A 56717-nucleotide genomic window follows, 5' to 3' on the forward strand; every position below is an offset into this window, starting at 1 on the left:
CGGGCCTGTCGCGCCGATCTCGACCTTCGCCGACGAGGAGGAGGCCGTCCGGCGCGCCAACGACACCGAGTACGGCCTGGTCGCCTATGTCTTCACCCGCGACCACTCCCGGGTGCTGCGGGTCAGCGAGGCCCTCGAGTTCGGCATGGTCGGGGTCAACACCGGCATCGTGTCCAACCCTGCCGCGCCCTTCGGCGGGGTGAAGCACTCGGGGTTCGGCCGCGAGGGCGGTTTCGAGGGGATCGAGGAGTACCTCGAGACCAAGTACGTCGGCAGCGCGCTGTGAACGCCTCCGCCTCCGCCGACTCCCCCGTCGACCGCGGGCGGCTCGCCGCGCTGCACGCCGAGGAGGAGCAGCGCTTCGTCGACCTCCACCCCACCTCCGCGCGGCTTGCCGCCGAGGCCGGCGAGCACCTGCTCGCCGGGGTGCCGATGCCGTGGATGACCCGTTGGCCGGGGTCGTTCCCGCTGTTCGTCGAGTCCGCCGGCGGCGGCCGGTTCACCGACGTCGACGGCCTCGAGTACGTCGACCTCTGCCTCGGCGACACCGGGTCGATGACCGGCCACTGCCTGCCCGCCGTCGCGGAGGCGGTGCGCGAGCGCACCGAGCGCGGCATCACCACGATGCTGCCCTCGACCGACGCGTCGTGGGTCGCCGGCGAGCTGAGCCGGCGCTTCGGCCTGCCCCGGTGGCAGATGGCGATGACCGCCACCGACGCCAACCGCTTCGTCCTGCGCTTCGCGCGCCACCTCACCGGCCGTCCGCGGATCGCGGTGATGGACTGGTGCTACCACGGCACCGTCGACGAGACGCTCGGCATCCTCGAGCACGGGCGGGCCGGCGACCGGGTCGTGGCCCGCCCCGGAGCCCTCGGCCCCCAGGTCGACGTCGCGACGACCACCGCGGTCGTGCCGTTCAACGACCTCGACGCGCTCGACGCCCGCCTCGCCGAGGGCGACGTGGCCTGCCTGCTCATGGAGCCCGCCCTCACCAACATCGGCATCGTGCTGCCCGACGAGGGCTACCTCGCGGGCGTCCGCGAGGTCACCCGCCGCCACGGCGTGCTGCTGGTCAACGACGAGACGCACACGATCTGCGCCGGGCCGGGCGGGGCGACGGCCGCGTGGGGCCTCGAGCCGGACCTGGTGGTCATCGGCAAGCCCATCGGCGGGGGCATCCCGGTCGCGGCGTACGGCATGACCGAGGAGGTGGCCGCCCGCCTCGAGGGCCCGATGCTGGGCCACGACATCGACGTGGCCGGCGTGGGCGGCACCCTGTCGGGCTCCGCCCTGGCGATGGCCGCCGTACGGGCGACGCTGTCGACGGCGCTGCGGCAGGAGGACTTCGACGTCTCGATCCCGCTCGCGGAGTCGTTCACGACAGGGATCCAGGGCGTCATCGACGAGCACGACCTCCCCTGGCACGTGCAGCGCCTCGGCTGCCGCGCCGAGTACTGGTTCTGCCCTCCCCCGCGCACCGGGGCGGAGGCGGCCGCGGCGGTCGACGAGGAGCTGGACGCGTTCTTCCACCTCTGGACGGTCAACCGCGGGGTGCTGCTGGCGCCCTTCCACAACATGTCGCTGTTCTCCCAGTTCCACGACCGGTCCGACGTCGACGCCCACACCTCGGCGTTCCGCGGCGCGGTGGAGGCGCTGCTCGGATGACCGAGCGACGTCGCGTGCCGGGCGACGTGCTGGTGCACCTGCGCCGCGCCCGCGACCATCTCGACCGCCACTTCGCCGAGCCGTTCGACCTCGACCACCTCGCGTCGCTCGCCGTGATGAGCCGCTACCACTTCCTGCGATCCTTCGCCGCGACCTACCGCACGACGCCGGCCGCCTATCTGGCGGAGCGTCGCGTCGAACGCGCGCAGGACCTGCTGCGGGCGGCCAACCTCACGGTGACCGAGGTGTGCCACGCGGTCGGCTACAGCAGCCTCGGGTCGTTCAGCTCGACGTTCCGCGAGGTCGTCGGCGAGAGCCCCAGCGCCTTCCAGGAGCGGTACGCCGCGGCCGGCAACCCCCGCATCCCCGGCTGCTGGATCTTCATGACCGGCCTCGTCGAGAGGACCGCAACACAGGAGAAGCCGGACGACGACCGACCTTCCTAGGCTGCGTGCATGATCACCAACATCTCCCTCGTGTCCGTGTGGGTGAAGGACATCGACGAGTCCCTCGCCTTCTACACCGACGTCCTCGGCTTCGAGGTCGGCGACGACCTGCAGCTCGGGCCCGACTTCCGGTGGTGCACCGTCGTGCACCCGAAGCAGCCCGAGATCCAGCTGCACCTGACCACCCCGAGCGGACCCCTCCCCGACTACCTCATCGAGGCGATGAGGCGCGCGCAGGACGAGGGCGGGCTGCCGGGCGTCGGGCTGCACGTCGACGACTGCCGCGCGACCTACGAGGACCTCAGGGCCAAGGGCGTCGAGTTCCTCCAGGAGCCCGAGGAGCGGCCGTACGGCGTCGAGGCGCTGATGCGCGACAACTCCGGCAACTGGATGGTGCTGGTGGAGAAGCGCGACTACACCCCCGAGGACTTCGAGGGCGTCGAGATGGGCTGAGACCTCTGGCAGGCGCAGGTGCCGCGGCGTAGCGTGGAGAGATGCGGGACGTGCTCCTGGTCCTCGGCCTGGCGCTGCTCGTCGGTGGGACCACCCGGGTGGCGTGGGCGTGGTGCCTGGACGAGCTCGACGAGAGCCGCGCCTGGCGTCTCGCGAGCGCGGTCGTCGCTCGGCTCCGGCGCCGACGCGGCGCGGAGGTCGTTCCCCTGCACCGACCGATCGAGCAGGTGGGCGCGGACCTCAACCGGCTGCACGGCTCCTTCCACCGTGGCGGGATGCGCTTCGCCAAGTACGAGGGCTGCCGCCAGGCCTACGACCGGGTGCTGGCCGAGGCGGCCGACATGGCCGGGATCACCCACTTGCTGGGCCTGCTCGGACCCGGCGCCGAGCTCGACCACGAGCGCGAACGGGTCGAGGCGCTGCTCCGGCAGCACGGGCTGCTGGCACCGTACGCCGCGTGAGCCCGCGCCGGGCGCGGCTCAGTCCCCCCGCCCCTGCCCGACGACGCCCGCCGCCCGGGCCGCCTCTGCGTAGGCCGTGGCGAGCGTGTCGACCGTCTGGTGCGCATTGAGCCCTGACGGGTTCGGCACGACGAAGACCCGGGAGGTACCCCAGCGCTCCGGCTGCTCGCCGACGCCGGCCCTTCGCTCGCCGAAGGCCGTGCGGTAGGCCGTCACACCGGCGATCGCCACCACGAGCGGCTTCCGCTCCGCGACGAGGCGCCGCAGCCGCGCCCCGCCGGCCCGGAGCTCCTCGGTCGTGAGCTCGTCGGCCCGTGCCGTGGCGCGCCTGACGACGTTGGTGATGCCGATCCCGCGCCGGCGCAGCACCGCGCGGTCTTCGTCGGTCATCCCGGCCGACGGGTCGAGCGGGTGCTCGATGATGCCGGCCGCGAGCAGCGCGGGATAGAAGCGGTTGCCCGGACGCGCGAAGTGGCTCTGCGTGGCCGCGGTCCACAGGCCCGGGTTGATGCCCACGAACAGCAACCGCAGGTCCTGCCCGGGGCCGGGGAGCAGGTCGGGGACCTCGACGTCACGGAACGACTCCAGCTCGGCCCGCGTGAATCCCATGCCGCCCATCATGGCGTGACATCAGGCGGGGTCGGTCCCCGGCCGAGCGTCGAGGTCGTCGAGCAGCCGGGCCTCCGCGCGCTCCTGCCCGACCAGGGTCCAGGCTCCGCTGCACAGCCGGTGGAGCTCGGCAGCGAGCACCGGCTCCTCGACCGTCGACCGGCTCGCGGCGGCCAGCTCGAGGACGAGCGCGCGGACACGCTGCTCGCACCCGCGGACCGCCTCGACCGTGGGGACGCTCGCGATCCCGGAGTCGACGTACGCGACCGCGTCGAGGTAGTCGCGCCACGCCATCGCGGCGCCCGGTGGCAGGGTCGTGGTCAGCAGGGCCGGGTCGCGCGGGCTCACCCGGGCCAGCAGCACGGCCAGCAGCAGGGTCGCCGCCGCAGGCACGGTCGAGGCCCACGGGTGCCCGATCAGTAGCACCGCCGCCGTCACGACGACACCGCACGCCGTCGCGCGCCTGACCGCGCGTGCCCTGCGTCGAGCGTCCTCGAGCCGGAAGGTCGCATCCACGAGCGGGCCACGCGGGTCCTGGCAGGTCACCGGCCCACCCGCCTGACGGGCGTACATCGCGGCCCGCCTGCGCGCCCAGCCGTCGAAGTCGAGGTCGTGGTCCACCGACCCGAGGCGCTGCACCGCGGCGTCGGAGGCAGCGTCGCTGGCGACCGAGGCCTCGCGGAGCGTCGGGCCCACCAGCGGCGGGAGCCGGTCGAGCGGCGAGGTCTCGCCGCCGGTGCCCGCCGCGCGGTGCTCGCGCCACTCCTCACTGGTGGCGTGCACCAGCGCACCCGCCTCGCGGATGCGCCGCACGCGGTCCTCGGTCCGGGCGTCGGAGATGGCCTTCGCCACGTGCGGACGGACGTCCTCGACCAGCCCGGCGGCGGTCGTCCAGGCAGGGTTGGCGGGCTCGACCGAGCCGAGCCGCACCCCTTCCACCACGTCCTGCCAGGGCACGGCGACCTCAGCCGGCGCGACCGCCTTGCCGCGACCCTGCCGCACCATCGCCACGAACGAGGCCAGCACGCCGAGGATCGCCGCGACGAACACGACCCGCAGTGGCACCACGAGGTGGGAGTGGGCCCGGAGCGCCTCGTCGATGAGCTGGCCGACGTAGACGACGACGAGCACCGCGGTCACGCAACCGATGACCGGGCGGGTGTCGTCGTGCACTCCCGGCACCACGGTGCCCGCGTCGAGCGCAACGGGTCGGCGCGGGCTGGTGATGAGGGACGTCCCGGTCCCTTGGCGCGCGTAGTGCCGCATCCGCTCGCGGCGCAGCTCCTCCCGCCGGGCGGCCCGCCGGTCCTGGTGCGTCCCACTCATCCCTGCTCCCACGCGTCGTGCGGCGCGTCGTCGTGCGGCGCGTCGTCGAGCTCGTCGAGCAGGCGGGCCTCTGCGCGCTCCTGCCCCACCAGGGTCCAGGCCTCGCTGCAGAGGCGGTGCAGCTCGGCCACGAGCGCCGGCCGGTCCTGCTCGGTGGCCGACGGCGACGTCAGCTCCATCATGATCGCGCGGACGCGCTCCTCGCTCCCCCGGATCGACTCGACGGTCGTCACCGCGGCGTGACCGGAGTCGGCATGGGCCACCGCGTCGAGGTAGTCGCCCCAGGCCATGGCGGGACCGGGCGCGACCGTCACCCGGCGAGACCACAGGTCGCCCCACGAGAGCCGTCGAGACCGGAGCCACACCACGTACGCCGGCACCGCCGACACTGCGGACCACCCGAGGGCTCCGCTGCTCGCCAGCGCCCACGCGGTCAGGGCGGAGGCGACGAGGACGACGGCTGCCAGCGCGACCCGTCGACGCGTGCGGTGCACCCGAGGGCGCCCCACCTCCAACGGCTCGGCAGGATCCAGGACCCGGACGTCGTCACCGCGGGCCCGGCCGTACATCGCGGCACGCCGTCGCGCGTACGTCGCGAAGTCGAGGTCCCAGGCACCGGCGCCGAGCGCCTCGGTCGCCGCGTCGGCGGCCGCGTCGCTGTGCGCCGAGGCCTCGACGGCGGTGGGACCCAGCCGCGCCGGCAACCGGTCCAGAGGCGAGCGTCCACGACCCTGCGGTAGTCGATTCTGGGCACGACGCCAGGCCTCCGAGGCCGCCCAGGTGCGGGCCCCGGCGTCCTGCACCGCGGCGACGACCTGCGGGGCAGGCGCGATCCGCTGGTCGATGCGGCGCAGGTCCCGCGCGACCAGCCGCCGCACCTCGCCGACGCGGGCCAGCGCCACCCGCGAGGCCGGGTTGGCCGGCTCGACCGCACCGAGCCGCAGTCCGTCGAGAACGTCCAGCCAGGCGCGGGCCAGCTCGGGACGCACGTCGACGACCTGTGCCCGACGACGCACCCGCCACATGACCACCGGCAGACCGACGAGGCCGACCAGGAACAGCGACGTCGCGAGACCGGACACCGGGTGGTCGGTGTCGGAGGCCCACGCGAGATGGCCCATGGCGAGGGCGTAGCCGCACCAGAACGCGAGCGTCCCCAGCCGCGTCGAGCGCCGGCCGTCGTCCTCCAGCGCCAGGTGGGGGCTGGGCACACGGGGCACCGGCGCGGGCTCGGCGTACGCACGGGTCCGCGAGGCGACCAGCGCCTCGGCGTCGTCGTCCTGGCTGACGTCCCCCGTCACCCGCGACACCCTAGCCCCGATGCCGTGGAGGTGGTGCGGGACGCACGAGGCCCCGCCTCCCTTGCGGGAGACGGGGCCTCGGGTGCTTGCTGCGGTGATGGCGCCGGTCAGTGACCGACAGCCATCACCGGGGGATCACTTGGTGATCTTGGTGACGCGGCCGGCGCCGACGGTGCGGCCACCCTCGCGGATGGCGAAGCGCAGGCCCTCGTCCATCGCGATGGGCTGGATGAGCTCGACCGACATCTCGGTGTTGTCACCCGGCATGACCATCTCGGTGCCCTCGGGCAGGGTCACGACACCGGTCACGTCCGTGGTCCGGAAGTAGAACTGCGGACGGTAGTTGTTGAAGAACGGCGTGTGACGGCCACCCTCGTCCTTGGACAGGATGTAGACCGAGGCCTCGAAGTTCGTGTGCGGGGTGGTGGTGCCCGGCTTGATCACGACCATGCCGCGCTCGACGTCCTCGCGCTTGGTGCCACGGAGGAGCAGACCGACGTTCTCGCCCGCCTGGCCCTCGTCGAGGAGCTTGCGGAACATCTCGACACCGGTGACGGTGCTCTTCTGCGAGCCCTCGCGGATGCCGATGATCTCGACCTCCTCGTTGACCTTGACGATACCGCGCTCGATGCGACCGGTGATGACGGTGCCACGACCGGTGATCGTGAAGACGTCCTCGACGGGCATGAGGAAGGGCTTGTCGGTGTCACGCTCGGGGGTCGGGATGTAGTCGTCCACGGCCTGCATGAGCTCGGCCACCGACTCGCCCCACTTGGCGTCGCCCTGCAGCGCCGGGAAGGCGGCAACGCGGACCACGGGGATGTCGTCGCCCGGGAACTCGTACTCGGAGAGGAGCTCGCGCACCTCCATCTCGACGAGCTCGATGAGCTCCTCGTCGTCGACCATGTCGCACTTGTTGAGCGCGACCACCAGGGCGGGGACGCCGACCTGGCGGGCGAGCAGCACGTGCTCACGGGTCTGCGGCATCGGGCCGTCGGTGGCGGCGACCACGAGGATCGCGCCGTCCATCTGCGCCGCGCCGGTGATCATGTTCTTGATGTAGTCGGCGTGACCGGGGCAGTCGACGTGCGCGTAGTGGCGCGACTCGGTCTGGTACTCGACGTGCGCGATCGAGATCGTGATGCCGCGCTGGCGCTCCTCGGGAGCCTTGTCGATCTGGTCGAACGCCGAAGCCTCGTTGAGGTCCGGGTGCTTGTCGTGCAGCACCTTGGTGATCGCCGCGGTCAGCGTCGTCTTGCCGTGGTCGATGTGACCGATGGTGCCGATGTTGACGTGCGGCTTGGTCCGCTCGAACTTCGCCTTAGCCACTGGGGCTCCTCCTGATTGGTTGTTACTTGACTCGTGGGTGTGGGGTGGTGCTGGGTGCCGAGGATCCGGCAGCGATCACTCGCCGCGGACCTTCTTCACGATCTCGTCGGCGATGTTCGTGGGAACCTCGGCGTACGAGTCGAACTCCATCGAGTACGACGCCTGACCAGAGGTCTTGGACCTCAGGTCGCCAACGTACCCGAACATCTCTGACAGCGGCACGAGGGCGCTGACGACCAGGTCGCCGTGACGCTCCTCCTGGGCCTGGATCTGGCCGCGACGCGAGTTGATGTCGCCGATGACGGTGCCGAGGAAGCTCTCCGGCGTGGTCACCTCGACGGCGAACATCGGCTCGAGCAGCACGGCCTGGGCCTTCTGCGCGGCCTCCTTGAACGCCTGGATGCCGGCGATCTTGAACGCGAGCTCGGAGGAGTCGACGTCGTGGTAGGCGCCGTCCTCGAGCGTGACCTTGACGTCGACCATCGGGAAGCCGGCCTTGACGCCGAACTGCAGCGCCTCCTGCGCACCCTGGTCGACCGAGGGGATGTACTCCTTCGGCACGCGACCACCGGTGACGGCGTTGACGAACTCGTAGCCCGCGCCGGTGCCGGTCTCGGGGTCGATGTTCGGCTCGATGGTCATGACCACCTTGGCGAACTGACCCGAACCACCGGTCTGCTTCTTGTGCGTGTAGGAGTGGTTCTCCACCTTGCGGCGGATGGTCTCGCGGTAGGCGACCTGCGGCTTGCCGACGGTGGCCTCGACCTTGAACTCGCGCTTCATGCGGTCGACGAAGACCTCGAGGTGGAGCTCGCCCATGCCGGCGATGATGGTCTGGCCGGTCTCCTCGTCGGTCTTGACGGTGAAGGTCGGGTCCTCCTCGGTGAGCCGCTGGATCGCGGTGCCGAGCTTCTCCTGGTCGCCCTTGGTCTTGGGCTCGATCGCGACCTCGATCACCGGGGCCGGGAAGGTCATCGACTCCAGCACGACCTGGTTCTGCGGGTCGGACAGGGTGTGACCGGTCTTGGTGTCCTTGAGGCCCATGACGGCCACGATCTGGCCGGCGCCGACCGACGCGATCTCCTCACGCTTGTTGGCGTGCATCTGGTAGACCTTGCCGATCCGCTCCTTGCGGCCGTTGACCGAGTTGACCACGGTCGAGCCGGCCTCGAGCTTGCCGGAGTAGACGCGGACGTAGATCAGCTTGCCGAGGTGCGGGTCCGAGGCGATCTTGAACGCGAGGCCGGAGAACGGCTCGTCGTCGCTCGGCTTGCGCAGGATCTCGGTGTCCTCGTCGTTGGGCTTGTGGCCGACGATGGCGTCGACGTCCAGCGGCGAGGGGAGGTAGTCGACGACCGCGTCGAGCAGGGGCTGGACGCCCTTGTTCTTGAACGCGGTGCCGGTGAGGATCGGGTTGAGCTTGTCGGCGAGGGTCGCGCGGCGGATCGCGGCCTTGAGGGTCGGCACGTCGAAGACGTCACCGTCCTCGAGGTAGGTCTCCATGATCTCGTCGTCGGCCTCGGCGAGGGTCTCGACGAGCTTCTCGCGGTACTCGGCGGCCTTGTCGGCGAGGTCGGCCGGGATCTCCTCGACCGCGTAGTCCTCACCCATCTGCGTCTCGCCGCGCCACACCTTGGCGTGCATCTCGACCAGGTCGACGACTCCGATGAAGTCGGACTCCGCGCCGATCGGGAGCTGCAGGACCAGCGGGGTCGCGTGCAGGCGCTCGACGATCGAGTCGACGACCTTGTAGAAGTCGGCGCCGGTGCGGTCGAGCTTGTTGACGAAGCACATGCGCGGCACGGCGTACTTGTTGGCCTGGCGCCACACGGTCTGGGACTGCGGCTCCACACCGGCGACACCGTCGAAGACGGCCACGGCGCCGTCGAGGACGCGCAGCGAGCGCTCGACCTCGACGGTGAAGTCCACGTGGCCGGGCGTGTCGATGATGTTGATCTGGTGCTTCTTCCACCAGCAGGTCGTCGCGGCGGACGTGATGGTGATGCCGCGCTCCTGCTCCTGCTCCATCCAGTCCATCGTGGCCGCGCCCTCGTGGACCTCACCGATCTTGTAGGTGATGCCGGTGTAGAAGAGGATGCGCTCGGTGGTGGTGGTCTTGCCGGCGTCGATGTGCGCCATGATGCCGATGTTGCGGACCTGCTTGAGGTCGGTGGTGATGTCGACAGCCACTGTTGTGTCTCAGTCCCTCGGAAGTCGGTTGGTGTGGGTGCGAGAGGCCGCACGCCGCGGATCGCGGGGCGTACGGCCTCCCGGCGTCACCAGCGGTAGTGGGCGAAGGCCTTGTTGGACTCGGCCATCTTGTGGGTGTCCTCGCGCTTCTTCACAGCGGCACCGAGGCCGTTGCTCGCGTCGAGGATCTCGTTCATCAGGCGCTCGGCCATGGTCTTCTCGCGACGGTCCTGGGCGTAGCCCACGAGCCAGCGCAGGGCCAGCGTGGTGGAGCGGTTGGCCTTGACCTCGACGGGCACCTGGTAGGTCGCGCCGCCGACGCGGCGGGACTTGACCTCGATGGCCGGCTTGACGTTGTCCATCGCGCGCTTGAGCGTGACGACCGGGTCGGTGCCGGTCTTCTCGCGGCAGCCCTCGAGGGCGGTGTAGACGATGCGCTGCGCCACGGCCTTCTTGCCGTCCTGGAGGACCTTGCTGACGAGCTGGGTGACCAGCTGCGAGCCGTAGACGGGGTCGACGACGAGGGGGCGCTTGGGAGCGGGACCCTTGCGAGGCATTACTTCTCCTTCTTCGCGCCGTAGCGGCTGCGGGCCTGCTTGCGGTTCTTGACACCCTGGGTGTCGAGCGAGCCGCGGATGATCTTGTAGCGGACACCGGGAAGGTCCTTCACACGGCCGCCGCGCACGAGCACGATCGAGTGCTCCTGCAGGTTGTGGCCGACACCCGGGATGTAGGCGGTGACCTCGACGCCGCTGCTCAGGCGCACACGGGCGACCTTGCGCAGGGCGGAGTTCGGCTTCTTCGGGGTGGTCGTGTAGACGCGGGTGCAGACGCCTCGGCGCTGCGGGGATCCCTTCAGGGCAGGCGTCTTGTTCTTGGACACCTTGTCCTGGCGGCCCTTGCGGACCAGCTGGTTGATGGTGGGCACCGGGTGGTTCCCTCTCTCTGTCTGCTCATCACGGTCCGACGCGGTGCCGGACTCGGGTGTCGTGCGTTGTTGCGGTGTGCCTGTGCGACTGCGGGTGGGCGGCTCCTCGACGGGCCGCCCCGTCGAACCAGCGAGGTCCGAGCATGCGCATGGGTCTGGACGGACCAGACACAAGGATTGAGGCTACTCGGGGGCTGAGGCAGGGTCAAAATGCCGCCGGAGCCTGCTCCGCGGGCCTCTCGGCCAGCGTAGCCGCACGGGTAGAACGGGCGCGCTGCAGGCGCAGGTGGACCAGCGCGGAGAGGCCGACACCGGCGATGGTGAGCATGCCCCCGCCGAGCAGCGTCCAGCGCGCGCCGTACTCCTCACCGATCCACCCGATGATGGGCGCACCGACGGGAGTGCCACCCATGAAGATCATCAGGTAGAGCGCCATCACCCGCCCGCGCACGCCGGCGTCGGTGTGCAGCTGCATGTAGGTGTTGGCGCTGGTGATGAAGGTCAGTGCGGTGAGCCCGGTCACCGGCGCCAGCAGCGCGAACGTGAGGTAGGACGGCATCAGCCCGGCCAGCACGACGCTGGCGCCGAACGCCAGGGCTGCCCCCACGACGAGCCGCTGGCGCACGAGCGTACGGCGGGCCGCCAGCAGGGCACCCGTGAGCGAGCCGACCGCGAGGAAGGTGCCGAGCAGGCCGAACTCCTGCGGCCCCTTGCCGAAGACCTCGGTGGCCATCAGCGCGGAGGTGATCTGGAAGTTGAGGCCGAAGGTGCCGGCGAAGAAGACCAGGCTCAGCACGAGCAGCAGGTCGGGGCGGGCGCGGACGTAGGCGACACCTTCGCGGATCGCGCCCGGGCCGCGGTCGGCCGGGGTGGCGGCGTCGATCCGGCTCGCGTCGAGGTGGCGCAGGGACCAGATGGGGGCGGCGTACGACAGCGCGTTGAGCAGGATCACCCAGCCGGTGGCGACCGAGCCGCCGCCGAACGCGGCGATCAGCACGCCGGCGAGGCCGGGGCCGACGAGGCGCGCGGCGTTGAAGCTGGCGGAGTTGAGGCCGACCGCGTTGGTGAGGTCGACGGGGTCGACGAGCTCGGAGACGAAGGACTGGCGTGCGGGCGCGTCGAAGGCCGATGCCGAGCCGAGCAGGAAGGCCAGGACGTAGACGTGCCACACCTGCGCCGTGCCGGTGACGGCGAGGATGCCGAGCACGGCGGCCGGCAGCGCCATGCCGAGGTTGGTCAGCTGCAGCAGCCGCTGCTTGGGCATGCGGTCGGCGACCAGCCCCGCGAACGGGGTGAGCAGCAGGAACGGCAGGAACTGCAAGCCGGTCGTGATGCCGAGCGCGGTCGCGCCGGAGCCGATCGCCAGCTCCAGGACCAGCCAGTCCTGGGCGACGCGCTGCATCCAGGTGCCGGTGTTGGACACGACGCCGCCGGCGGCGTACCGGCGGTAGTTGGGGTTCGCGAGGGAGCGGAACGTGGGACTCGTGGTGACTCCTCGGTCGTCAGGTGGTCGGGGACGGTCAGTCGGCCTGCGCGAGGCGGGCCAGGATCGGTGCCGCGTCACGGAGGGCGGCGCGCTCGGCGGGCGTGAGACCGCTGAGCTGCCGGGCGAGCCAGGCGTCGCGTCGCTGGCGGTCGGCCAGGACGGCGGCGCGGCCGGCGTCGGTGAGGGAGACGACGACCTGGCGGCCGTCGGTCTCGTGGGGGCGGCGCGCGACGTAGCCATCGGCCTCGAGGCAGTTGACGGTGCGCGTCATCGACGGCGGCTGCACCCGCTCGGCGCGGGCGAGCTCGCCGACGGTCTGCTCCCCCGTCCGCGAGAGCAGGCCCAGGACGACCATCTGGCTGATGCTGAGGTCGTTGTCGGGGTGGCGCTCGGAGATCAGGCGGCGGCGCAGGCGCATGACACCGGCCCGGAGCTCGGAGGCGAGCCCGGCGTCGGTGCGGAGGTCGGCGGTCGGCATGTCATTAGCATAAGTCATTACCCGTGCTAACTATTCCACTGTGCGTCTGATGTCGGTTTCCCCGCTCGAGCGGGGAATCTGACTCCTGGAGGGCGTTGCAACGCCCTCCAGGAGTCAGACTCCCCCCACAGGTTCGGACGTACGCCGCCCGGCCGGCAGGCGTGCGGCGGTCCTCCCGACGAGGGAGGGTCAGGCGAGCCAGCCGCTGATGGGCGTGTAGGCGAAGTAGACGACGAAGAGCGCGGCCACGATCCACATGAGCGGGTGGACGTCGCGCAGCTTTCCGACGACGACCTTGATGAGCACGTACGCCACGAAGCCGGCGCCGATGCCGACCGAGATGGAGTAGGTGAACGGCATCAGCACGATCGTGAGGAAGGCCGGGATGGCCAGCTCGAGGTCGCGCCAGTCGATGTCGGAGACCTGCTGCATCATCAGGAACCCGACGAGGACGAGGGCCGGGACGGCTGCCTCGGACGGGATAGCCGCCACCAGCGGCGTGAAGAAGGTCGCCAGCAGGAACAGCACCCCGGTCACGACCGACGCGAGTCCCGTACGGGCGCCCTCGCCGACACCGGAGGCGCTCTCGATGTAGGAGGTGTTCGACGAGACGCCGGCCGCGCCGCCGGCGATGGCGGCGACCGAGTCGACGACGAGGATGCGCTGCGCGTGGGGAGGGGTGCCCTCCTCGTCGTTGAGGCCGGCCTCGGCGCCGATGGCCGTCATCGTGCCCATCGTGTCGAAGAAGTCGGCGAGCAGGAGGGAGAAGACGAGCAGGAGCGCGGCCAGCACACCGGTGCCGGCGCTGCCGAACGCACCGAACAGGTCGACGCTGCCGAGGGTGTCGAAGGACGGCAGCCCCACGACGTCGCCGTCCAGCGCCGGCACGGTGAGGGACCAGCCCTTGGGGTTCTCCGCCGAGGACGCGCCGATGTTGCCGACGGCCTCGACGACGACCGCGGCGACCGTCGTGACGACGATCGAGATCAGGATCGCGCCGCGCACCCGGCGTACCCACAGGGCGATCACCAGGAGCAGCCCCAGGCAGAACACCAGCACCGGCCAGCCGCCCAGGTGGCCGTCGATGCCGAGCTGGACCGGGACGGTGGTCTGGAAGGCGTCGGGGATGCGCGTCACCGCGCGGGCGTCGACGAAGCCGATCAGCGCGATGAACAGGCCGATCCCGACCGAGATCGCGACCTTGAGCTGCTGGGGCACCGCGTGGAAGACCGCCTTGCGGAAGCCCGTGAGGACCAGCAGCAGGATGATGATGCCCTCGAGCACAACGAGCCCCATCGCCGCCTCCCAGGTGGACTGGCGCGCGATCGTGTTGGCCACGAACGCGTTGAGCCCGAGCCCGGTGGCCAGCGCGAGGGGGAAGTTCGCGAAGCCGCCCATGGCGATGGTGAGCACGCCGGCGACGAGCGCGGTGCCGGCGGCGATGGCGGGGATGCCGCTGCCGGGCTCGGCGCCGCCGCCGAGGAACGCCCCGGTCGAGTCGGGCACGAACCCGAGGATGAGCGGGTTCAGCACGATGATGTAGGCCATCGTGAGGAAGGTGACGACGCCGCCGCGGACCTCGCGGCCGATGGTCGAACCTCGCTCGCTGATCCCGAAGTACCCGTCGATGCCGGTGGCCCGGGGCCGCTGCGCTGTGGTCTGCGTCTGGTCGCTCACGGGACCGCAGTGTGGCACGTCCGCGCCGCACGCGCTTCCCCTCGGTGGGCGCGTGTAGCGTGACGGCCGTGGACCTGGGCGACGAGCAGCCGACACAGCACGAGATCGGCAGGCGCACCTACGTCGTCGCGCCGGTCGAGCCGCTGGACGTCGACGGCGTACGGACCACCGAGGTCGGCACGGCGCTGTGGCTGCTGGGGTTCCTCGGGCTGCTGCCGTTCTGGGGCACGCTCCAGGAGAGCGGGCGCACGTGGTGGCTGTGGACCTGCCTGGCCGGCTTCGGCCTGGGCCTGTGCGGCCTCGAGTACTGCCGACGCCGGCGCAAGGAGCGAGCGCAGCAGGCCGCCCGATGAGCCTGCCCCCGACCCGCTGGGAGCTGGCGGGCGAGGACAACCGTGGCTACGGCCAGAAGTTCGCCCTGCTGGTGGAGCAGGGCGCGGACGTCGACGGCGAGGCTCGCCTGGCCGACGTCCTCGTGGGGCGCCGCGCGTGCATCCTCGACGTCGGGTCCGGCATGGGCCGCGTCGCGTCAGCTCTCCGCGCGCGCGGGCACCGGGTGACGGCGATCGAGCCGGACGCGGCGCTGGTCGCGCAGAGCCGGCGCACCTACCCCGACCTCGAGGTCGTGCACACCGACGTCCTCGCCGCGGACCTGTCCGCCCTCCAGGGACAGGTGGACCTGGTCGTCCTGGTCGGCAACGTGATGGTCTTCCTCGCCCCGGGGACCGAGCGCGACGTGCTGAGGCGCGTGCGCGACGTCCTCGCCCCGACCGGACGGGTGCTCATCGGCTTCCACCCGGTCGACGGTCCGGCGACGGCGCGCGCCTACAGCCCCGAGGAGTTCCTCGAGGACGTCGCCGCCAGCGGTCTGCGAGCGGACCTGCGCGCCGGCTCGTACGAGCTGCACCCGCCGGCAGACGACTACGCCGTGTGGGTGCTGTCGCGCGACGACGCGCCGCGCGCGGTCACGTCGTCCGGCCATCCCCTGACCGCCGGCTGAACCGTCAGACGGGCTCGTACTCGTCGTCGGTCAGCGTGTCGAAGACGTGGTCGGGCATCGGCAGCGGCTGCTGCTTGCGGGCGAGCTTCACCTCGGAGTGCGCGCCGCAGCCGTGGTCGAACGTCACCACCCGGCCGTCGTCGTTGGCGTTGCCGTTGGCGCAGACGCCGAAGCGCTCGCCGAGTGAGCCGTTGATGCGCACCAGGAAGCCGCACGACCAGCAGCTGTCCGGGGCGCTCTTGGCCAGCGGCGCCTCGGGCCCACCGGGCCCGGCGTACCAGCGCTCGGCCGCCATGTCGATGCCCTCGCGCGACAAGGTGCGGACGCGACCGAGACCGAGGTCCTCGGCGACCCGGCGCACCTGCGCACGGGCGTCGCCGTCCATCGGCGGGTCGAGCGGGTCGTCGCCGACGAGGTAGGTCGGGACGAGCCGTACGTCCTCGTCCTCGACCGGCAGCAGGTCGCCGGGCGACAGGTCGCCGGGCTGCAGCCGCTCCTTGTAGGGCACCCAGGCGGGCGCCACGATCGCCTCGTCGCCGGGCAGCAGGACGACCTCGTTGACCGTCAGGTCCTTGCCGCGCTTGGCGCGGGTCATCGTCACCGACCAGTACCACCCGGGGTAGCCCGCGCGCAGACAGGCGAAGTGGTGGGTGACCACGCGCTCGCCCTCGGCGCGCACGCCGAGGTGGTCGCCCACGTCGCCGGGCTCGGCGACCTCGAGGGCGACGGTGCGAGCGAGGTCCACGGCCTTGGCGAGGGTCGCGTCCGGCTTGCCGGCACGGGTCGGGAGAGCGATCACCTGCGCATCATCGCAAACGGTCGGTGGTCCTGTCCCGTCGGGACGCCGGCCGGGGCGGCGTCGGCCGCTCCGTCGGACCCGTAGGACAAGATGGTGGCCGTGACCTCCGAGCGCCCCGAGACGACCGCGGGACCGGAGTCCGGGGTGCCGCCCAGGGGGGCCGTACGGCGCTCCCTGTCCGGCGCCGCACGCGGAGTCCGCGCCGCGGGCCGCGGGGCGCGGAAGGCGGGTCGCGGGGCCGGGACCGCCGGCCACTACGCGCTCGCGCAGGCCAGGCGGGCTGCGCGCGCCGAGGGCGCCGGGGACTCCGGCCTGTCCCGGCTCATCGAGCTGCACGCCTTCAACGCCGCGGGTGACGCCGCGGTGGCGATCTCGCTCGCCGGGACGCTCTTCTTCCAGGTCCCGACCGGCGAGGCGCGCGGGCAGGTGGCGCTGTTCCTCGGGCTCACGATGCTCCCGTTCGCGATCGTGGCCCCGCTCATCGGGCCGTTCCTCGACCGCTTCAGCCACGGGCGCCGGTGGGCCGTGGGCGCGACGATGGCGATCCGCTGCTTCCTGTGCTGGGTGCTCGCCACCGCGGTGGTGACCGAGTCAGGGTGGCTGTTCCCCGCCGCCCTCGGCTGCCTGGTGGCGTCCAAGGCGTACGGCGTGACGCGCGCCGCGGCCGTGCCGCGGCTGCTGCCGCCCGACCTGACCCTGGTCAAGGCCAACGCGCGGGTGTCGCTGGCCGGCGTCGTGGGCGCCGGCGTCTCGGCCCCCCTGGCGATCCTGGCCTCGACCTTCGGCCCCGAGTGGTCGCTGCGCTACGGCTTCGTCGTGTTCGTCCTCGCCACGATCTGGGCGATCCGCCTGCCGGAGAAGGTCGACGCCAGCCAGGGCGAGGGAGAGCTGGTGCTCACAGGCTCGACGGACGCGGCGAGCACGGGCCGTCGCCCGCGCACGCGGATCCCCGGGCCGGTGGCGTTCGCCCTGCGGGCCAACTGCGGACCCCGGTGGCTGTCGGGGTTCCTGACGATGTTCATGGCGTTCCTGCTGCGCGACAACCCCATCGGGGAGTGGCGTCCCGAGGTGCTGCTCGGCCTCGTGATCGGGGCCGCGGGGCTGGGCAACACCCTCGGCATCGCCATCGGGTCGGTGCTCAAGCGGATCAACCCCGCGGTCACCGTGGTGCTCGCGCTCGTCGCCGACGTCGCGGTCGCGCTGCTGGCCGCGCTGTTCTACGGGCTGGTGACGCTCGTGCTGCTGGGCCTGACCGCGGGCCTGGCGCAGTCGCTGGCCAAGCTGTCGCTCGACTCCACCATCCAGCGCGAGGTGCCGAGCCGGATCCAGGCGAGCGCCTTCGCCCGCTCCGACACCACGCTCCAGCTGGCGTGGGTGATCGGCGGCTTCGTCGGCATCGCGATGCCCCTCATGCCGCAGCTCGGGCTCGGCGTCGCGGCCGCGGTGCTCGGCGCCTGGGCGGCCGTCGTGCTGCTCTCCCGGCGTGGCTCGGCCGCGCCCGTGCGGACCTGACGGCGTACGGGTGGGCGCCGCGGTGGCTCAGACGTCGAGCTCGTCGGCGAGCGCGCGCAGCACCTTGGCCGTGCCGCGCGCCGCGGCCCGCTCGGGGTGCCGCCCGCGGCGGTAGATCTCCTCGACGCCCTCGAGCATCTTGATCAGGTCCTCGACGATGGTGACCATCGCCTCGGGCTGCTTGCGCTGCGCGTTGCGCTGGTTGCGGGTGACCGAGGCGGGCGCGTCGAGGACGCGCACCTGCAGCGCCTGGTCGCCGCGGCGGCCCTGGGCGATGCCGAACTCGACCTTGGTGCCGGCCTTGAGGGTGGTGATGCCCTCCGGGAGCGCGTCGGAGTGGACGTAGACGTCCGGTCCGTCCTCCTGCGACAGGAAGCCGAAGCCCTTCTCCGCGTCGTACCACTTCACCTTGCCACTCGGCACGGTCCACCCCACTCAGCTCTGCGCGCGACTCGTGCGCCCGGCGCCGCGCGGATCGCGGCCCGGCACAGGATAGGCGGCCGCACGGCCGGTCCACCAACGGGTTGCGGGTTCGGCGTGCACACCCGCACGGATCCGGCCACACGTGAGGTGGGACCATGGGACACTCTGAGGTCCGCGCGGGGGTGCGGATCACCAGACGGTTCACTGCGGGAGGACACGTGCGGGCACGACGAGCGGGCACAGGCCTGGGCTGCGGCCTGCTCGCGCTCGCCCTCGCGCTGCCCACCACCGGCGTCGCCACCGCCGACGACTCGGCGACGACGAGCACTCCCCCACCGCTGACGCTGGTCACACTGGCCGGCCCCGGCACCGCCGGCGGACGCGACGCCGCGGAGGTCGTCGCACGCCAGGACGCCGTCCTCGCCGCCATCGGCGTGGACGAGCCGGTCTACCGCTGGACGACCGCCCTCAACGGCTTCGCCGCCCGCCTCACCGACGCCCAGCTGGCCCTCCTCGACGACCAGCCGCGCGTCACCTCGGTCGAGCCCGACGCCGTGCGCCCGCTCGCGGGAAGCACGTCGTTCGCGGCCGTGCGCAGCACCGCGGCGAGCCCGCGGTTGCGCGGCGGCGAGGGCGTGGTCGTCGGAGTCGTCGACTCGGGCATCGCGCCGGAGTCGCCGGCGTTCGCGGACGTGCCCGGCCTCGGCGCCGACCCCGACGGCTTCGCCGGCGCCTGCGTGGAGGGCGACGGGTGGGCCGCTGACGCCTGCACGCGCAAGCTCGTCGGCGCACGGTGGTACGTCGAGGGCTTCGGCGCCGACCGCGTGCGGTCGTCGGAGTCACTGTCCCCGCTCGACGTCCTCGGGCACGGGACCCAGGTCGCCTCCGTCGCCGCCGGCAACGCCGGCGTCAGCGTCCGGGTCGAGCGGCGGGCCGCCGGCAGCTTCGGCGGCGTCGCCCCGCAGGCGCGGATCGCTGCCTACAAGGCGTGCTGGGGAGCGCCCGACCCGGCCGACGACGGCTGCTCGAGCGCCGACGTCGTGTCCGCGGTGGACGCCGCCGTCGCCGACGGGGTCGACGTGCTCACCCTCGCGCTGGCCGGCGGCGAGCGCCTCGACACCCTCCAGCTCGCCCTGCTAGGCGCCGCGGAGGCCGACGTCGTGGTGGTCGGGGCTGCCGGCAACTCCGGCGACGCGGCGTACGCCTCCCACGCCGGCCCGTGGGTCACCACCGTGGGCGCGGCCGTGGGCCGGATGTCGCGCGGGCGCGTGACGGGACCTGGCGGACGGTCGTGGACCGGCGGCGGGCGGCCGTCCGACGTGGGTGGCCGGGCCGTCCTGGCCCAGGACGCGCCGGCTCCCGGGGCCTCGCGCCGCGCCGCCGGCGAGTGCCGACCCGACGCCCTCGACGCGCGCGCGGTCGCCGACCGGATCGTGGTCTGCCGCCGCGGCGGCATCGGACGCATCGACAAGTCCGAGGCCGTGTCGCAGGCGGGTGGACGCGCCATGGTCCTGGTCAACCGCGGCCCCGGCGCCGTCAGCGCGGACTTCCACGCGGTGCCGACGATCCACCTGGCCGCCGCCGACGGACGCGCGTTCAGTCGCTGGGTCGGCCGTCACCCCGAGGCCCGGCTGCGGATGTCACGCGTGGTCGGCGACCCCGGCACCAGGCGTACGGCACCGTGGAGCGCCGCCGGCGACCCGCGCGGCGTCTCGCTCAAGCCCGACGCGGTGGCAGACGGCGACGCCGTGCTCGGTGCGCTCCCCGACGCGACCGGACGGGGCTGGGGCGTGTTCAGCGGCAGCTCGGCCGCCACCGCCCACGCGAGCGGGCTCGCCGCACTGCTGCTGGCCCGCCACGACGACTGGTCGGCTGCCAGGGTGCGTTCGCTGCTGGTGACCTCGGCGCGCCCGGTCCGCGGCTCGTCGGTGCTCGAGCAGGGCTCGGGCGCGCTCCCAGGCCGCGCCCCGACCGCCCACCTGGCCCTCGACGTCGCGCCCGACGCCTGGCGCCGGGCCCTGCGCAACCACTCCCTCACCCGCCTCAACACCAGCTCGGTGCTGCTGTCCGGACGGCGGACGCGGGCCGTGCGCACGGTGACCAACGTGGGCAGCCGTCCCGAGTACTTCTCCGTCACCGCCCGCGGGTTCACCTCGCACCGGGTCCGCGTCCAGCCGCTCGCCGTACGCCTCGCCCCGGGTGAGTCCGCCGACTTCACCATCACCGTGACGGGTCCGTCGTCGCCGGGAGCCCTGGACGACGGGATGCTCGTGTGGCTCGGCGCCCGCGGCGGCGTCACCCGGGTCCCGGTCGCCCTCACGTGCTGAGAGTCCGACCAGCGACGCCGTGCTGTGCGTCCGGGTCAGTGCTCGCGCGAGATCGTCATCTCGCGGTCGCCGTAGACGACCTTGTCCCCGTCGACGAGGGCGGCCGGCTTGCCGGGGGCGAGCTGACGCGAGACCCCCTGGCGGACCAGGACGGTGCCGTTGGTCGACCCGCGGTCCATCACCACGATGGTGCCGTCGGACGCAGGCCCGAACTGGGCGTGGGTCTTGGACACCGACATGTCCGCGGAGGCGAGCGGGACGAGGTGGGCGACGTTCTCCCCGGAGCGGGCCTCGGGTCGGCGACCGACGAGGGCGAGCCCGGCGATGACGAAGCTCTCGCCGTTGTCGAAGTGCACCCGCCAGCGCGGCGGGGCCGCCGCGGGCGCGCGGGTCGCAGCGGGCGGCTGGTGGTGCTGCGGCTGCGGGGGGTGCTGGTGCGGGGGGTGCTGGTGCTGCGGCCACGAGGGCGCGGGCGGCACCTGGGCCGGCGGCTGGATCCACTGCTGGTGCTGCTGCACCGCCGGCTGGGACTGCTGCTGGGGCTGCTGGTGAGTCGGCGCGGAGGGCACGGCGGGCGGCACGGGTGCCGGTGAGGCCGGGGGCCGGTCGAGGTCGGCCGGCAGCGGCTGGCGGCGTACGGACTGGTCGGAGCGCTCCGGTGTCCGGACCACCTCGACGGGCGGGGCCGGGACGAGCCGCATCGCCGTGAGGTTGACGATGTGGCGCGGGCCCTCCTCGGCGGCGTCGGCGACCTCCACTGCAGGGCGCACGTCGACCACGACGCTGTGGGCCAGGTGGTCGTGCCAGCCACGGCGCTGGCGGCCGCGGTCCTCGACGGCCGTCCATGCCAGGGTCGCCACCCCGATGCCGAAGGTGGGCAGGCCCGACGCCCCGAGCACGAAGGAGCGGAGCAGCGCCGGCCCGACGCCGATCGGCGTGCCCGTGCCGTGGTGGACCACGCGGAGCCCGGCCATGGCCTTGCCCGGGGAGGTGCCGCTCACGCCGAGCACGATCACCAGCACGAGCCAGAGCAGGACCATGGCCCCCGCCACGGCGCCGACGACCGTCCACGCGTCGTCGGAGACGAACATCGCCGTCCCGACGCCGACGGCGGCCAGCAGGGTCCAGGCGAGCAGGCGGTCGGCGGCGAAGGCGACGAAGCGCCGCTCGAGCTGGGCGACGGGGTAGGTCGAGGACTGGGGGTGCAGGGTCACGGCGGTGCTGCTCAGGGGTTGGTGACCTGGATGGTGACGCCGTCGCCCAGGTCGAGCACGGCACCGGGGACGAGGCTGACCGCGATGCCGGGCTTGAGCTCCTCGGCGTCGAGGCCGGGCAGGGCCAGCACGGTGCCGTTGGTCGAGCCCAGGTCGGTGGCGATCGCCGAGCCGTGGTCGACCCCGGCGCCCGGGCGGATCTCGAGGTGCGTGGACGAGATCTCCTGCTGCGGGCTCGGCACGGTGACGACGTGGGGCTGGTCGTGCGAGGCGAACCGACGCGCCTCGGGGGCACGGCCGACGAGGACGGTGCGGTCGACGGCCACGACGTCGCCGGTGGAGAAGACGAGCGCCGCGACCGGTCGCGACACGACCTCGGGTGCGATCTCCTGGCCAGGTACCGGCGGACGGTCGAAGTCGGGCACCGGAGCACCGACCCGGGTCTGGCCGTCGCGGTCGGACCAGTCGTCGGGGACCACGGGGGTGTCCCCGGTGGGGGTCGGGTCGTCGGCGGGCTCGCCGAAGCTCAACGGCGCATCGGGAACCGCCACAGGTTCCGGCTGGGGCGAGGGCTCGACCTCGGCGACGGGCTCGGGCTCGTCGACGGCGACCGGCACGGGACCCGGCTCCGGCTCCGCCGAGGCGGCGGGCGTACCGAACTCGACCACCGACACCCGCGCCAGCCCCGGCGCGAGAAGGTGCTCGGCGGAGGCGTCGCCGGTGAGCGTGACACGGATGCCGGCGACCCCCGTCACCACGCGCTCGGCCCACGTGGTGCCGGGCGCGGCGCTGACGATCTCCTCGCCGTCGGCGGAGGAGAGCAGGGCGGTCGGGGCACCGCGCACCAGCAGCCGGGTGCCGTCGTCGCCGTGGGCGACCAGGGCGAAGTGGTCGAGCGAGGACAACCCGTCGGTGAGCACGGCGTCGAGGAGCGCGTCGGCCCCCGCCCCGGCGTCGGCGAGGTCCCACAGGCCCGCCACGCGTCCGCGCTGGCTGCCCGGCAGGAGAACCGTGGCGTGCTCACCGACCACGGCGTACCAGTCCCCCGCAGCGAACCTGGCCTCTGTGCTCACAGTCGTCCCCCCAGCTTGGATTCGAGACTCTGCAGCTGGCGCTGCGAGTCATAGGTCGCGTCCTTGACCAATCCCACCACATCGACGACGACCGCCGTCGCGTTGTCACGACCACCGGCGGCGACCGCTGCGCGGACGAGACGGTCGGCGGCGTCGCGCGGGTCGGCGACCGACTCGAGGATCTCCTCGATCTCTGCGTCGTCGATCATCCCGGTCACGCCGTCGCTGCACAGCAGCAGGCGCTCGACCGAGCCGAGCGGCAGGAGGAAGAAGTCGGGGTGGATCCCTCCGGGGCTGCCGAGCGCGCGCGTGATGACGTGCCGCTCCGGGTGGACCGAGGCCTCCTCGGGCGTGATCTGACCGGCGTCGACGAGCTCCTGGACGACCGAGTGGTCGACGCTGACCTGCTCGAGCCGGCCGTCGACGATGCGGTAGATCCGTGAGTCGCCGAGGTTGACCAGCAGCCACTTGGTCACGCCCTCGTCGTCCACGAGGACGGCGGCCACGGCGGTGGTGCCGGCGTGCCAGCCCGGCTGGAGCGCCCGGTGGGCCTCCCCGTAGTCGAGGATCCGCGCCTGCGCCCGTCCCAGGGCGTCGGCCACCTGCTCGGCCCCACGGCGCGGGTCGTAGTCGTCGGCGAGCCGCTGGAACTCCTCGACGACCATCCGGCTGGCGACGTCACCGCCGGAGTGGCCGCCCATGCCGTCGGCGACCACGAAGACCGGGGGTGCCACGAGGTAGGAGTCCTCGTTGACCTTGCGCACCAGCCCGACGTCGGTCGACGCCCCGTGGTGCAGATCGACGTCCTTCATGCCCAGCCCTCTTCGCCCCGTGTCGAGATGTGGGGCCGCGGTGCCGACCCGGCGAGTAGCGTAAGAGGGATGTCCAGTTCAGGGCGGACGACACCCGCACGCACCCTCGCCGACCAGCTGCGCGGCTGGCCCGACGAGCGGCTCGTGGCGCTGCTCCGGGCCCGTCCAGATCTTGCCACGCCCGCCCCTCAGGATTCGTCGCAGCTGGCCTCGCGGGCCGCCACGCGTTCGTCGATCCACCGCGCCCTGGACGGCCTGGACCATCTGGAGCTCTCGGTGCTTGATGCCCTGCTGGTGGCGGGTCAAACCACCCCTGAGGGGCTGATCTCGATCGTGCGGGCCGACCCCCAGCGCACCGCTGCCGCGCTCCAGCACCTGCTCGACCTCGCCCTGGCCTGGGAGTCGCCGGGCGGCGTACGGGCCTTGGCGGGAGTGGCCGACGCGATGCGCGGGATGCCCGGTCTCGTGAGCGGGCTGCGGCCCTCCAGCCCCGACGCTCCCGGACCCGCGGACGTGGCGGCCCGGATCGCCGAGCTCTCGCCCGCGGCCACGGCGATGCTGCGCCACGTCGACGCGCACGGCGGGGAGGGCACGACGGGGTCGGCGCGTCGCACCGTGTCGCCGGCCGAGGCGCGCACGCCCGCGGAGGAGCTGATCAGCCGGCGCCTGCTCGTGCCGCGCGACGGCGACTCGGTGGTGCTGCCCGGCGAGGTCGGCCTGGCCCTGCGGGGCGGCCGGACGACCGCCGAGCCGGTCGACGACGTGCCCGACCTGGCCACGTCGCCCCGCGAGCCCGCGCTGGTGGCCCGCACCGCCGCAGGCGCGGCGTTCGACGTCGTACGCCGGGTCGAGCTGGTGCTCGACCACTGGGGGGTGCAGCCGCCGAGCGTGCTGCGCAGCGGTGGTCTGGCGGTCCGCGACCTCAGGGCCCTCGCGCGCGAGCTGCACGTCGACGAGCCGGGAGCGGCGCTCGTCGTCGAGGTCGCGCTCGCCGCGGGCCTGGTCGCGGAGGCCGTCGACGCCGACGGCTCCCCCGCGTGGCTGCCGACCGACGAGTTCGACGTGTGGTCGGGCCGCCCGGTCGCCGAGCGCTGGACACGACTCGTGGGCGCCTGGCTCGCCAGCAGCCGCGTGCCGTCGCTGGTGGGCTCGCGCGACCCTGCCGGCAAGGCCTGGAACGCCCTCGCTCCCGAGCTCTCCAGCGGCCTGGCAGAGGAGGCGCGCCGCCTGGCGCTGGAGGTGCTCGCCCAGCTGCCGGACGGCGAGGTGCTCGCCGCCGGCACCGGGATCCCCTCGCTCGTGCAGCGGGCGCGCTGGCTGCGGCCGCGCCGCCCGACGGTCTTCGCCGACCTGGTCACGGCCGCCGTGACCGAGGCCGCCGTGCTCGGGGTCAGCGGCGCCGGCGGGCTCCCCCCGAGCGGCCGGCACGTCGCCGCTGACGACCTCGCGGCCGCCGCCGAGGCGATCGACCAGCACCTGCCCAGCCCGGTCGAGCACGTGCTGCTGCAGGCCGACCTGACGGCCGTGGCCCCCGGGCCGCTCGAGACGGAGGTGGCACGGCGCCTGCACCTGCTGGCCGACGTGGAGTCACGGGGCGGCGCGACGGTCTACCGCTTCACCGCGGGGTCCGTGCGACGCGGTCTCGACGCGGGCTGGTCGGCAGCCGAGGTGCGCGACTTCCTGTCGTCGGTGTCGCAGACGCCGGTGCCGCAGCCGCTGGAGTTCCTGGTCGACGACGTCGCCCGCACGTTCGGCAGCGTGCGCGTGGGGCACGCCGAGGCCTTCCTGCGCTCCGACGACGAGGCCGCGCTCGCGGCCCTGGTGCACGACCCGCGCGGCCGCAGCCTGGGACTGCGCCTGCTCGCACCGACCGTCGCCATCGCCACCTCCCCCCTCGACGTGCTCCTGCCCCGGCTGCGCGAGCTCGGGGCCGCGCCGGTCGTCGAGGCCGCCGACGGCACCGTACGGGTCAGCCGTCCCGACCTGCTGCGTGCGCGCGGCCGTCGCGGACGCCGTCCCGCCGGGGCGGTCGAGGCCCGGCGCGCGGCCGAGGTGCAGGCGGTCGCCACGGCCATCCGCGCCGGCGACCGGGCCGGCTCGTCGCGTCCGGCGACCGCGGAGTCCACCACCCCCTCCGGCGCGCTCGCGGCGCTGCGCGAGGCCATCGAGGCGGGCAGCACCGTCGTGATCGGCTACGTCGACAACCACGGCGCGACCGGCGAGCGGGTCGTCGACCCTCGTCGCCTCGACGGCGGCCGGCTCGCGGCGTACGACCACCGCGCCGATGACGTGCGCGAGTTCGCCGTGCACCGCATCACCGGCGTCCGCCGGGCGTGAAGGACACCCCACGCCCCCTCCGTAGACTGGCGGGATGGACTTCATCCGGTATGCCGAGCGCGCCGCGGCGCTCGTCAACGCCGACCTGCTCGACGAGGAGGCGCTGCGCGAGCACCTGGCGGACCGCTCGTGGCTGCACCGCTCGGTCGTCGAGGGCGACGTGGAGTCCCTGCGGTCCTTCCGCACCGACCTGCGGGCAGTCTTCGAGGCCTCGGACGCCGACGACGTGACGCTGGTCGTGAGCTCGCTCAACGACCTGCTCGCCCGCCACCCGGTCACGCCGATGATCTCCGACCACGACCCCGACAACCTGCAGATGCACGTCGCCAACCGCGCCGCGTCGGTGGCCGAGCTGATGATCGGCGAGGCGCTGATGGGCCTGGCCAACCTCGTGTGCGACCTCGGCGCGACCCGTCTCGGGATCTGCTCGGAGGCCCGCTGCGACCACGTATTCGTCGACACCTCGCCCAACCAGTCGAGGCGCTACTGCTCGGACCGGTGCTCCTCGCGCGCCAACGTCGCGGCGTTCCGCGCCCGTCAGAAGGCGGCAGCCGGATGAACGACGGCCCCCTCATCGTCCAGTCGGACAAGACGCTGCTGCTCGAGGTCGACCACCCCTCGGCCCCCGAGGCACGCAAGGCGATCGCCCCGTTCGCCGAGCTCGAGCGCTCGCCCGAGCACATCCACACGTACCGGCTCACCCCGCTCGGCCTGTGGAACGCCCGGGCCGCGGGGCACGACGCCGAGCAGGTCGTCGACGCGCTGCTGACGTGGAGCCGGTACGCCGTGCCGCACGCGCTGCTCGTCGACGTCGCCGAGACGATGGGCCGCTACGGGCGGCTGCGGCTGGAGAAGCACCCCGTGCACGGCCTGGTGCTCTCCTCGACCGACCGCCCGGTGCTCGAGGAGGTGCTGCGCGCCAAGAAGATCGCCGGGATGGTCGGCACGCGCCTCGACGACGACACGGTCGCGGTGCACCCGAGCGAGCGGGGCAACCTCAAGCAGGCACTGCTCAAGCTCGGCTGGCCGGCCGAGGACTTCGCCGGCTACGTCGACGGCGAGGCGCACGCGATCGACCTCGCCGAGGACGGCTGGACCCTGCGCCCCTACCAGCGCGAGGCGGCCGAGTCGTTCTGGGACGGCGGGTCGGGCGTCGTCGTCCTGCCCTGCGGTGCCGGCAAGACCATCGTCGGCGCCGCCTCGATGGCGCAGGCACAGGCGACCACGCTGATCCTCGTGACCAACACCGTCAGCGCGCGGCAGTGGAAGGACGAGCTGGTCGCCCGCACGTCGCTGACCGCCGACGAGATCGGTGAGTACTCCGGTGCGGTGAAGGAGATCCGCCCCGTCACCATCGCGACCTACCAGGTGCTGACCACCAAGCGGAAGGGTGTCTACCCGCACCTCGAGCTGCTCGACGCGCGCGACTGGGGCCTCATCGTCTACGACGAGGTGCACCTGCTGCCGGCGCCGATCTTCCGGATGACCGCCGACCTCCAGGCCCGCCGCCGGCTCGGCCTCACCGCGACGCTGGTGCGCGAGGACGGTCGCGAGGGCGAGGTCTTCTCCCTGATCGGGCCCAAGCGCTACGACGCGCCGTGGAAGGACATCGAGGCGCAGGGCTACATCGCGCCCGCCGACTGCGTCGAGGTGCGGGTCACGCTGCCCGACGGCGAGCGCCTGGCCTACGCCACGAGCGACCCCGACACCCGCTACCGGCTCGCCTCCTGCACCCACGCCAAGATCGACGTCGTGCGCGGCCTGGTGCGCCAGCACGCGGGCCAGCCGACGCTGGTCATCGGCCAGTACATCGACCAGCTCGACGAGATCGCCGAGATGCTGGACGCCCCGGTCATCAAGGGCGAGACGACGGTCAAGGAGCGGCAGCGGCTCTTCAACGCGTTCCGCGCCGGCGAGATCGGCCTCCTCGTGGTCAGCAAGGTCGCCAACTTCTCCATCGACCTGCCCTCGGCCGAGGTGGCCATCCAGGTCTCCGGCTCGTTCGGCTCGCGACAGGAGGAGGCCCAGCGCCTCGGACGGCTGCTGCGGCCCAAGACCGAGGGACGTACGGCGCACTTCTACACGATCGTCTCGCGCGACACCGTGGACGCCGACTTCGCGCAGAACCGGCAGCGGTTCCTCGCCGAGCAGGGGTATGCCTACCGGATCGTCGACGCCGGCGACCTGGCCGCCGAGGCCTGAGCCTCCGGGCCGCCGTGGGCGTCCGCGCGGCTTTCGGTGCCCGGCTAGCCTCGGCACCGTGACGCTTCGAGACCGCCTCGGCGCCGAGCTCTTCCGCAAGGTCGCCGGCCCCGACGGCCCCCGCAACCGCCAGCGCGTGCACGGCACGCCGGGCCCGCGGTGGTTCGCGCCCGACTCCCCCATCGCCCGGGTCCACGGCGACGCCTCGATGTTCGTCGGCGGCATCCGCGCGATCATGCTGCAGTCGCTGCACCCCGCCGCCATGCAGGGCGTGGCCGACCACTCCGGCTACCGCGGCGACATGTGGGGGCGCCTCGCGCAGGTCTCGACCTACATCGCGATGACCACGTTCGGTGCCGAGCGCGACGCCCTCCAGGTGATCCGCGCGGTGCAGCGCGCCCACGAGTCGGTCACCGGCACCATGCCCGACGGCACCCCGTACGCCGCGTCGGACCCGCACCTGCTCGGCTGGGTGCACGCCGCCGAGGTCGACAGCTTCCTCCTCGCCCACGACAGGTTCGGCCACCGGCCGCTGGTGGGCGCCGAGCGCGACGAGTACGTCGCCCAGACCGCGCACGTCGCGGCACTGCTCGGCGTGACGGACCCGCCCACCACGGAGTCCGGGCTGCGCGCGACCCTCGACGGCTACCGGCCCGAGCTCGCCGGGACCCCCGCCGCCCGCGACGCGATCGCGTTCCTCGTGTGGCACCCGGACCTGCCGATCGTCGCGCGGCCGGCCTACCTCGCGCTGGTGGGCGCAGCAGTCTCCCTGACCCCGGAGTGGCAGCGGCGGGAGCTGGGCCTGCCCCACCCGCCGGTCCTCGACGCGGCGCTCGACCGGACCGTCGGCCACGCGCTCGGCAAGGTGTCGACCGGTGCCATCCGGTGGGCGATGGCGTCCGGGCACGCGGAGGCGCACGAGATCCAACGGGCCCGCGCGTGACGCTCGCCGAGCGGTGGCCGCTGGCCGACCACCACGACCTGCGCGACGAGCTCCTCGCCGCCTGGGACCGTCCGGGTTACCACGACCTGCTCCACCTCACGGAGGTCCTCGACCGGCTCGACCGGCTGGCTCTCGCCGGCGCCGGGTTCGACCCGGTCACGACCGGTCTGGCCGCCTGGTTCCACGACGCGGTCTACGTCGGGGCCGAGGACGACGAGGAGCGGTCGGCCCGCTGGGCCGAGGAGTCGCTTCCGACCGCGTACGGCGACGAGGTCGCGCGGCTGGTGCGGATGACCGTCCACCACCGGCCGGACGACGACGACCCGGCCGGCTGCGCGCTCAGCGACGCCGACCTCGCGATCCTCGCCGCCCCGCGCGAGCGGTACGACGCCTACGTCGCAGGCGTGCGGGCCGACTTCGCGCACGTGGACGACGCCGACTTCCGTGCCGGCCGAGCGGCGGTGCTCGCGGACCTCGCGGCGAAGCCGTACCTGTTCCACACGGCGCAGGCGCGCGCGCTGTGGGAGGCGCAGGCGCGGGCGAACCTCGCGCGCGAGCTCGCAGAGCTCGGAGGGGTCAGCGGTCGTTGAGCTGGAGGTAGACGGTGAAGCGGTCGTGCCGGTAGCAGGTGCGCGAGACCTCCACGATGCGCCCGTCCGACACGGCGCGACGGGCGTGGCGCAGGACCGGGTCGCCCTCGGCGATCTCGAGGATCGCCGCCTCGTCGGCGCTGGCGCGGTCGGCGCTGATGGAGTCCTCGACCTCGGTGGGCCGCAGCCCCCGCGCCGCGAGCGCCTCGTAGAGGCTGGTGGGCGTGCCGTGCTGGAGGAAGCCGGGCAGCAGCACCTCGTTGAGGTAGGCGTCCTCCACGCAGATGATCGCCTGGTCGGCGCGGCGCAGCCGGCGCCAGTGCAGCACGGGGTCGCCGGGTGAGATGTCGAGGGCGCGGGCCACACCGGGGCCGGCCTGCTCGACGCGCGCGAGCAGCGTCTGCGACTCGGGCAGCATCCCGCGCCGGCGCATCTCCTCGGTGAAGGAGGTCAGGCGACCGGCGGTCTTCGGTGGCTGCGCGACGAAGGTGCCGCGACCGGGGATGCGCTCGAGGAGACCCTCGGCGACGAGCGCGTCGAGCGCCTGCCGCACGGTCATCCTCGCCACGCCGAAACGTGCCACGAGCTCGCGCTCGGACGGGGCCGCAGAGCCCGGCGGCTGCGCCTCGATGAGGCTGCGGACGTGCTCGCGGACCTGGACGTGCTTCAGCGCCCGCTGGCGCGGTACCACGAGTTCGACCGGATCCATGCAACGAGGCTAGGACTGGGCTGGACCGGCGTCTGCAAATTGACGAAGACCGTGGTGAAGACTTGACCGAATCTTGATCATCGAACGCCTGTTCGACAGGTGCGCTATGATCGAGTCGTGGACTACCAGACGTCCTTGTTCGCCGACGCCACCACGGACTCCGTGGCCCTGTCCCCCGAGCGCCGGCTCCTCTCCCACGGAGCGTGGGTCGACGTCCAGCGCAGCTGGCTCCGGGACCCCGACGCCGTGTTCTCCGCGCTCGTCACCGACGTGCCCTGGCGCTCCGAGCGCCGCGAGATGTACGACGCGGTGGTCGACGTCCCCCGGCTGGTCCACACCTACCTCGCGGGCGTCCCGCTCCCCCACCCGGCGCTCGAGGAGGCGCGTACGGCCCTGAGCCGGCACTACCTCCCCGAGCTCGGCGAGCCGTTCGTGACGGCGGGGTGCTGCTTCTACCGCGACGGGCGCGACTCCGTCGCGTGGCACGGCGACACGATCGGACGCGGCCGCAGCGCCGACACGATGGTCGCGATCGTCAGCGTCGGTGACCCCCGGCGGCTGGTGCTGCGCCCGCGCGGCGGCGGTGCGTCGATCGCGGTGACGATGGGCCACGGCGACCTGGTGGTGATGGGCGGCTCGTGCCAGCGCACCTGGGAGCACTCCGTCCCCAAGGTGGCCCACGCCGGGCCGCGCATCTCCGTCCAGTTCCGCCCGCTCAACGTCTTCTGAGCAGCCTCCTGGCCACGAGGAGGACGAGGACCGCGACCAGCGCCTGCTTCCAGTAGGACTTCACGAGCACCGGCAGCACGGCGCTGCCGAGGTCGAGCGCCTCGGCCTCCCGCACGGGCCGCGGAGGCGGAGGCGGCGGCGCCGCGGCCGACGGGCCGGGTGGCGTTGTGGCGGCGGCCGGCTCAGGGGCAGGTGCGGCGGTCGGCTGAGGAGCCGGCTCGACGACCGGCTCGGCGACCGGCTCGGGCGCCGCGAGCCGCTGCTCGAGGCAGGCCACGAACTGGCCCAGGAGCTTGTCGGAGACGTCCTGCATCACGCCACGGCCGAACTGCGCGGGCTTGCCGGTGATCGCCAGGTCGGTCTCGACCGACACGTCCGTCGACCCGCCCGCATCGCTCATCGACACGACCACCTTCGCCCCGGCCGTGCCGTTGCCGCGCTTGTCCTTGCCCTTGGCGTCGACGACGAAGCGGTGGGCGGCGGCGTCCTTCTCCACGAACGTGCCGGACCCGTTGTACTGCAGTGCGATCGGCCCGAGCTTGACCTTCACCGACCCCGAGAACGAGTCCGCGTCGGCCTCGGTGACCTGGGCGCCGGGGAAGCACTCGGCCACCGAGGCGATGTCGTTGAAGTGCGCCCAGGTCTCCTCGACGCCGATGGGCACGGTGAACCGGTGGTTCAGCTCCACCCTCAGACCCCCGCGGCCTTGAGGACCGCCCGGCCGGTGAGGACGCGGGCGAGGTGCTGGCGGTAGTCGGCGGCGCCGTTGAGGTCCGAGGGCGGGTTCGTGCCCTCCGCGGCCAGGTCCGCGGCAGCGCGTACGCCGTCCTCGGTCGCCGTCGCGCCGGCCAGTGCCTGCTCGGTGGCGGTGGCCCGCAGGGGTGTCGAGCCCATGTTGGTCAGGCCCACCCGCGCCTCGTCGATGGAGCCTCTCACCGTGGCGGCCACGGCGACGATCGGCCACTGGTGCGCGACCCGGACGAACTTCTCGTAGTGGGCGCCCCAGCCGGTGTGCTTGGGGATGCGCACCTCGGTGAGGATCTCGTCCTCGCCGATCGCGGTCTCGAAGAGGTCGACGAAGAAGTCGGAGGCCTCGACCGTACGCGTCCCGCCGGACCCGGCGATGACGAACTGCGCCCCGAGGGCGAGGGCCGGCGCGCCGAGGTCGCCGGCGGGGTCGGCGTGGGCGAGGGCCCCGCCGAAGGTGCCGCGGTGGCGGATCTGGGAGTCGGCCACCTCCGCCGCCGCCTTGGACAGCAGCAGCGCGTGCTCCTTGACGAGGGCGTCGTCGCGGACGTCGTGGTGGGTGGTCATCGCCCCGATCACGATGGCGTCGCCGTCGTCGCGGATGCCCCGCAGCGATGAGATCCCGCCGAGGTCGATGACGACCTCGGGGGCGTTGAGGCGCATCCGCAGCACCGGCAGCAGGCTCTGCCCGCCGGCGAGGATCTTCGCGTCGTCGCCGTGCTCGCCGAGGGCGGCGAGCGCCTCCTCGACCGACGTCGGCGCGAGGTAGTCGAACTTCACCGGGATCACTGGCCTGCTCCTTCGTCCTGGTTGAGCGCACCGTCCTGGAAGTGGGGCATCGCGTCCGGCGGTGTGGGCGCATCACCGTCGTTGGCATGGATCGCGCGCCACACGCGCTCGGGCGTGCAGGGCATCTGGATGTCGTGCACGCCGAGGTGGCGTACGGCGTCGACGACCGCGTTGACGACCGCCGGCGTCGAGGCGATCGTGCCCGCCTCGCCGACGCCCTTGGTGCCGAGCGTGTTGGTCGTGCACACGCTCGGGTCGTCGGTGTGCACGACGTCGAAGGAGATCGTGTCGGCCGCGGTGGGGAGCAGGTAGTCGACGAACGAGCCGCTGACCAGGGTGCCCGACTCGTCGTGCACGGCCTCCTCCCACAGCGCCTGGGCGATGCCCTGCACGAGTCCGCCGTGGACCTGGCCGGCGACGATCAGCGGGTTGATGATCGTGCCGATGTCGTCGCAGCAGGTGTACTTCCGCATCTTCACCGCACCGGTCTCGGTGTCGACCTCCATGGCGCACAGGTGCGTGCCGTGGGGGTAGTTGAAGTTCACGGGGTCGTAGGTCGCGTCCGCGTCGAGGTTGAGCTCCATGCCCTCGGGGTAGTCGTGGCCGGCGAAGGTCGCGGTCGCGAGCTCCTGGATGGTCTTGCCCTGGTCGGTCCCGCGGACGCTGAACCGGCCCGCGGTGTACTCCAGGTCGTCCTCGCTCGCCTCGAGGAGGTGGGCCGCGAGCACCTTGGCCTTCTCGATCACCTTGTCGGCCGCGCGTACGAGCGCCTCGCCGCCGACGACGAGCGAGCGTGAGCCGTAGGTGTCGAGTCCCTTGGGGGCGACCTGGGTGTCGCCGTGCAGGACCTCGACGTCCTCGAACGGGACGCCGAGCCGGTCGGCGACGATCTGGCTGAACGCCGTCTCGTGGCCCTGGCCGTGTGCGCTGGCACCGGTGACGACCTCGACCTTGCCGAGCGGGGTCATCCGCACGCTCGCGTGCTCCCAGCCGCCGGCGCCGTAGTCGAGGCTGCCGAGCACCCGGCTCGGGGCGAGGCCGCACATCTCGGTGAAGGTCGAGACGCCGATGCCGAGCTGGACTCGGTCGCCGCGCTCACGGCGCTCACGCTGCTCGGCGCGGAGCGCGTCGTAGCCGAAGGACTCCTTGGCCTTGGCCGTTGCCGCCTCGTAGTTGCCGGAGTCGTACTCGAGGCCGGCGACCGTGGTGAACGGGAACTCCTCGTGCGTGATCCAGTTGCGCTCGCGGATCTCCAGCGGGTCGACGCCCACCTCCGCGGCCAGCTCGTCCATCAGGCGCTCGATGGCGTACGTCGCCTCGGGCCGCCCGGCACCGCGGTAGGCGTCGGTGAACGTGGTGTTGGTCAGCACGGTCTGGCACTCGAAGCGGTAGGCGGGGAACTTGTAGATCGCGTTGAACATGAAGGCACCGAGGACCGGGACGCCGCCACCGACGATGGCGATGTAGGCGCCGAGGTCGGCGTCGAGGTGCACCTTGAACCCGGTGACCTTGCCCTGCTTGTCGGCAGCGAGGGTCAGCGTCTGCACCTGGTCGCGGCCGTGGTGGGCCGCGAGCAGGCTCTCGCTGCGGGTCTCGGTGTACTTGACCGGCTTGGCGAGCCGTCGCGCGACGGCCCAGGCGATCCACTCCTCGGGAGTGGTCTGGAGCTTGCCGCCGAACCCGCCCCCGACGTCGGGCGCGATGACCCGGATCTTCGACTCGGGAACGCCGGTGGTGGCCGCGAGGGCGAACCTCAGGATGTGCGGGATCTGGGTCGCCGACCACATGGTGATCTGCTCACCGGTCGGGTCGACGACGACGCTGCGCGGCTCCATGAAAGCGGGGATGAGCCGCTGCTGGCGGTACTCACGCTCGATGACGATGCCGTTGGCGCGGGCCTCCTCGATGGCGGCCTCGACGTCCCCGCCGGTGCCGGCGTCGCCGGAGTCGAAGACCCACAGGGCCGACTTGTTGGTGCCGAGGTCGGGGTGCGCGAGGACCTGGTCCTCGAGGGCCTTCTTGATCCCGACGACGGCGGGCAGCTCCTCGTACTCGACGTCGACGAGCTCGGCCGCGTCGCGCGCCTCGGCGGCGCTGCGGGCGACGACGACGGCGACGACCTCGCCGGCGAAGGCGACCCGGTCGGCCGGCATCGGCGAGTGCGCGGGCGTCTTCTGGTCGGGCGTGATCGGCCACGCGTTGATGCAGACACCGAGCTCCTCGCCGAAGTCCTTGCCGGTCAGCACGGTCACGACGTTGGGCGAGGCCTTGGCCGCCTCGACGTCGATCGAGGTGATCGTGGCGTGGGCGAACGGGCTGCGCACCATGGCCAGGTGCAGCATGCCCGGCAGGGTGATGTTGTCGGTCCAGCGCGTACGACCGGTGATGAGCCGCTGGTCCTCCTTGCGCCGGCGGTCCTTGCCGATCTCGGCGGCCGGGCGGTCCTGGGTGGCGGTCATGCCGTCGCCCCCTCGGTCGACTTGGCCGCGTGGAGCACGCTCTTGACGATGTTGTGGTAGCCGGTGCAGCGGCAGAGGTTGCCCTCCATGCCGAGCCGCACCTCCTCCTCGGTCGGGTCGGGGTTCTCGGCCAGCAGGTCGACGGCCTGCATGATCATCCCCGGCGTGCAGAAGCCGCACTGCAGGCCGTGGCACTCCCGGAACGCCTCCTGGACGGGGTGCAGCTCACCCTCGGCGGCGTCGGCGAGACCCTCGATCGTCGTGACCGTGCGCCCGTTGGCCTGGACGGCGAGCACGTTGCACGACTTCACGCTCGTGCCGTCGAGGTGGACGGTGCAGGCCCCGCAGTTCGAGGTGTCGCACCCGATCACGGTGCCCGTCTTGCCGAGCTTCTCGCGCAGGTACTGCACGAGCAGCATGCGGGGCTCGACGTCGTCGGAGACCGCAGCTCCGTCGACGGTGAGTTCGATCTTCGTCATCTGGCCGCTCCAGTGTGAGATGGGTCACTCCTGGTGCCGAACCTAGGTCGGGGTGGTTGGGAGATGGTTGGCGGTCTTGTCAGCGCGCCGACGCGAGCTTGCCCTTGAGCAGCGGCGCCAGCGGGTGGTGCATCGGGAGGGCCGCGAGGCACGCCTCGACCACCGCGGTGTCGTACGGCGCGAGGTCGCTGTAGCGCAGGACCGCGTCGGGGTCCGGGTGGGCCAGGAGCGCCTCGCGCACGCTCACCGCGAGGTAGTCGCCCATCTGCACGAGCGCGGGCGAGTCGGTGCCCGGCAGCAGGTCGCCGCCATAGGCGCGTACGGCGGCACGCACGTCGCCGCGGCGCAGCAGCCGCTGGACCTCCTCGATGTCGGTGGTCACCGGCATCGTGAGCCGGTAGGGGCGCGACGACAGCTGGCCGGCCAGGGCGGAGCGCAGGTGCGAGACCTCCGCCTTGAGGGTGGAGGTGGTGACCGACGAGTCGCCGTAGAGCAGTGCATGCAGGTGCTCGACCGACAGTCCCGCGGGATGCATCGCCAGCAGCGCGATGATCTCGGTCTGCCGACGGTTGAGCAGCAGCCGCTGCCCGTCGAGCCACACCTCGGCGGTGCCGAGGAGCGTCAGCGTGAGCCCCGGCTCGGTCGGCCCGGCGTCGCCGGCGAGGGTCGTACGCCGGTCGGCCGGCAGGGCCTGCTCGATGAGCCGCGCCATCACCCGGGCGGTCGCAAGGCCGATGGGGTGGGTGCGGTCCCAGGTCGTCGACAGGTCGATCACGCCGAGCGAGCGACCCGTCACCGGGTCGAACACCGGCGCCGCCCAGCACACCCAGTTGTGCACCACCTCGGCGTAGTGCTCGGCACTGAAGACCATCGACGGCGTGCCCGTGCGACCCGCGATCGCCAGCGCGTTGGTGCCCACGCTGCGCTCGTCCCAGCGTCCGCCCGGCACGAAGTTGACGGTCTCGGCCTTGCGCCGCATGACACGGCCGCCATAGGTCCACAGGATCCGGGTCTGGTCGTCGGTCACCGCGATGACCAGGTCGCCGTCCTCGGCCGTACGGCGCAGCTCGTCCTGCACCCGCTCGACCGCGGTCTGCAGCGGCGACTGCCGCCAGAAGTCGGCGGTGTCGCCCTCGTCGGCCAGCGGCGCCTGCGTCACCGTCGGCGACACGACGCCGGAGAGCTGCCAGCTGCGAAGGATCTCGGGCCGAACGGCCTCGGCCTGCTCCTCGCCCTCAGAGACGAAGCGTGTCCAGGCGCGCACCGCACTCACGCGACGGGCGTGCAGGTCCTCGCTGGTCATGGCCGCTCCTGGTGGTCGTCGCCAACCTAACTCGCGTGTGACGGTCGCAACAGGGAAAGCGCGTCAAGGTCCTCTTCTCGGTGGTCGAGGAGGGACGAACTCCCGTCACGAGACCCGTCGAAAGTCGTGGGCCACTTACCGTCCACAGCCATGGTCAGTGTCGGTGGGTTCGCGTAGGGTCGAACACATGATCGAAGTAGCGGCAGGGCCCGGAGCAGGTGAGGCAGACGCCCTCACCGCTTCCGACCTGCTCGCCTCTATCCGGCTGGAGCGGGCCGCCGAGAACACCGCGGCCGCCCGCCAGCTCGTCCTTGCCGCGCAGTGGGCGGACCTGCACCCGCCCGAGTCGATCCACTCCGCCGCCTCGTTCGCCGTCCCGGGGTGTGAGCACGAGGAACCCATCGCCGGTGACGGTGCGCCGCTGGTGGCGGAGTTCTGCGTCGCCGAGCTCGGCACCGTCCTCGGCATCTCCACGACTGCGGCGAAGAAGCTCATCGGGCACGCCCTGGAGCTGCGCCACCGCCTGCCGCGGCTGTGGGCGCAGGTGCACGCCGGTGCCGTTCCCGCGTGGCGTGCCCGTGCGGTGGCGGAGACCACCATCCACACCAACCCCGTCCTGACTCGTGAGGCTGCCGGGTTCGTCGACGCCCAGGTCGCCGCCGTCGCGGGCAGGATCGGGCCTGCGCAGCTCGACCGCCTCGTCGCCGAGACCATCAAGCGCTACGACCTCGCCGTCGCCGATCCGGCTGCTGATCCGGAGGACGGCTACCTGTCGGTCGACCCGCGCCACGTCACCGTGCACGACGACGACGTCCACTTCGCCGGCACCATGCGCATCGAGGCCGAGGTCGACCTCGCGGACGCCCTCGACTTCAACCGCGCCGTGGCCCACGGTGCAGAAACCTTGAAGGCACTCGGGTCGACCGAGTCGCTCGACGCCCGACGCGCCAAGGCGCTCGGGAACCTCGCCCGCACCCAGACCGCACTGGACCTCCACGCCTCGGGCGCGACCGGACCGGCAGACACTGATGGTCTGCCGCCGGCGCGGGAGATGGTGATCCACGCCCACTTCGACGCCAGCCTCTCCGGTGACACCACCGTGTTCGGTCCGACCGGGCGGATGGAGAACGGCCAACGCCTCGTCCTGCTCGAGCAGCTCCGAGCCTGGTGCGGCGACACCCGCACCCGAGTGACGATCAAGCCGGTCATCGACCTCAACGCGACCCTGACTGCGCAGACCGGCAAGATCCCCGCCCTCATCCGCGAGCAGATCATCCTCCGGGATCGCACCTGCGTGTTTCCGCGCTGCAGCCGCCCCGCACGAGGCTGCGATGTGGACCACATCGTCCCGTGGGACGAGCACGCCGAAGCCGAGGGCAGACCCCAACCCGGACCGACCACCACCGGAAACCTCGCCGCGCTGTGCCGGTTCCACCACCGCCTCAAGACCCACTCGGGCTGGCGATACGAAACCACCGCGCCCGGGATCTTCGAGTGGAGAAGTCCCCACGGCTACCGCTACCGCCGCGACCACACCGGCACCACCGAGCTCGACGCGAATCACCTGGACGACCTTGGTCTCGTGACGGGCGCCAGAGCGCCCTCCTCGACCAGCGGACACCCACCCGACATCCCAACCGGCATCCCCCGACCCCGCCGACGATGACCCCGCCCCACACCCCGCCAGTCCCCACGATGGCGGGGCCACAGGCACGTCCACACGCGACTACCACTGACCTCGTGACCTTCGGTCGGACCGACCATCCCCCGAGGGCGGCCCCCTCCGTCAGCGGGATCGTGACAACTTTCCGGGCCGATGCGTCGTCATACGGGTTCGTCGACGTTCAAGGGGAATCATGAGGAACATCAGCCTGACCGCCGCCACGCTGCTGTCCGCGGCCCTGCTCGTGCCGGTGGGCACGGCCGCCGCGGCGGGCGAGACATGCCAGGGGCAGGCGGCGACCATCGTCGGGACGCCCGGAAGTCGGATCACCGGCACGGAGGGCGCGGACGTCATCGTCACGAACGGCGCGACGCGTGTCGACGCGCTCGGCGGCGATGACCTCGTGTGCGCGACCGGCGAGGAGGGCGTGACCTACCTTCCCAGCGTCACCGTCGTCCTCGGCGCGGGGGCCGACACGTTGACCAGCTCCACCAGCGGACAGCACTACGTCTACGCGGGCACCGAGGAGGGCGCCGACACCGAGGCCGACGTCATCCGCCTCAGCGGCAACGGCGTCGTCTTCTCCGGCACGGTGGGCCGGCCGAACGCCGACGTCATCGACCTTCCCTTCGGCGAAGTCGTCTGGAGCGGCATCCAGACCGCCCCGGGCGCGGTGTCCCTGGGTTCGGACGTCATCCTGGGCGTTCGATCCGCCGACGGCGACATCAGGATGGATGCCGGCGGCACCCTGACGGGCGCCGACACGGTGCTCACCTGGACGGGCGACATCGAGAGGTACGCCTTCGCCACGACCGCCACGCACGGACGGTTCACGTTCCGCGGCACCGCTGGCACCGAGCACGTCAAGGTGGACGCGCCGTCGACGTTCGACCGTGACATCGCGCTCCGTGGCGGCAAGGACTCCTACGAGTCGAACAGCCTGGGCGGAGGGGCGACGCGGGTCAAGGGCGACGGCGGGCGCAACCAGCTGCTGCTCGACCTCGGCAGCAACAACCGGGTGCGTGCCGACCTGAGCCGCTCCCGGGTGACGACCACCGACGCGGGCGTGGAGGACTCGATCCGTGTGCGCGGTTTCGACGACCTCATCGTGACCGCGAGGCGCGTCGACGTCGTCGGCACCAACCGCGCGAACGAGATCGGTGTCATCGCGTGCCGCACGACGATCAACGGCAAGAAGGGCCGGGACGGGCTCGAGGTCGACTCCCGCTACCGCGGGCTCGGCACGTGGACCCCGCTGCGGTGCGGCACCTACAGGGCCACGATCCACGGCGGCCGTGGCAACGACACCATCACGGGGAGCCTCGGCAGTGACCGCCTCGTCGGCGGCCCGGGCAAGGACATCGTGCAGGGGCGTACGGGTGGCTTCGACGTGTGCCAGGGCGAGAAGCTCCGGGAGTGCGAGAAGCGCATCTGACCGCGCAGCGCGTCTCGTCTGCCCGACGTGGGTGAGGAAGTCGCCGGGCTGTCTCGTCCCGGCGTCTTCGTCCTCGGGGGTCGCCAAGCGTCCCGGTGGAGGAGCACGTCGCAGGTCGGCGGGGGCGCTATCGTGACGCGGTGCTGCCCGCCCCCACAGCGAGGCTCCGCTTCCGCGAGATGACCGAGTCGGATCTCGCGAGCATCGCCACCCTGGACATCGCTGCCACGCGCGGCGCGGCCGGTTGGATCGAGTGGACCCTCGACAACTACTCGCAGCACGGCTTCGGCCTGTGGGTGGTCGAGACCCACGGTGGTGAGTTCGTCGGCGACTGTGGTCTGACGATGCAGGAGGTGGAGGGCGAGTGGCACGTCGAGGCCGGCTGGCACGTGCGTTCCCCGCTCCGAGGCCAGGGGTACGCCACCGAGGCCGCCGCCGCGGTGCGCCTGACCGCCCAGGAGTCCGGCATCGAGCACCTGATCGCGATCATCCGGCCCGACAACGTCGCCTCCCAGCACGTGGCGAGGAACATCGGGCTCGTGCTCGAGCGCGAGGTGCACAAGAACGGCGGCCCGGCGTTGGTCTTCGGAGCCGACCTGCAACCGTCCCGCCCCGCAGCCGGGTAGGCGAGGGTCACGTGCGCCGCGACAGCGGCGGCGGGAGTCAGCGCCTGCGCTTGAAGGTGGCGACGATGCCGGGGTGGTCGGTGGCCAGCTTCCGGTAGGAGCGGTAGGAGCGGATCCGGAAGTCCGAGCCGCGCTCACCCATCACGTAGTCGATGCCCGCCCCGACCGCGCCCTTGCGGGGCTTGCCGGCGTAGTTGGTCTCCAGCCGGAGGGGCTTGGTGATGCGCCCCTTGACGAGGTGGTCGGTGGTGTCCCGGTTCGAGGTGACGTTGCAGTCGCACATCGCGACGAACTGGTGCTCCTCGGGCGCGTTCTGCGCCAGGACGCGGACCCGGTACGCCATCCGCCACATGGCCTCCACGCCGCCGCGGTTGGCGTAGTTGGGGCCACCCGTACGCCGGTTGTGGAGGTGGTTGGGCAGGTGGAAGCTGACCGACCGGATCACGTGGCCGCTCGCCCGGTGCCGGAGCACCGCCACCACGCCGTACTGGTCGTGGGCGATGCGGCCGGTCTGGCGCCGCCACGTCTTGCCGGTGAGCAGGACCGACCACGTCTTCTGGAGCTCCCAGACGTCCTTGTCGAAGGCGATCGGGTTGTCGTCGGTGCCGGTCGGGCCGCTCGGCATCAGCAGGGTCCACGACTTCGGCAGCGACGCGCGCAGGGCCGGACGGCTGAACAGGCGCTCCTGGAAGCCGATGACCGTGGCACCGCCGCCGATGACCTGGTTGATGTCGTGACGCATCCCGGCGACCCGCATCCCCTTGCGCAGGTTGAGCGTCGCGATGCTGAAGCGACCCGAGGGTCCCGCCGCTCCGGCCTGGGACCGGTCGGCCTCACGGGCCTGTGCAGGCGAGCTCGCCGGCGTCACACCGGTCAGCAGCAGCACGGCGGTGAGGACGACGACGGTCGATCGGGCGAGGACACGGGGCAGAGCGGCGCGGAAAAACATCCCGAAGACCATAGGTGGGCTGACCCACGAAGCACAATTCGTGGGACACACCACGTCGGCCTCGCTCAGTCGTCGTGGTGGATGCGTCCCTGCGTCGTCGCCAGCCGCTCCCCCGACCCGCCCCAGTGCCGGGCCACGATCTCGGCCGCGATGGACACGGCCGTCTCCTCGGGCGTACGGGCTCCGAGGTCGAGGCCGATCGGCGAGGACAGGAGGGCGAGCTCGTCCTGGGTCAGCCCGGCCTCGACCAGCCGCGCCATGCGCTCGTCGTGGGTGCGGCGCGAGCCCATCGCGCCGATGTAGGCAGGGCGTACGTCGTCGTCGAGGCGCAGCGCGACCTCGAGCAGCGGCACGTCGAACTTCGGGTCGTGGGTCAGCACGGCGAGGACCGTGCGCCGGTCGATGCGACCCGCGTCGAGCTCGGCCCGGAGGTAGCGGTGCGGCCAGTCGACGACGACCTCGTCGGCGCCCGGGAAGCGCGAGGTCGTCGCGAAGACGGGACGCGCGTCGCACACCGTGACGTGGTAGCCGAGGAACGAGCCGACCTTGGCCACCGCGGCCGCGAAGTCGATCGCGCCGAACACCAGCATCCGCGGCTTCGGCGCGAAGCCCCAGACGAAGACCCGCATGCCCTCGCCGCGGCGCTCGCCGTCCGGGCCGTACGTGAGGGTGGCGTTGGTGCCCGCCGCGAGCAGGCCGAGCGCGTCGTCGTGGACGGCGGCGTCAGCACGCGGCGAGCCGAGGCTGCCGTCGGCGGGGACGTCCGGGCGGATCACCATCCGGCGTCCGACCCACCCACGGTCGGGGTGCTCGATCACCGTCGCCAGGGCCACGGGGCGACCCGCCTCGATGTCGGCCGCCACCTCGCCGAGCTGCGGGAACGAGTCACGGGAGACCCGCTCGACGAAGACGTCGAGGATCCCGCCGCAGGTGAGGCCGACGGCGAACGCGTCGTCGTCGGAGACGCCGTAACGCTCGAGCACGGGCTCGCCGGACGCCACGACCGACTGCGCCAGCTCGTAGACCGCGCCCTCGACGCACCCGCCCGACACCGACCCCACCGCGCTCTCGTCGGGCCCGACCAGCATCGACGCCCCGGCCGGCCGCGGCGCGGAGCGGAACGTCGCGACGACGGTGCCGACGCCGATGGTCTCGCCGGCCTCCCACCACTGCATCAGCTCGGGCAGCACGTCACGCACGGGAGATCACCTCGGTCAGGTCGGCGAAGGTCGCCAGCGAGTGGCCGGCGAGGAAGTGGTCGCAGTGCGGGAGCGCGGCCACGACGCCGCTCTGCAGCGGTTCGTAGCCGGCCTTGCCGCGGTGCGGGTTGACCCACACCACCCGGTGCGCGACCCGCTGCAGCCGGGCCATCTGCTCGCCGAGCATCGCGGCGTCGCCGCGCTCCCAGCCGTCGCTGAAGACCACGACGACCGCGCCGCGCGCCATCCCGCGCTGGCCCCAGCGGTCGAGGAAGACCCGCAGCGTCTCGCCCAGCCGGGTGCCACCGGACCAGTCGGGCACGACCTCGCCCGCGGCCACGATCACGCGGTCGGCGTCGGGCGACCGCAGGGCCCGCGTGACGTGGGTCAGCCGGGTGCCGACCGTGAAGGTCTCGACGGTGCCGCCCACGGTCCGAGCCGACTGGGTGAGCCGGTGCGCCAGCCGCAGCAGCGCGTCGGCGTACGGGCTCATCGACCCGCTGACGTCGACCAGCAGCACGACGCGGCGCGGGCGGGTGCCGCGCCGGCGCCAGGCGATCTCTCCCGGCTCACCGAGGTGGCGCAGGGAGTTGCGCAGCGTGCGGGACGCATCGAGCCCGCCGCGGTGCCAGCGCCGGTGCCGGGCCGTACGCCGCACCGGCGGTCGCAGCGAGAGGCGCACGAACATCGATGCCAGGCGACGCTTCTCCGCCGCGTCGAGCGACGCCACGTCGCGGTGCTTGAGCACCTCGGCCTCGGACGCCCTGGCCCGGACGAGGTCGTCGTCGCCCTCGTCCGTGCCGCCGCCGGCGCCCTCGGCATCGGGCAGCAGGTGCGCCGGGGACGGCCGCGGCGACTCGCGCGGCCGGGCCCGCGGGAGGCCGTCGCGCGCATCGAACCACGCGGCGAAGACCTGGTCGTGGCGGGCGAGGTCGTCGGGCGAGCCGCACAGCGTCGCGCGACCCGCCCAGTAGGTGGCCTGGCGGTCGTCGGCGCCGACCTCCGCCACCGCGGCGAGGAAGGCGTGCGCCCGGTCCTGGGTGACGGCCACGCCGGCCGCACGCAGCGCTCGGGTGAAGCCGAGCAGGACCTCGTCGGCCTCGTGGAGCACGGCACTCATCGTGGGTGGCTCATCTCGACAGCATCCGGTCCAGGGCGGCCTTCACCCGGTCGGCGTCCTCGCGGTACTTCAGCAGCGCGCCGAGGGTCGCCGCGGCGGAGGCGAGGTCGAGCTCGACCGTCCCGAGGTAGGTGAGGGCGCGCGCCCAGTCGAGGGTCTCGGCGACCCCGGGCGGCTTGAGCAGGTCGTCGCGCCGGCGCAGCTGCTGGACGAGACCGACCACCTGCCGGGCCAGGGCCTCGCTCACCTCTGGTGCGCGCGAGCGGACGATCTCGACCTCACGCTCGAGGCCGGGGTGGTCGATCCAGTGGTAGAGGCAGCGGCGCTTGAGCGCGTCGTGGAGCTCGCGCGTGCGGTTGGAGGTGAGCACCACCAGCGGCGGCTCCGGCGCGGTCACCGTGCCGAACTCGGGGATGGTGACCTGCCAGGTCGACAGCACCTCCAGCAGGAACGCCTCGAACTCGTCGTCGGCCCGGTCCACCTCGTCCACCAGCAGCACGGCGGGCGCCTGCCGCAGCGCGGCGAGCACGGGCCGCGACAGCAGGAAGCGCTCGTCGTACAGGCTCTTCTCCGCCTCGTTGGCGTCCACGTCTCCGGCCGCCTCGAGCGCCCGGAGGTGGAGGATCTGGCGGGGGAAGTCCCAATCGTAGAGCGCCTGGCTGGCGTCGATGCCCTCGTAGCACTGCAGGCGCACGAGCGGCAGGTCGAGGCTCTGGGCGAGCGCCTCGGCGAGCGCGGTCTTTCCGGTGCCGGGCTCGCCCTCGAGCAGCAGCGGCCGCTGCATCCGCGCGGCCAGGAACACGACGGTCGCCAGCTCGTCGTCGGCGAGGTAGCCGGTGGCCGCGAGCCGGGCAGCCACGTCTGCGGTGGAGTCCATGCCGTGCATGTGCCTCAGGCTACGACCCGGCACGTTGGTCGTACGTTGGAGCGGCCGCCGGACCCTGCGGGTCAGCGGTGGTCGACGTCGGTCCCGGTGGCGAGGTCGCCGCACTCGACCAGCTCCACGTCGTGGGTCGCGAGGTAGTCGCGCGCCCCCCGGTCGCCGGTCGCCGACGCCAGCACGCCCGCCCAGTGGTCGCGACCGATGAGCACCGGGTGCCCCGGCACCCCGTCGTACGCCGCGCGCGCGAGGACGTCCCGCCCGGTCGCCGCGTCGAGCACCCGGCCCACGACGGCCGCGTCGACGTCGGGCAGGTCGACCAGCGAGACGAGCACGGCGTCGTGGTCGGTCCGGGACAGCGCCTCGAGCCCCGAGCGCAACGAGGCGCCCATCCCCTCGGCCCAGTCGTTGCACCGGATCCGCGAGACCGACATCGGAAGCAGGGCGGACGCCCGCGCGGCCTCGGCACCCACCACCACCACGATCTCGGCGCACGGGCGCAGCGCCTGCACCGACCGCAGCAGCCACGAGGTGCCGTCGTCGTCGAGGGCCAGCGCCTTGGGACCGCCGAACCTCTCGCCCGCGCCCGCGGCGAGCAGCATGCCGACGACGGAGATCACTCGGGCAGCATCGCACGACCCGGGCTCGCACGGACGGGACCTTGGGCCCGCGACGTCGGGCCGTTGGGCCGCGGCGGGCCCGGTGCGCAGCTTGCAGTCTGGCGACAGACGATCGCCACCTCGACGCAAGGAAACCGCATGAGCACCCGCACCCGGTCGACGCGCCCGTCGGACAGCCGCTACCGCGTGGCCCGGCGGGTCGGCATCGGCGTCCTCGTCGCCCTGGTCGTAGCCGTCATCGCCGTCGTGGTCCGCGACCCCGCCACGACCGACCCGGCTCCCCGCGCGGGCGACGGCGAGGTCGTCGCGCCCAGCGGGCTCGGCCCGGAGGGCTCGATCTCCATCGGGGACGGGCCGGTGACCGTCACGGTCTACTTCGACTACCTGTGCCCGGCCTGCGGCGCCTTCGAGGAGGCCAACGGCGGGACCCTCGACCAGCTGCTCCAGACCGACGACGTCACCGTCGACCTCCGGCCCATCTCCTTCCTGGACGAGCTGTCCGAAGGCACCGAGTACTCCACCCGCTCCGCCAACGCCCTGGCGACGGTGGTGGACGCCGACCCGGACCACGCCTGGCCGTTCCACCGCGCGCTGTACGCGCACCAGCCCGCCGAGGGAGCCGAGGGACTGACCGACGACCAGCTCGCGAGCATCGCCCGCGACGTCGGGGTGCCGTCGGAGGTGGCGGCGCTGTTCGCGGAGGGCCGCCACGAGGCGTGGATCGCCCAGCAGACCACTCGGGCCTTCGACAGCGGCGTCACCGGGACGCCCACGATCCTCATCGACGGCAAGCCGTTCACGGGTGACCCCTACGAGCCCGGCTCGCTGGCGTCCGTCGTCGGGCAGGCGGCCCCGTGACCCTCCAGGCAGCCCGCCGGGGCACGACCGGCGCGCGGCCCGTCCGGGGAGCCGACCGGTCACGGGTCCGCGGCGCGTGGTTCGCGATGCTGCTCTGGTCGGCGGCGAGCCTCACCGCCTCCTTCGTGCTGGCGGCTGAGGCGGTCACCCTCGCCGCGGAGCCCGAGGCCGTCTTCGGGTGCGACATCAACGCGGTCGTCAGCTGCGGCACGGTCGGCAGCTCCTGGCAGGCGTCCGTCTTCGGCTTCCCCAACGCGTTCCTCGGCCTGGTCAGCGAGCCCGTCGTGCTGACCCTCGCCGCGGCCGGCCTCTCCGGCCTACGGCTCCCGCGCTGGATGATGCTGACCGCGCAGGTGGGCTACACCCTCGGGCTCGGGCTGGCCTACTGGCTGCTCCACCAGGCGATCTTCGCCATCGGCGCCGTGTGCCCGTGGTGCCTGCTGGTGACCGTGGCCACGACGTTCGTCTTCGTCGAGATGACCCGGATCAACGTGTTGGAGCGGAACCTGCCCCTGCCGCGGGCGGCGCAACGGTTCCTCGAGGAGGTCGTACGGCACCGGCTCGACCTGCTGGCGACCGCGGTGTGGCTGGCCGGGATCCTCCTGCTGCTCGTCACGCGGTACGGCAGCGTGCTCCTCGGCTGAGCTGGTCGGCGGCCAGTGCGCGGGAGGCGACGTCGGCGTCGGAGCAGAAGCCTGCGCCGGATCGTTTGAGGCAGAGCAGACCGAGGAGCGTCAGCTCCGCGTCGACGACGGCCAGCCGGCGCAGGCCGGTGTGGACGAGGGCGTCCCGGAGCGGGTCGGCGGGGACGTCCGGGGCCGTGGTCCGCCCGACCAGCGTCGACCACGTGAGGGCCGGACTGTCCCCCGCCGCGGTCGCCGGCAGGTCCGTACGGGTCAGCGTCCCCCGCAGGGTCCTGCCCTCGGTGAGGAGCAGGAGATGGACGTGGCTGTCCGCCAGCGCCGACCTGGCCTCCTCGACCGACGCCCGCGCCGGCAGGGTCTTCGGCGAGGTGATCATCTGGTCGCGGACCAGTGTGGTCACCGCGGCACCTGGTCCCAGCCCCGGCGCGGCGCGGCGTTGCCGAGGGGACGGTCATCGCGCGAGCGGTAGACGACGTAGGGGCGGGTGAGGTAGCCGAGCGGCGCGGAGAAGACGTGCACCAGCCGGGTGAACGGCCAGAGCGCGAACAGCGCGAACGCGACGAGGGCGTGCAGCTGGAAGCCGATCGGGGCCGCGGCCATCAGGTCGGCGTCGGGCTGGAAGGCGAGGAACGAGCGATACCAGACCGACACGCCCTCACGGTAGTTGTACTCCCCGCCCAGGGTGAAGATCGACCCGGCGATGGTGTTCCACATGCCCAGCAGTATCGCCGCGGCGAGGAAGGCGTACATCACCTTGTCCATCACCGTCGTGGCGGAGAAGACGGGGCCGACCGTACGGCGGCGGTAGATCAGGATGACCATGCCGACCACCGCCGCGATCCCCGCCGCGAGGCCGCCACCGACGGCGAGGTAGTGGTAGAGGTGGTCGTCGACCCCGACGGCGTCGGTCCACGAGCGCGGCACGAGCAGCCCGACCACGTGCCCGCCCACCACGCCGAGCATGCCGAAGTGGAACAGCGGCGAGCCGAGCCGGAGCAGCCGGTCCTCGTAGAGCTGGGAGGACCGCGTGGTCCAGCCGAACTTGTCGTAGCGGTAGCGCCACACGTGCCCGACGACGAACACCGCGAGGCACAGGTAGGGGACGATGACCCACAGGAAGACGTTCATCGGGGTGCTCCTACGGGGATGGCGGCGGACGAGATGAGGGCGGGACCGGAGGCGAGGGCCGGGTCGGCGGCGTAGCCCGCGAGGCCGACCTCCTCGGCTGGCGGACCCTGCTCGACGAGACGGCGCACGGCGTCGGCCTCGGCCCCGGCGAGCTCGGGCAGGGTGTCGCACAGGGCCACCAGCGCGGCGGCCCACGGGGAGCCGGTGGAGCCGTCGTCGTTGCGCCAGCCGGTGAGCGCGAGGCGCAGCATCTCCACCCCCGCCCGGTGGTCGAGGAGCAGCGACCGCGCGATGTCGGCGTCGACGGTCGCGCCGAACTGCAGCACTGCGCAGAGGTGGTCGGGCAGCTCGCCGAGGCTGTCGTCCCACTCGACCCCGCCCCGGCGGTAGGCGTCCTTGAACTCCACGAGCGCCGCGCCCCGCCGACGGGTGTCCCCGAAGGCGAAGTAGGTCAGGTAGAGCGCGCACTTCCTCGTGTGGTCGAACGTCGCGACGTAGTCCTGCTGGAGCCGCGCGAGGGGCGTGTGCCGCAGGTGGTCGAGCAGCGGGGCGAGGTGCGGGTGGCCGGGCACGAGCGCGGCGAGGTCGTCGAGCGAGGCGAGCAGCTCCTCGGTCGGGTAGTCGAGCAGGGCCGAGCAGACCGCCCAGGTCCGTACGACCTGCGGGTCGGGCCCGGCCTGGCGGCGGCGGAGCCTCATGCGGCGCCCCCGTCGTTGCGCGGCGGGAAGAGCCCGTCCGGGGTGCCCTTGCCGTCCCAGTTGAGGAGGTTCACCCGCGAGGACTTGTCGTCCGGCGCCGCGAGCGTGTCGGAGGTCTGGCGGTCCTGCAGCATCCGGAAGTTCTCGACCGCGACGGGCGTCGGGTATCCCGACCCCTCGCCGAAGAGGTCCTGCTGGCCGCCGCCGTACTCGCTGACCGGGCACTCGGTGGCGAGCTCCTCGAGGGCGTGCGCCTGCTCGGCGTGGGCCGGCGGGATGACGTAGCGCTCGGAGTACTTCGCGATCGCGAGCAGGCGGAACATCTCGTACATCTGCTCCCCCGTCATCCCCACGGCTGCCGGGATCGACTCGTCGGGATCGCGACCGAGGTTGATGTCGCGCATGTAGGAGCGCATCGCGGCGAGCTTCTTGAGCACCCGGTCGACGGGCACCGTGTCGCCGGCGGTGAAGAGGTTGGCGAGGTACTCGACCGGGATGCGCAGCGTGTCGATCGCCGCGAACAGGTTGCCCCGGTCCTCCGCGTCCTCACCCGTGTCGCGGACGACGTCGACGACCGGCGACAGCGGCGGGATGTACCAGACCATCGGCATCGTCCGGTACTCCGGGTGCAGTGGCAGAGCGACCTCGTAGCGGTTGATCAGCGCCCACACCGGGGACTTCCTCGCCGCCTCCACCCAGTCACCCGGGATCCCGGCCTGCTCGGCCGCCCGCTGGACCTCGGGGTCCTCGGGGTCGAGGAAGCACGCGCGCTGGGCGTCGTACAGCGCGTGCTCGTCCTCGATGCTCGCCGCCTCGAGGACCTTGTCGGCGTCGTAGAGCACCAGGCCGATGTAGCGCAGGCGACCCACGCAGGTCTCCGAGCAGACCGTCGGGATGCCGACCTCTACGCGCGGGTAGCAGAAGGTGCACTTCTCGGCCTTGCCGGTCTTGTGGTTGAAGTAGACCTTCTTGTACGGGCAGCCCGAGACGCACATCCGCCAGCCGCGGCAGCGGTCCTGGTCGACGAGGACGATGCCGTCCTCCTCGCGCTTGTAGATCGCACCGCTCGGGCACGAGGCCGCGCACGAGGGGTTGAGGCAGTGCTCGCAGATGCGCGGCAGGTAGAACATGAAGGTCTGCTCGAACTCGAGCCTCACCTTGTCCTCGATGCCCTTGAGCATCACGTCGCGCGCGGCGTGCTCCTGCGAGCCACCGAGGTCGTCGTCCCAGTTGGCCGACCACTCGACGTTCATGTCCTCGCCCGAGATCAGGCTCTTGGGCCGCGCCACCGGGAAGGTGTCGGTCTGCGGCGAGCTCGTCAGCGTCTCGTAGTCGTAGGTCCACGGCTCGTAGTAGTCGTCGATCGAGGGCAGCTTGGGGTTGGAGAAGATGCTCAACAGCTTCTTGACCCGTCCGCCCGCCCGGAGCGCGAGGCGACCGTTGGGCTTGCGGACCCAGCCGCCCTGCCACTCGTCCTGGTCCTCGTACGTCCGGGGGTAGCCCAGGCCCGGCCGGGTCTCGACGTTGTTGAACCAGACGTACTCGGTGCCGGCGCGGTTGGTCCACGCCTGCTTGCAGGTCACCGAGCAGGTGTGGCACCCGATGCACTTGTCGAGGTTCATGACCATCGCCATCTGGGCCATCACGCGCATGTCAGTACTCCACCTTCGCGGTCCGCTTGCGGATCATCGTGACCTCGTCGCGGTTGTTGCCGATCGGGCCGATGTAGTTGAAGAAGTAGGCCAGCTGGGCATAGCCGCCGACGATGTGGTTGGGCTTGAGCAGCACCCGGGTGAGGCTGTTGTGGATGCCGCCGCGCTTGCCGTCCCGCTCGGTGAGGGGGACGTCGATGAGCCGGTCCTGCGCGTGGTGCATGTAGACCGTGCCCTCGGGCATCCGGTGGCTCACTATCGCCCGGGCGGCGACGACGCCGTTGCGGTTGACCATCTCGATCCAGTCGTTGTCCTTGATCCCGATCTTGGCCGCGTCGCGGTCCGAGACCCACACCGACTGGCCACCGCGCGAGAGCGACAGCATGAACAGGTTGTCCTGGTACTCGGAGTGGATCGACCACTTGTTGTGCGGGGTCAGGTAGCGCACCGAGACACCGAGCTCGTTCACCTCGCCGATCGGGGTCTCGCCGAACAGCGCGGTCATGTCGAGGGGCGGACGGTAGACCGGCAGCATCTCGCCCATCCCGAGGAACCAGTCGTGGTCGACGTAGAACTGCTGGCGACCGGTCAGGGTGTGGAAGGGCTTCTTGCGCTCGATGTTGATGGTGAACGGGCTGTAGCGACGCCCGCCCGACTCCGAGCCCGACCACTCCGGCGAGGTGATCACCGGCACCGGCGCGACCTGGGTGTCGGCGAAGGTGATCTGCTTGCCCTCGTGCTCGGCCGCGAGGTCGTGCAGGGGCATCCCCGTGCGCTCCTCGAGGAAGCGGAAGCCCTGGGTGGCGAGGTGGCCGTTGGAGACCCCGGCCAGGTGCAGGATCGCGTCGGCCATCTGGACGTCGGTCTCGACCCTGGGCTGGCCGTCGCCCGCGCCGCCGTGGACCACGCCGTTGCGCTGGCGCAGGATCTCGACCTCGCGCTTCACGTCGTAGGCGACGCCCTTGGTGAGCATCCCGACCTTCTCCATCAGCGGGCCGATCGAGGTCATCTTGTCGAAGATCGCGGTGTAGTCGCGCTCGGCCACGGCGATGACCGGCATGGTCCTCCCGGGCACCGGGTCGACCTCGCCGGTCTTCCAGTCCCTGACCACGCCGTGCTCGGTGGCCATCGCCTCCGGCGTGTCGTGCCACAGCGGCTTGGCGATGACGTCCTTGCGCGTGCCGAGGTGGTCCACGGCCAGCTCGGAGAACTTCTTCGCGATCACCTTCCAGGTGTCCCAGTCCGACTTGGTCTGCCACGGCGGCGCGATCGCGGGGTTGAACGAGTGCACGAACGGGTGCATGTCGGTGGTCGACAGGTCGTGCTTCTCGTACCAGGTCGCGGCCGGCAGCACGACGTCGCTGAAGATCGTCGACGACGTCATCCGGAAGTCGATGGTGGTCAGCAGGTCGAGCCGGCCCTCGGCCGCCTTGTCGGCCCACACGATGTCGCGGGGCCGCTTGTCGGGCGGCGCCTCGGTCGCCGTGGCGGCGGAGTCGGTGCCGAGCAGGTGGCGCAGGAAGTACTCGTTGCCCTTGGCGGAGGAGCCGAGCAGGTTGGAGCGCCACAGCGACAGCACGCGCGGGTGGTTGTCCTCGTGCTCGGGGTCCTCCACCGCGAAGCGGAGGCTGCCCTCCTTGAGCTGCTGGGCGACGTACGCCGGCGCGTCCATGCCGGCCGCGTCGGCGTCGTCGGCGAGCTGGAGGCTGCTGCGGTCGAACGTGGGGTACGACGGGGACCACCCGAGCCGGACCGACTGGGCGAGCAGGTCCATCATGGTCCTCCCGGCGAAGACCCCCGTGCCGGAGTCGAGGTCGTCGGCGCTGAAGCCGTCGTAGCGGTACTGGCTGGTGTTGACGTACCAGTAGGCGGTCTGGTTCATGTGGCGCGGCGGGCGGTGCCAGTCCAGCGCGAACGCCATGTGCTGGAAGCCCATGATCGGGCGGATCTTCTCCTGCCCGACGTAGTGCGCCCAGCCGCCGCCGTTGCGGCCCTGGGTGCCGGTGATCGTGGTGAGCAGGAGGATGGCGCGGTAGATCTGGTCGGAGTGGAACCAGTGGTTGACGCCCGCGCCGAGCAGGATCATCCCGCGGCCCTCGGTGTCGATCGCGTTCTGCGCCCACTCGCGGGCCAGCCGCACCACCTGCTGGGCCGGGACCCCGGTGTGCTGCTCCTGCCAGGCCGGCGTGGCCGGGACGGCGGGGTCGTCGTAGCCGTGCGGGTCGGACTCGCCCGTGCGCGGCCAGGTGCCGGGCAGGCCTGCGCGAGCGACGCCGTACTGGGCGAGCAGGAGGTCGAGCACGGTCGTCACCACGCGCTCGCCCACGCGCGCGACCGGGACGCCGCGGCGCTCGTGCACGACCTTGCCGCCGGGCGCGTCGAAGCGAGGCAGCTCGACCTCGACCGACTCCCGGGCGCCGCCCTGGTGGTCGACGTACATGCTGAGGGCGGGATCGATGTCACCGAGCTCGAGGTTCCACCGGCCCTTCCCCTCCTCGCCGAAGCGGTCGCCGATCGAGCCGTGCGGGATCCGGACCTCGCCCGTGGCGGCGTCGATGACGGCGGGCTTCCACATCGCGTTCTCGCTGGTCCCGCCGAGGTCGCCCTCGACGAGGAACTTGCCCGGACGCCAGGCGCCGTCGGCCCCCGGCTCGAGGCACACGAGGTGGGACAGGTCGGTGAACTGCTTGTTGTAGGCCTCGAAGAATGGGGTGCGCGCGTCGGCGAAGAACTCCTTGAGCACGACGTGCCCCATCGCCATCGCGAGCGCCCCGTCGGTGCCGGGGGCGGGGCTGACCCACTCGTCGGCGAACTTCACGCTCTCGGCGTAGTCGGGCGCGACCGCCACGACCTTCTGCCCGCGGTAGCGCGCCTCGGTCATCCAGTGGGCGTCGGGGGTGCGGGTCATCGGGACGTTGGAGCCCCACATCATCAGGTAGGCGGCGTCCCACCAGTCGCCGGACTCCGGCACGTCCGTCTGGTCGCCGAACATCTGCGGCGAGGCGTTGGGCAGGTCGGCGTACCAGTCGTAGAACGAGAGCATCGGGGCCCCGATGAGCTCGAGGAACCGCGCACCGGAGGCGTACGACACCGGCGACATCGCGGGGATCGGCGAGAACCCGGCGATCCGGTCGGGGCCCCACCTCTTGACCGTGTAGACGTGTGCCGCGGCGACGATCTCGGCGACCTCGTCCCAGGTGGCCCGGACGAGACCGCCCTTGCCGCGGGCCGACTTGTAGGCCCGCGCCTTCTCCTCGTCCTGCACGATCGAGGCCCACGCGACGACCGGGTCCCCGTGACGCTGCTTGGCCGCGCGGAACATCTCGAGCAGCACGCCCCGGACGTAGGGGTAGCGCACCCGGGTGGGGCTGTAGGTGTACCAGCTGAACGCGGCGCCGCGCGGGCAGCCGCGTGGCTCGTACTCCGGCCGGTCCGGCCCGGCGCTGGGGTAGTCGGTCTGCTGCGCCTCCCAGGTGATGATCCCGTCCTTGACGTAGACCTTCCACGAGCACGACCCGGTGCAGTTGACGCCGTGCGTCGACCGGACGACCTTGTCGTGGCTCCACCGGTCGCGGTAGAAGACGTCGCCCTCGCGCCCGCCCTGCTTGTGCAGGGTCCGCTGATCCTCGCTCACCTCCGCCTTGGTGAAGAACCGGCGGCTGCCGATCAGTGCCGACGTCAGTGAGCTCTCGAGCGGCATGGAGGTCCTCCTGGACAGGGTCGAGCCGGGGCCGGCGTTCTCGACCCTAGACATCACTCCCGTCCCACCGCCACCATCTGGAGGGACGAGCAGCACAAGGTCACCAATGAAAGGACTTAGGTCCCGAGTTGGCCCTCGGAGCGTGCGCGAACCCGGCACGATCCACCACAGTCGTCTTGACGGGACCGCGAACGGCGGTCCTGCGGAGGAGTCGAGATGAGCGAGCCCCAGGCCGGACGCAACCGCGTCCTCTGGCTGTCCACCGTCGCGTTCACGCTGATGTTCGCCGTCTGGCTGATGTTCGGCATCCTCGGCAAGCCCATCCAGGAGGAGTTCGGGCTCTCCGAGGTGCAGCTGTCGTGGGTCGTGGCCGCCGCCGCGCTCAACGGCTCGCTGTGGCGGCTGCCGGCCGGGATGGTCACCGACCGCATCGGCGGCCGCAAGGTGATGACGTTCCTCCTGCTCGCCACCGCCGTGCCCGCCTTCCTCGTCTCGCGCGTCGAGTCGTACGGCGGACTGCTCGTGCTGGCGTTCCTGGTCGGCTTCGCCGGCAACGCCTTCTCCTCCGGCATCGCGTGGAACTCCGCGTGGCAGCCCCGCGAGCACCAGGGCTTCGCGCTCGGCCTCTTCGGCGCCGGCAACGTGGGCGCCTCGGTCACGAAGTTCATCGGACCGCCCCTCATCGCGGGCACCGCGGGGGCGACGTACTTCGGGGTCGTCGACGGCGGCTGGCGCCTCGTCCCGGTGGTGTACGCCGTGCTGCTGGTGCTCATGGCCGCACTGGTGTGGTTCGGCACCCCGAGCCACGACATCGCGCCCGGCACCGGGCAGCCGCTGCGCGAGCAGGTGCGACCGCTGCGCAGCATCCGGGTGTGGCGCTTCAGCCTCTACTACGTCGCGGTGTTCGGTGCGTACGTCGCGCTGGCCGCGTGGCTGCCGACCTACTACCTGGACAACTTCGACGTCTCCCTGCAGACGGCGGCCCTGCTGACCGCGACCTACATCTTCCCGGCGAGCCTGCTGCGGCCGTACGGCGGTCACCTGTCCGACCGCTTCGGCGCCCGCCGCGTCATGTACTGGACGTTCGGTGCGATGCTGCTGGTCACCGGCATCCTGATGATGCCGAACGGCCACATCGTGATCGTGCAGCCCGACGGCTCGCAGAGCGAGCACCTCGCCTACAGCATCGGCCTGGTGCCGTTCGCGCTGCTGGTGTTCGCCCTCGGCTGCGCGATGGGCGTGGGCAAGGCCGCGGTCTTCAAGCACATCCCGGAGTACTTCCCCGGCAACGTCGGCGCCGTGGGCGGGCTGGTGGGGATGCTCGGCGGCCTGGGCGGGTTCTTCCTCCCGCCGCTCTTCGCCTACACCAAGGCGTGGTCCGGCTTCCCCTCCAGCACGTTCTTCGTGCTGTTCGTGCTGACCCTGGTCTGCGCGGTGTGGATGCACTGGACCGTCGTGCACATGCTCAACGCCGAGTCCCCCGAGCTGGCGCACCGGCTCGAGAGCCCCGACGACGGACGCCGGCCCGCACCGGCCCTGACGACCGACCGACTGCCCGAGGAGGCACGCGCATGACGACCGACGCACAGTCACGCAGGAGCGGGGAGTGGTTGGAGGCCTGGGACCCGGAGAACGAGGCGACGTGGGACGAGCGGCTCGCGTGGAGGACCCTCTGGCTCACCACGTTCGCCCTGTTCCTCGCCTTCGTGGCGTGGTTCCTCCCGAGCGCCTTGATCCCCAAGCTCAACCCGCTCGGCTACAGCTTCACCACCACCCAGCTGTACTGGATGGCTGCCATGCCCGGTCTCTCGGCGGGGCTCTTCCGGCTGCTGTGGATGGTCCTGCCGCCGATCATGGGCACACGCAAGATGGTGAGCCTGACGTCCCTGCTCCTCGTCTTCTCGACCCTGGGCTGGGGCGTACGCGTGCAGGAACCGACCGCGCCGTACTGGGAGCTCATGGTGCTCGCCTTCCTGGCAGGCATCGGCGGGGGCGCGTTCTCCGGCTTCATGCCCAGCACGTCCTACTTCTTCCCCAAGCGCAAGCAGGGGACGGCACTCGGCCTCCAGGCCGGCATCGGCAACTTCGGCGTCTCGGCGGTCCAGCTGCTCACCCCGTACCTGATCGGCTTCTCGTGGCTGGCGTTCTTCGGGTCGAAGCAGACCATCTCCATGCCCGGCAAGGCGCCCCAGGACGTCTGGTACCAGAACGCCGCGTTCATCTGGATCCCGCTGATGGTCCTTGCCGCGATCCTCGCCTGGACGATGCTCAAGTCGGTGCCGATCAAGGCGAACATCCGTCAGCAGTTCGACATCTTCGGCAACGTCGACACGTGGCTGATGACGCTGCTCTACATCATGACCTTCGGCACGTTCTCGGGCCTGGCCGCCCAGTTCGGCCTGCTCATGGCGGACCTCTACGGCATCAACAACCCCGACATCGTCCAGGGCACCGGTGCCGCCGCGACGGTGCTGATCGAGGGGTACGAGGTCCCCGACGTGGTGAAGTTCGTCTTCCTCGGCCCGCTGGTCGGCGCCGGAGCACGCGTGCTGTTCGCCCCGCTGACCGACCGCACCGGCGGCGCGGTCTGGACCCTCGTGTCGGGTGTCGGGCTGATCATCTCCATCGCCTTCACCATCCCCGCGCTGACTCCCGACACGACGTCGGCCGCGACCCTCGACGCCGGGTTCGACCAGTTCCTGTGGGGCATGCTGGCGATCTTCCTGTTCGCCGGCATCGGCAACGCGTC

Annotated in this window: 53 protein-coding genes (2 of these 53 only partly in view); 22 read left to right on the top strand and 31 right to left on the bottom strand. The window is 72.3% G+C overall.

Features of this window, described 5'->3' with window-relative positions; translation table 11 throughout:
• The 5 genes in view from IE200_RS04745 to IE200_RS04765 are tightly spaced (at most 41 nt apart) and all read left to right on the top strand, a layout consistent with a single transcriptional unit that may run on beyond the window.
• Positions 1 to 286: the 3' end of an NAD-dependent succinate-semialdehyde dehydrogenase gene (locus tag IE200_RS04745; RefSeq protein ID WP_191278222.1), read on the top strand. The gene continues 1181 nt to the left of window position 1, outside the view; 286 of the gene's 1467 nt are visible here — the last part of the coding sequence; its start codon lies beyond the left edge, outside the window; the stop codon is at positions 284 to 286.
• Positions 283 to 1665: a transaminase gene (locus IE200_RS04750; protein ID WP_191278223.1), complete on the top strand. Its 1383-nt coding sequence runs from the start codon at positions 283 to 285 to the stop codon at positions 1663 to 1665. Before IE200_RS04745 ends, IE200_RS04750 begins: the two co-directional genes overlap by 4 nt.
• Complete coding sequence (locus tag IE200_RS04755; RefSeq protein WP_191278224.1) at positions 1662 to 2111, top strand: helix-turn-helix domain-containing protein; 450 nt, start codon at positions 1662 to 1664, stop codon at positions 2109 to 2111. The genes IE200_RS04750 and IE200_RS04755 overlap by 4 nt, the downstream gene beginning before the upstream one ends.
• Before the next feature lie 9 nt (positions 2112 to 2120).
• Positions 2121 to 2564, top strand: coding sequence for a VOC family protein (locus tag IE200_RS04760; protein WP_191278225.1), 444 nt, complete (start codon positions 2121 to 2123; stop codon positions 2562 to 2564).
• A gap of 41 nt (positions 2565 to 2605) precedes the next feature.
• On the top strand, positions 2606 to 3025 hold the full coding sequence (locus IE200_RS04765) for a hypothetical protein (RefSeq protein WP_191278226.1): 420 nt from the start codon (positions 2606 to 2608) through the stop codon (positions 3023 to 3025).
• 18 nt (positions 3026 to 3043) lie between these two features.
• On the opposite strand, the gene IE200_RS04770 is transcribed toward IE200_RS04765, so the two are convergent.
• The 10 genes from IE200_RS04770 to IE200_RS04815 all read right to left on the bottom strand — a co-directional run bounded on the left by IE200_RS04770 (position 3044) and on the right by IE200_RS04815 (position 14349).
• Entirely contained in the window at positions 3044 to 3634 is a 591-nt protein-coding gene (locus IE200_RS04770; protein ID WP_191278227.1) for a mismatch-specific DNA-glycosylase, read from the bottom strand.
• Between the two features lie 21 nt (positions 3635 to 3655).
• Positions 3656 to 4960 (bottom strand): hypothetical protein, encoded by a 1305-nt coding sequence (locus IE200_RS04775; protein WP_191278228.1) that lies wholly within the window; start codon positions 4958 to 4960, stop codon positions 3656 to 3658.
• Entirely contained in the window at positions 4957 to 6261 is a 1305-nt protein-coding gene (locus tag IE200_RS04780; RefSeq protein ID WP_191278229.1) for a hypothetical protein, read from the bottom strand. Before IE200_RS04780 ends, IE200_RS04775 begins: the two co-directional genes overlap by 4 nt.
• Before the next feature lie 135 nt (positions 6262 to 6396).
• A complete protein-coding gene (gene tuf / locus IE200_RS04785; RefSeq protein ID WP_191278230.1) occupies positions 6397 to 7590 on the bottom strand; it encodes an elongation factor Tu in 1194 nt (397 codons plus the stop codon).
• Between the two features lie 75 nt (positions 7591 to 7665).
• Positions 7666 to 9780: an elongation factor G gene (gene fusA, locus IE200_RS04790; protein WP_191278231.1), complete on the bottom strand. Its 2115-nt coding sequence runs from the start codon at positions 9778 to 9780 to the stop codon at positions 7666 to 7668.
• An 86-nt stretch (positions 9781 to 9866) separates the two neighbouring features.
• Positions 9867 to 10337 (bottom strand): 30S ribosomal protein S7, encoded by a 471-nt coding sequence (gene rpsG / locus IE200_RS04795; protein ID WP_129453354.1) that lies wholly within the window; start codon positions 10335 to 10337, stop codon positions 9867 to 9869.
• The gene (rpsL, locus tag IE200_RS04800; protein WP_056906817.1) at positions 10337 to 10708 is read right to left on the bottom strand and encodes a 30S ribosomal protein S12; all 372 of its coding nucleotides are present in this window, start codon (positions 10706 to 10708) and stop codon (positions 10337 to 10339) included. Before rpsL ends, rpsG begins: the two co-directional genes overlap by 1 nt.
• A 205-nt stretch (positions 10709 to 10913) precedes the next feature.
• Positions 10914 to 12272: an MFS transporter gene (locus IE200_RS04805; RefSeq protein ID WP_191278232.1), complete on the bottom strand. Its 1359-nt coding sequence runs from the start codon at positions 12270 to 12272 to the stop codon at positions 10914 to 10916.
• Positions 12229 to 12672, bottom strand: a complete 444-nt coding sequence (locus tag IE200_RS04810; RefSeq protein ID WP_229856117.1) for a MarR family winged helix-turn-helix transcriptional regulator — start codon at positions 12670 to 12672, stop codon at positions 12229 to 12231. The genes IE200_RS04805 and IE200_RS04810 overlap by 44 nt, the downstream gene beginning before the upstream one ends.
• A 189-nt stretch (positions 12673 to 12861) precedes the next feature.
• Complete coding sequence (locus tag IE200_RS04815) at positions 12862 to 14349, bottom strand: NCS2 family permease (RefSeq protein ID WP_191278234.1); 1488 nt, start codon at positions 14347 to 14349, stop codon at positions 12862 to 12864.
• A gap of 68 nt (positions 14350 to 14417) precedes the next feature.
• Between IE200_RS04815 and IE200_RS04820 the strand changes: the two genes are divergently transcribed.
• On the top strand, positions 14418 to 14702 hold the full coding sequence (locus tag IE200_RS04820) for a DUF2530 domain-containing protein (RefSeq protein ID WP_229856118.1): 285 nt from the start codon (positions 14418 to 14420) through the stop codon (positions 14700 to 14702).
• Complete coding sequence (locus tag IE200_RS04825) at positions 14699 to 15349, top strand: class I SAM-dependent methyltransferase (RefSeq protein ID WP_191278235.1); 651 nt, start codon at positions 14699 to 14701, stop codon at positions 15347 to 15349. Before IE200_RS04820 ends, IE200_RS04825 begins: the two co-directional genes overlap by 4 nt.
• A gap of 4 nt (positions 15350 to 15353) precedes the next feature.
• Here IE200_RS04825 and IE200_RS04830 read toward each other — a convergent pair whose 3' ends face one another.
• A complete protein-coding gene (locus tag IE200_RS04830; protein ID WP_191278236.1) occupies positions 15354 to 16148 on the bottom strand; it encodes a DUF3027 domain-containing protein in 795 nt (264 codons plus the stop codon).
• A 93-nt stretch (positions 16149 to 16241) separates the two neighbouring features.
• Here IE200_RS04830 and IE200_RS04835 point away from each other — a divergent pair, with 93 nt between their 5' ends.
• The gene (locus IE200_RS04835; RefSeq protein WP_229856120.1) at positions 16242 to 17660 is read left to right on the top strand and encodes an MFS transporter; all 1419 of its coding nucleotides are present in this window, start codon (positions 16242 to 16244) and stop codon (positions 17658 to 17660) included.
• A gap of 27 nt (positions 17661 to 17687) precedes the next feature.
• Here the strand turns inward: IE200_RS04835 and IE200_RS21090 are convergent, their stop codons facing one another.
• A complete protein-coding gene (locus IE200_RS21090) occupies positions 17688 to 18083 on the bottom strand; it encodes a cold-shock protein (RefSeq protein WP_191278238.1) in 396 nt (131 codons plus the stop codon).
• Between the two features lie 155 nt (positions 18084 to 18238).
• On the opposite strand from IE200_RS21090, the gene IE200_RS04845 reads away from it, so the two are divergent.
• On the top strand, positions 18239 to 20410 hold the full coding sequence (locus IE200_RS04845; protein ID WP_191278239.1) for a S8 family serine peptidase: 2172 nt from the start codon (positions 18239 to 18241) through the stop codon (positions 20408 to 20410).
• Positions 20411 to 20445: 35 nt separating this feature from the next.
• Here IE200_RS04845 and IE200_RS04850 read toward each other — a convergent pair whose 3' ends face one another.
• Genes IE200_RS04850 through IE200_RS04860 form a run of 3 tightly spaced genes read right to left on the bottom strand, consistent with a single transcriptional unit; the run spans position 20446 to position 23509 of the window.
• A complete protein-coding gene (locus IE200_RS04850; RefSeq protein ID WP_191278240.1) occupies positions 20446 to 21624 on the bottom strand; it encodes an RDD family protein in 1179 nt (392 codons plus the stop codon).
• An 11-nt stretch (positions 21625 to 21635) separates the two neighbouring features.
• Positions 21636 to 22697, bottom strand: a complete 1062-nt coding sequence (locus IE200_RS04855; RefSeq protein ID WP_191278241.1) for an FHA domain-containing protein — start codon at positions 22695 to 22697, stop codon at positions 21636 to 21638.
• Positions 22694 to 23509, bottom strand: a complete 816-nt coding sequence (locus IE200_RS04860; protein ID WP_191278242.1) for a PP2C family protein-serine/threonine phosphatase — start codon at positions 23507 to 23509, stop codon at positions 22694 to 22696. The genes IE200_RS04855 and IE200_RS04860 overlap by 4 nt, the downstream gene beginning before the upstream one ends.
• A 69-nt stretch (positions 23510 to 23578) precedes the next feature.
• Between IE200_RS04860 and IE200_RS04865 the strand changes: the two genes are divergently transcribed.
• Genes IE200_RS04865 through IE200_RS04885 form a run of 5 tightly spaced genes read left to right on the top strand, consistent with a single transcriptional unit; the run spans position 23579 to position 29581 of the window.
• The gene (locus IE200_RS04865; RefSeq protein WP_191278243.1) at positions 23579 to 25846 is read left to right on the top strand and encodes a helicase C-terminal domain-containing protein; all 2268 of its coding nucleotides are present in this window, start codon (positions 23579 to 23581) and stop codon (positions 25844 to 25846) included.
• 34 nt (positions 25847 to 25880) lie between these two features.
• The gene (locus tag IE200_RS04870) at positions 25881 to 26405 is read left to right on the top strand and encodes a CGNR zinc finger domain-containing protein (RefSeq protein WP_191278244.1); all 525 of its coding nucleotides are present in this window, start codon (positions 25881 to 25883) and stop codon (positions 26403 to 26405) included.
• Positions 26402 to 28048, top strand: a complete 1647-nt coding sequence (locus IE200_RS04875) for a DNA repair helicase XPB (protein WP_191278245.1) — start codon at positions 26402 to 26404, stop codon at positions 28046 to 28048. Before IE200_RS04870 ends, IE200_RS04875 begins: the two co-directional genes overlap by 4 nt.
• A gap of 58 nt (positions 28049 to 28106) precedes the next feature.
• Positions 28107 to 28991, top strand: coding sequence for an oxygenase MpaB family protein (locus tag IE200_RS04880; RefSeq protein ID WP_229856122.1), 885 nt, complete (start codon positions 28107 to 28109; stop codon positions 28989 to 28991).
• Positions 28988 to 29581: an HD domain-containing protein gene (locus IE200_RS04885; RefSeq protein ID WP_191278247.1), complete on the top strand. Its 594-nt coding sequence runs from the start codon at positions 28988 to 28990 to the stop codon at positions 29579 to 29581. The genes IE200_RS04880 and IE200_RS04885 overlap by 4 nt, the downstream gene beginning before the upstream one ends.
• Here the strand turns inward: IE200_RS04885 and IE200_RS04890 are convergent.
• Positions 29568 to 30290 carry a GntR family transcriptional regulator gene (locus IE200_RS04890; RefSeq protein ID WP_191278248.1) on the bottom strand — a complete coding sequence of 241 codons (723 nt, stop codon included), beginning with the start codon at positions 30288 to 30290 and terminating at the stop codon, positions 29568 to 29570. The two genes, IE200_RS04885 and IE200_RS04890, sit on opposite strands and share 14 nt — an antisense overlap.
• Before the next feature lie 117 nt (positions 30291 to 30407).
• On the opposite strand from IE200_RS04890, the gene IE200_RS04895 reads away from it, so the two are divergent.
• Positions 30408 to 31019 (top strand): alpha-ketoglutarate-dependent dioxygenase AlkB, encoded by a 612-nt coding sequence (locus tag IE200_RS04895; protein WP_191278249.1) that lies wholly within the window; start codon positions 30408 to 30410, stop codon positions 31017 to 31019.
• On the opposite strand, the gene IE200_RS04900 is transcribed toward IE200_RS04895, so the two are convergent.
• The 5 genes from IE200_RS04900 to IE200_RS04920 all read right to left on the bottom strand — a co-directional run bounded on the left by IE200_RS04900 (position 31006) and on the right by IE200_RS04920 (position 36796).
• Complete coding sequence (locus tag IE200_RS04900) at positions 31006 to 31707, bottom strand: SRPBCC family protein (protein WP_191278250.1); 702 nt, start codon at positions 31705 to 31707, stop codon at positions 31006 to 31008. The genes IE200_RS04895 and IE200_RS04900 overlap by 14 nt on opposite strands.
• A gap of 2 nt (positions 31708 to 31709) precedes the next feature.
• Positions 31710 to 32555 carry an FAD binding domain-containing protein gene (locus IE200_RS04905; RefSeq protein WP_191278251.1) on the bottom strand — a complete coding sequence of 282 codons (846 nt, stop codon included), beginning with the start codon at positions 32553 to 32555 and terminating at the stop codon, positions 31710 to 31712.
• Entirely contained in the window at positions 32552 to 35014 is a 2463-nt protein-coding gene (locus tag IE200_RS04910) for a xanthine dehydrogenase family protein molybdopterin-binding subunit (RefSeq protein WP_191278252.1), read from the bottom strand. Before IE200_RS04910 ends, IE200_RS04905 begins: the two co-directional genes overlap by 4 nt.
• The gene (locus IE200_RS04915; RefSeq protein ID WP_191278253.1) at positions 35011 to 35493 is read right to left on the bottom strand and encodes a (2Fe-2S)-binding protein; all 483 of its coding nucleotides are present in this window, start codon (positions 35491 to 35493) and stop codon (positions 35011 to 35013) included. Before IE200_RS04915 ends, IE200_RS04910 begins: the two co-directional genes overlap by 4 nt.
• 79 nt (positions 35494 to 35572) lie before the next feature.
• Positions 35573 to 36796, bottom strand: coding sequence for a GAF domain-containing protein (locus tag IE200_RS04920; RefSeq protein ID WP_191278254.1), 1224 nt, complete (start codon positions 36794 to 36796; stop codon positions 35573 to 35575).
• 187 nt (positions 36797 to 36983) lie between these two features.
• Between IE200_RS04920 and IE200_RS04925 the strand changes: the two genes are divergently transcribed.
• The 3 genes from IE200_RS04925 to IE200_RS04935 all read left to right on the top strand — a co-directional run bounded on the left by IE200_RS04925 (position 36984) and on the right by IE200_RS04935 (position 40520).
• Positions 36984 to 38462 (top strand): HNH endonuclease signature motif containing protein, encoded by a 1479-nt coding sequence (locus tag IE200_RS04925; protein WP_191278255.1) that lies wholly within the window; start codon positions 36984 to 36986, stop codon positions 38460 to 38462.
• A 190-nt stretch (positions 38463 to 38652) separates the two neighbouring features.
• Positions 38653 to 39894: a hypothetical protein gene (locus IE200_RS04930; protein WP_191278256.1), complete on the top strand. Its 1242-nt coding sequence runs from the start codon at positions 38653 to 38655 to the stop codon at positions 39892 to 39894.
• A 140-nt stretch (positions 39895 to 40034) separates the two neighbouring features.
• Positions 40035 to 40520 carry a GNAT family N-acetyltransferase gene (locus tag IE200_RS04935; protein WP_191278257.1) on the top strand — a complete coding sequence of 162 codons (486 nt, stop codon included), beginning with the start codon at positions 40035 to 40037 and terminating at the stop codon, positions 40518 to 40520.
• A gap of 37 nt (positions 40521 to 40557) precedes the next feature.
• Here the strand turns inward: IE200_RS04935 and IE200_RS04940 are convergent, their stop codons facing one another.
• The 5 genes from IE200_RS04940 to IE200_RS04960 form a co-directional block, all read right to left on the bottom strand.
• On the bottom strand, positions 40558 to 41469 hold the full coding sequence (locus IE200_RS04940; RefSeq protein ID WP_191278258.1) for an exonuclease/endonuclease/phosphatase family protein: 912 nt from the start codon (positions 41467 to 41469) through the stop codon (positions 40558 to 40560).
• A gap of 65 nt (positions 41470 to 41534) precedes the next feature.
• Positions 41535 to 42668, bottom strand: coding sequence for an XdhC family protein (locus IE200_RS04945; RefSeq protein WP_191278259.1), 1134 nt, complete (start codon positions 42666 to 42668; stop codon positions 41535 to 41537).
• A complete protein-coding gene (locus IE200_RS04950) occupies positions 42661 to 43788 on the bottom strand; it encodes a vWA domain-containing protein (protein WP_191278260.1) in 1128 nt (375 codons plus the stop codon). The genes IE200_RS04945 and IE200_RS04950 overlap by 8 nt, the downstream gene beginning before the upstream one ends.
• A 10-nt stretch (positions 43789 to 43798) precedes the next feature.
• Positions 43799 to 44674, bottom strand: coding sequence for an AAA family ATPase (locus IE200_RS04955; protein ID WP_407940960.1), 876 nt, complete (start codon positions 44672 to 44674; stop codon positions 43799 to 43801).
• Positions 44675 to 44736: 62 nt separating this feature from the next.
• Positions 44737 to 45288: a nucleotidyltransferase family protein gene (locus tag IE200_RS04960; protein WP_229856127.1), complete on the bottom strand. Its 552-nt coding sequence runs from the start codon at positions 45286 to 45288 to the stop codon at positions 44737 to 44739.
• Positions 45289 to 45426: 138 nt separating this feature from the next.
• Between IE200_RS04960 and IE200_RS04965 the strand changes: the two genes are divergently transcribed.
• Entirely contained in the window at positions 45427 to 46146 is a 720-nt protein-coding gene (locus IE200_RS04965) for a DsbA family protein (RefSeq protein ID WP_191278261.1), read from the top strand.
• Complete coding sequence (locus IE200_RS04970; RefSeq protein WP_229856129.1) at positions 46143 to 46790, top strand: vitamin K epoxide reductase family protein; 648 nt, start codon at positions 46143 to 46145, stop codon at positions 46788 to 46790. Before IE200_RS04965 ends, IE200_RS04970 begins: the two co-directional genes overlap by 4 nt.
• On the opposite strand, the gene IE200_RS04975 is transcribed toward IE200_RS04970, so the two are convergent.
• From IE200_RS04975 to IE200_RS04995, 5 genes are read right to left on the bottom strand one after another with little or no spacing between them, the layout of a single operon-like run.
• Positions 46759 to 47190 carry a CBS domain-containing protein gene (locus IE200_RS04975; RefSeq protein WP_191278262.1) on the bottom strand — a complete coding sequence of 144 codons (432 nt, stop codon included), beginning with the start codon at positions 47188 to 47190 and terminating at the stop codon, positions 46759 to 46761. The two genes, IE200_RS04970 and IE200_RS04975, sit on opposite strands and share 32 nt — an antisense overlap.
• On the bottom strand, positions 47187 to 47918 hold the full coding sequence (narI, locus tag IE200_RS04980; protein WP_191278263.1) for a respiratory nitrate reductase subunit gamma: 732 nt from the start codon (positions 47916 to 47918) through the stop codon (positions 47187 to 47189). Before narI ends, IE200_RS04975 begins: the two co-directional genes overlap by 4 nt.
• Positions 47915 to 48616, bottom strand: coding sequence for a nitrate reductase molybdenum cofactor assembly chaperone (narJ, locus tag IE200_RS04985; RefSeq protein ID WP_191278264.1), 702 nt, complete (start codon positions 48614 to 48616; stop codon positions 47915 to 47917). Before narJ ends, narI begins: the two co-directional genes overlap by 4 nt.
• Positions 48613 to 50268 (bottom strand): nitrate reductase subunit beta, encoded by a 1656-nt coding sequence (narH, locus tag IE200_RS04990; RefSeq protein WP_191278265.1) that lies wholly within the window; start codon positions 50266 to 50268, stop codon positions 48613 to 48615. The genes narJ and narH overlap by 4 nt, the downstream gene beginning before the upstream one ends.
• A 1-nt stretch (position 50269) precedes the next feature.
• A complete protein-coding gene (locus IE200_RS04995; protein ID WP_191278266.1) occupies positions 50270 to 53968 on the bottom strand; it encodes a nitrate reductase subunit alpha in 3699 nt (1232 codons plus the stop codon).
• 216 nt (positions 53969 to 54184) lie between these two features.
• Between IE200_RS04995 and IE200_RS05000 the strand changes: the two genes are divergently transcribed.
• Both IE200_RS05000 and IE200_RS05005 read left to right on the top strand, forming a co-directional pair.
• On the top strand, positions 54185 to 55543 hold the full coding sequence (locus IE200_RS05000) for an MFS transporter (protein WP_191278267.1): 1359 nt from the start codon (positions 54185 to 54187) through the stop codon (positions 55541 to 55543).
• Positions 55540 to 56717, top strand: partial view of an MFS transporter gene (locus IE200_RS05005; protein WP_191278268.1) — the 5' portion only. 220 nt of this gene lie beyond the right edge of the window; the window shows 1178 of its 1398 coding nt (coding positions 1-1178); it begins with the start codon at positions 55540 to 55542; its stop codon lies off the right edge, out of view. The genes IE200_RS05000 and IE200_RS05005 overlap by 4 nt, the downstream gene beginning before the upstream one ends.

Source organism: Nocardioides flavus (ex Wang et al. 2016), from assembly GCF_014653115.1.
Lineage (GTDB): Bacteria > Actinomycetota > Actinomycetes > Propionibacteriales > Nocardioidaceae > Nocardioides > Nocardioides flavus.

What these genes read in the sequence shown, in the direction of transcription:
- IE200_RS04930 (WP_191278256.1), top strand. Translation starts at nt 38,653, where the DNA reads ATGAGGAACATCAGCCTGACCGCCGCCACGCTGCTGTCCGCGGCCCTG.
- IE200_RS04775 (WP_191278228.1), bottom strand. Translation starts at nt 4,960, where the DNA reads ATGAGTGGGACGCACCAGGACCGGCGGGCCGCCCGGCGGGAGGAGCTG.
- IE200_RS04760 (WP_191278225.1), top strand. Translation starts at nt 2,121, where the DNA reads ATGATCACCAACATCTCCCTCGTGTCCGTGTGGGTGAAGGACATCGAC.
- narI (WP_191278263.1), bottom strand. Translation starts at nt 47,918, where the DNA reads ATGAACGTCTTCCTGTGGGTCATCGTCCCCTACCTGTGCCTCGCGGTG.
- IE200_RS04950 (WP_191278260.1), bottom strand. Translation starts at nt 43,788, where the DNA reads ATGAGTGCCGTGCTCCACGAGGCCGACGAGGTCCTGCTCGGCTTCACC.
- IE200_RS04965 (WP_191278261.1), top strand. Translation starts at nt 45,427, where the DNA reads ATGAGCACCCGCACCCGGTCGACGCGCCCGTCGGACAGCCGCTACCGC.
- IE200_RS04915 (WP_191278253.1), bottom strand. Translation starts at nt 35,493, where the DNA reads ATGACGAAGATCGAACTCACCGTCGACGGAGCTGCGGTCTCCGACGAC.
- IE200_RS04890 (WP_191278248.1), bottom strand. Translation starts at nt 30,290, where the DNA reads ATGGATCCGGTCGAACTCGTGGTACCGCGCCAGCGGGCGCTGAAGCAC.
- IE200_RS04860 (WP_191278242.1), bottom strand. Translation starts at nt 23,509, where the DNA reads ATGAAGGACGTCGATCTGCACCACGGGGCGTCGACCGACGTCGGGCTG.
- IE200_RS04920 (WP_191278254.1), bottom strand. Translation starts at nt 36,796, where the DNA reads ATGACCAGCGAGGACCTGCACGCCCGTCGCGTGAGTGCGGTGCGCGCC.
- IE200_RS04995 (WP_191278266.1), bottom strand. Translation starts at nt 53,968, where the DNA reads ATGCCGCTCGAGAGCTCACTGACGTCGGCACTGATCGGCAGCCGCCGG.
- narJ (WP_191278264.1), bottom strand. Translation starts at nt 48,616, where the DNA reads ATGAGGCTCCGCCGCCGCCAGGCCGGGCCCGACCCGCAGGTCGTACGG.
- IE200_RS04940 (WP_191278258.1), bottom strand. Translation starts at nt 41,469, where the DNA reads ATGTTTTTCCGCGCCGCTCTGCCCCGTGTCCTCGCCCGATCGACCGTC.
- IE200_RS04910 (WP_191278252.1), bottom strand. Translation starts at nt 35,014, where the DNA reads ATGACCGCCACCCAGGACCGCCCGGCCGCCGAGATCGGCAAGGACCGC.
- IE200_RS04955 (WP_407940960.1), bottom strand. Translation starts at nt 44,674, where the DNA reads ATGCACGGCATGGACTCCACCGCAGACGTGGCTGCCCGGCTCGCGGCC.
- IE200_RS04870 (WP_191278244.1), top strand. Translation starts at nt 25,881, where the DNA reads ATGGACTTCATCCGGTATGCCGAGCGCGCCGCGGCGCTCGTCAACGCC.
- IE200_RS04765 (WP_191278226.1), top strand. Translation starts at nt 2,606, where the DNA reads ATGCGGGACGTGCTCCTGGTCCTCGGCCTGGCGCTGCTCGTCGGTGGG.
- IE200_RS04755 (WP_191278224.1), top strand. Translation starts at nt 1,662, where the DNA reads ATGACCGAGCGACGTCGCGTGCCGGGCGACGTGCTGGTGCACCTGCGC.
- IE200_RS04925 (WP_191278255.1), top strand. Translation starts at nt 36,984, where the DNA reads ATGATCGAAGTAGCGGCAGGGCCCGGAGCAGGTGAGGCAGACGCCCTC.
- IE200_RS04825 (WP_191278235.1), top strand. Translation starts at nt 14,699, where the DNA reads ATGAGCCTGCCCCCGACCCGCTGGGAGCTGGCGGGCGAGGACAACCGT.
- narH (WP_191278265.1), bottom strand. Translation starts at nt 50,268, where the DNA reads ATGCGCGTGATGGCCCAGATGGCGATGGTCATGAACCTCGACAAGTGC.
- IE200_RS05000 (WP_191278267.1), top strand. Translation starts at nt 54,185, where the DNA reads ATGAGCGAGCCCCAGGCCGGACGCAACCGCGTCCTCTGGCTGTCCACC.
- IE200_RS04845 (WP_191278239.1), top strand. Translation starts at nt 18,239, where the DNA reads ATGGGACACTCTGAGGTCCGCGCGGGGGTGCGGATCACCAGACGGTTC.
- IE200_RS04875 (WP_191278245.1), top strand. Translation starts at nt 26,402, where the DNA reads ATGAACGACGGCCCCCTCATCGTCCAGTCGGACAAGACGCTGCTGCTC.
- IE200_RS04865 (WP_191278243.1), top strand. Translation starts at nt 23,579, where the DNA reads ATGTCCAGTTCAGGGCGGACGACACCCGCACGCACCCTCGCCGACCAG.
- rpsG (WP_129453354.1), bottom strand. Translation starts at nt 10,337, where the DNA reads ATGCCTCGCAAGGGTCCCGCTCCCAAGCGCCCCCTCGTCGTCGACCCC.
- IE200_RS04810 (WP_229856117.1), bottom strand. Translation starts at nt 12,672, where the DNA reads ATGCCGACCGCCGACCTCCGCACCGACGCCGGGCTCGCCTCCGAGCTC.
- IE200_RS04770 (WP_191278227.1), bottom strand. Translation starts at nt 3,634, where the DNA reads ATGGGATTCACGCGGGCCGAGCTGGAGTCGTTCCGTGACGTCGAGGTC.